The following is a 55510-nucleotide window of genomic DNA, read 5'->3' as shown; positions in this document are numbered from 1 at the left end:
CGTGCGCGGACACGTCGTCGGGCAGTCCGTCCGGGGACACGCTTGCGGTGCTCAACTCACTTCTCCTTGCAGGGTGGGGACGACCATCGGCGTGCCCGTCACGGGGTCGGGGATGATGACGTTCGGCAGGTCGAAGACGTCCTTGATCAGCGCGGCGTCGACGATGTCCGTCGGGTCGCCCTCGGCGGCCACGCGGCCGTCCTTCATGGCGACCAGGTGGTCGGCGAAGCGGCACGCCTGGTTGATGTCGTGCAGGACGGCGATGACCGTGCGGCCCCTGTCTCTCAACGCGGCCAGCAGGCCGAGCAGTTGGTACTGGTGGGTGATGTCCAGGAAGGACGTCGGTTCGTCGAGCAGCAGGCAGGGCGTCTCCTGGGCGAGCACCATGGCCATCCACACCCGTTGCCGCTGTCCGCCGGAGAGTTCCTGTACGGGCCGGTCGGCGAGGTCGGTGACGCCTGCGGAGTCCATCGCCTCGGCGACGGCGTCCTCGTCGTGCTTCGACCACAGGGCCAGGAGCGACTGGTGCGGGAAGCGGCCCCGGCCCACCAGTTGGCGGACCTTGATGTCGTCGGGGGCCTGCGGGTCCTGGGGCAGGAAGCCGAGCTGCTTGGCCAGTGCCTTGGGCGGGTAGGCGGCCACGTCCCGGCCGTCGAGCCGCACCTGCCCGGTGTCGGGGCGCAGCAGCCGGACCAGGGCGCGCAACAGGGTCGACTTTCCGCACCCGTTGGGCCCGACGATGGCGGTGAACGCGCCGTCGGGGACGTCGAGGCTCAGCCGCGTGGACACCACCCGGTCTCCGTAGCGCAGGGTGATCTCCCGCGCGGTCAGGCGTGCGGTCACGCGCGCCCCACCTCCTTGGTCAGCAGCCAGATCAGGTAGCAGCCGCCGATCGCGGTGCTCACCACGCCGACGGGCAGGGCCACGGGGGCGAGGAGCATCTGCGCGACGAGGTCGGCGCCTTGGAGCAGCACCGCACCGGTCAGCGCGGCCGGGAGCAGCGGCACTCCGGCGGCGCCCGCGAGCCGTCGGCCGATCTGCGGGGCGGCGAGGGCGATGAACGCGATCGGCCCGGCCACCGCGGTCACCGTCGCCGTGCAGCCGACGCCGACGAGGACCATGAGGAGCCGCAGCCGGTCGAGGCCGACTCCGCTGGTCACCGCGATCGCGTCGCCGAGGGACGCCTGGTGCATGGCGTGCGCCCGCGTGGCCATCAGGGCGCACAGCACGCCGATCACCGTGAACGGGATCCCGAGGTCGTCCCAGCCGACGCCGTTGAGCGAGCCCGCGCTCCAGCCGACGGCGGCGATCGCCACCTCCAGGTCGGCGCGGAGCACGATCCACGAATTGAGCGCCGTCACCATCGCGTTGACCGCGATGCCGATCACCACGAGGCGCAGCCCGGAGAAGCCCCGGTCGTACGACAGCAGATAGATGACGGCCGCGACGACGAGTCCGCCGAGCACCGAGCCGACGGCCAGCTGCGCGGACGTGCCCGACAGGACGGTGATCGCGACGAGGGCCCCGGTGTAGGCGCCGGCGTCGAGGCCGATGACGTCCGGGCTGCCCATCGGGTTGCGGGTGAGGTTCTGGAAGAGGGCTCCGGCCACGCCGAGCGCGGCGCCGAAGACGAGGGCGGCGAGGACCCGCGGCATCCGCCAGTCCCAGATCACCACGGAGGGTTTCGCCCCGCTCAGCACGGCGAACACCTCGCGCGGAGTGGACCAGGACGTGCCGTAGCAGAGCCCGGTCAGGCCCAGGGCGAGCATCAGGGCGACCAGCACCACCACGAGGGCCACGGTGCGGCGTTCGACCCGCCATCCGATGAGTCCGAGCGCGCTCACAGTGCCCCCGCCCCGTAGCGGCGGACGGCCCAGATCAGCATGGGGCCGCCGAGGAACGCGGTGACGACGGCCACGGGCACCTCGCCGGTGGGGAGCAGCACGCGGGATCCCATGTCGGCGATGAGGAGCAGGATCGGGCCGAGCACCATCGTGTAGAGGATCAGCCACGGCACGGAGCCCGCGGCGGGTCTGCGCACGAGGTGCGGCACGATCAGGCCGACGAACAGGATCGGCCCGGCGACGGCGGTGGCCGCCCCGCTGAGCACGGTGATCAGTACGAGTGTCAGGGCCCGTACCCGGCCCACTCCCGCGCCCAGGGTGTGGGCCACGGTCTCGCCGAGCGCCAGGGCGTTGAGGGCCCGGCTCAGCAGCAGCGCACCGAGCAGGGCCACCCCGATGGCCGCCAACGGCAGGGCCAGCGGCGCCTGTTCGCGGGAGGCGAGGGACCCGACCGACCAGAACCGGTACGTGTCGAAGGTGTCCGGGAGCATCAGTCGCATGCCGAGCGCGACACCGTTGAGTATCGCCGTGAGGGCCACTCCGGTGAGTACGAGGCGCAGCGGCGAGCGGCGTCCGACTGCGGCGACCAGGAGCGCCGCGAGCACCGATCCGGTGACGGCCCAGCCCAGTTGGCCGGCCTGCCCGGCGGCGAGGCCGAGACCCGAGCCGACGGTGATGGCGAATCCGGCGCCCGCGGTGACCCCGAGGATGCCGGGCTCGGCCAGCGGGTTGCGGGCCAGGGTCTGGATCAGCGCGCCCGCCACGGCGAGGGCGGCGCCCACCGCGACGGCGAGGAGCACGCGGGGCGCCCGCACGTCGCGTACGACCACGTGGTCGTCGCTGCCCTGGTAGTCGAGCAGGGCGCGCACGACCTCGGTCGGCGACACCGAGCGGGCGCCGACGCCCATGCTGACCACGGCGACCGCCGCGAGCAGCACGAGCCCGCCGACCAGCAGGCCGATCCGCGGCACGGTCCGCCCCGGTGCGGCCTGCCCCGTTGTCGCCGCCTCGGTTGTCGCCGCCTCGGGCGTGCGGCCTGCGACGGTCACCGCTTCAGGAGCGGCGCGAACGCCTTGTCGATCGCGTCCAGGGTCTGCTGGGCCTGCCCGTAGGTCGCGGCCTCGGTGTAGCGGATCGGGAAGGTCTTCCCGGCCTTGACTGCGGGGAGGTTCTTCCACAGCTTCGAGTCCATGACGTACTTGACCGGCTCGGGGACGCTGCCGTCGGCGTTGACCGAGTACGTGATGGCGTCGGCCTTGCCGAGCGACTCGGGGAGCTCTTCGAGGGACGGGTACTCGCTGACGGCGCGCGAGCCGGGGCCCTTCTTCTTGACCTTGCCGTAGTACTTCGCGCCGACGTCTTCGGCGATGTTGGTGCCCCACGAGCGGCCGAACTCGCGCTGGAAGGTGCCCTTGGCGCTCTCGCCGTACGCGCCGACGTGGCCCATCTTGAGCTGGGGCAGCACGTTCTTGTACTTCTCGGCCAGCTTGCCGGCCTTGGCCTCGTAGGCGCTCTTGACGGAGTCGAACTGCTTGAGCGCGCCCGCGGCGTCGGCCTGGTGGCGGGACTGCTCGCGCCAGGCGGCCGGGACGGTCGGGCCGATCGCCACGACCGGGGCGATGGACTCCAGGCGCTTGACGTCGATGTCGCCGAGCGCCGGGGCGGGCACGCCGATGACGATGAGGTCGGGATCGGCCTCGGCGACGGCCTCGTAGTTGGTCTCGGTCGCCAGCTCGCCCGCCACCTTGGGGGTCTTCTTGTAGGTGGCGAGGTCCTTCTTGCTCATCATCGGCTCGCCGCGCTTCCACGACGAGATCCCGACCAGCGGCGCCTTCGCCTCGATCATGACGGGCACGGCATAGCCGGTGGCCACCACGCGCTGCGGGTCGGCCGGGATCTTGATCTTGCCGTTGTCCGCGGCGAAGACCCGGGTCTTCCCCTTCCCGTTCCCGGACGCGTCCGACCCGCCGTCGGACGAGCCGCATCCGGTCAGGGCGAGAGCCAGCGCGACGGCGCCGACGAGGCCCGAGGATCTGCGGAGGGACATGGGGTGCTCCTTGTTCGTGGTTCTCTTCGTGTACGGCGCGGTGGATATGGCTCCGCGTGTACGGGGGTCAGTGATCGTCATCGCGTACGAGAGTCAGTGGTCGTCGTCGAAGTCGGCGACGCCGCACTTCCAGTAGCCGGTGATGTCGTGGTCGGCCTTGTCCAGCCGCAGGTCGTCTCGGACCCAGCGGCGCAGCGGCTTGAGCTGTCCCGCCTCGCCCGCGGCCCACACGTAGACCCGCTCGTTCTCGGGCACGGTCACCGCGGTCACCGCCCGGGCGAACTCCTCGCCCGTGCCCGCCGGGCGCTCGCCGCGGTGCAGCCAGGTGACCTCGACGCCCTCGGGCGCGGACAGGTCGATCTCCTCGTCCGCGTCGGCGACTTCGATGAACGCCCAGCCCTTCGCGGTCCTGGGCAGTTCCTCCAGCCAGCGGGCGATCGCGGGCAGTGCCGTGAGGTCGCCCGCGAGCACGTACCGGTCGTAGGTGTGCGGGACGATCAGTCCGCCGGGCGGTCCCGCGACGTGCACGACGGCGCCGGGCTCGACCGCGCGCGCCCAGTCCGCGGCGAGGCCGCCGTCGTGCAGGGCGAAGTCGACGTCGATCTCGGCGGCGAGAGGGTCGTAGCGGCGCACCGTGTACTCGCGCGACGTGGGTGCGGGCCGCGGCCAGCGCAGCATCGTCCCGTTCGGCTCGGGCAGCCGCAGCGTGCCGTCCGGCTCCGGGAAGATCAGTTTCACGTGCTCGTCCGGGGCGTGCGCCTCGAACCCCTCGGCGCCGGGCCCGCCCAGCGTCACCCGCAGCAGCCCGGCCCCGACCATGACGGTGCGGACGACCTCGGTCTGCCGGACGTGGATCGGGTAGCCCACCTTCTCGGGCAGCCGTCCCGCGCGGACCTCCCTGATCCGTTCCAGGTGGCGGTGGCGGTGGTCGGCCGGACTCATGCCGCTTCTCCGGCCAACAGGGCGTTCCAGTGAGCCAGTTCGGGCCGCTCGGCCAGGTCGGGAAACTCCACGGCCGCCCCCGCGGAGCGCCACCGCTCGACGAGCGTCATGATCCTCAGGGAGTCCAGGCCCAGGTCGAGGAGGTTGTCCTCGGGCGCGATCTCGGCGGGGTCGCAGCCGAGCAGCTCGGCGATGTCGGCGCGGACGCGGTCGGGCGACAGGGTCGGGTTGGTCGGGGTCATCGGACGGCTCCTGCGGGGGTGGGCGCAGACGGGGCGGACGGGACGGACGGGTCGGACGAGGCCGACGGGACGGCGGACAGAGCGGTCAGCGCATCGGCGGTGGTGGTCACGGCGCCGCAGCGCTGGGCGACGTACGCGCACGCCTGGTCGTGGCGTTCGCGGGTGAAGTCGGCGACGGCGTCGGCCACCAGGAAGGGCTGGACGTCGCGCATGAACGCCTCGACCGCGGTGGTCTGGAGGCCGATGTGTGCGTACACGCCGGTGATGAGGAGCTGGTCGCGGCCGAGCGCGGCCAACTGCTCGGCGAACGTGCTGCGTTGGAAGGCGCTGTAGCGCCACTTGACGAGCACGGTGTCGCCCGGGGCCGGGGCGAGCTCCTCGACGATGTCGGCGGCCGCCGGGTCGGCGTCCATCACCGCTCCGATGCCCTCGCCCCAGAACTCGGTGAGCAGCCCCCGGTCCGCGGGGTCCTGTCTGCCGGGCTGCGCGGTGTAGAACACCGGGCAGCCTCGCTCGCGGGCGGTCTCGGCGAGGCGCGCGATGTTGGCACTCACCTCGGGCACCGGCGCTCCGGCGTACGGCGCCAGGAAGTAGCGCTGCATGTCGTGGACCAGCAGGGCCGTGCGGGCCGGGTCGGGCCGCCAGTCCACCCGCCCCGCGGGCAACTCGTCGGCCGCGGGCAGCGGATAGGGCCGGATCTCGGGCAGGGACACGCTCATCGCTCCTTCCGAGCGAGCGCGGCAAGGGCCGCCCTCAGCTCGCGTTTACTGGTCTTGCCGACACCGGTCGCCGGGAACTGCTCCACGACCTCGACCAGGTCCGGCACCTTGAACGCGGCCACCCCGCGCCCGCGCACGAACGCGCGCAGTTCCGGCCCGGTGGGCGAGGCGCCCGCCGCGGGCACGACGTAGGCGCAGGTCCGCTCGCCCAGGTAGGGGTCGGGTACTGCGACGACGGCGGCGTCGAGCACGCCCTGATGGGCCATCAGGTGGTTCTCGACCTCCTCGGCCGCGATCTTCTCGCCGCCCCGGTTGATCTGTTCCTTGGCGCGTCCCACGACCTCCAACTGGCCGCCGGGCGTGCGCCGTACGAGGTCGCCGGTGCGGTAGAAGCCGTCCGGGGTGAACGCGGTGGCGTTGTGCTCCTCGGCCCGGTAGTAGCCGCGGATCGTGTAGGGGCCGCGGGTCAGCAGGGCGCCGGTCTCCCCCGGCGCGACCTCCGCTCCGGTGTCCGGGTCGACGACGCGGATCTCGTCGTCGGCGGAGATGGGCCTGCCCTGCGTGCCGAGCACGATCTCCTCGGGGTCGTCCAGGCGCGTGTAGCAGACAAGACCTTCGGCCATCCCGAACACCTGCTGCAGCCGACAGCCGAGGGCGGGGCCGATCCGCTCGGCGAGCTCCCGCCCGCACTTGGCGCCGCCGACCAGCAGGACCTCCAGCGAGGAGAGATCGCGGTCGGTACGGGACGCGGCCTGCACCCAGGCGGCGGCCAGCGGCGGCACCACCCCGGTGACGGTGACGCGTTCGGCCTCGATCAGCCGGAACGCGGTGTCGGCGTCCGGCCGCGGCGCCATGACGGTGGCCGCTCCCGCGTGCAGTGCGCCGAGGACGCCCGGCGAGCTGAGCGGGTAGTTGTGCGACACGGGCAGCGTGGCCAGGTAGACGCTGTCCGGGCTGAGCCCGCAGATCCGGGCGCTCTCCCGGACGCTGTAGAGGTAGTCGTCGTGGGTGCGCGGGATCAGCTTGGGCAGCCCGGTGCTCCCGCCGGAGAGCTGCAGGAACGCCACGCCCTCCGGGTCGGGGTCGGGCAGCGGGCGCGGCGCCGTCGCGGCCAGGTCGTCGAACTCCGTCGACCCGACCACCAACACCCGCCGTACGGAGTCCACTTCGGCCGCGACGACGCGGGCGGTCGCGGCGTGGTCGTGCCGCTCGTGCTCCCCCACGGTGATGATCGCGGCGGCCTCGCTGTGCCGGGCGAAGTGCCGCAGCTCGCTGTCCCGGTGGGCGGGCAGCGCGAACACCGGCAGGACGCCCGCACGCCACATCCCGAACACCACCGGCAGGAACTCGGGGATGTTGGGCAGCTGCAGCACGACCCGGTCGCCGGGCGCGAGCCCGGAGTCGACGAGGCCCGCCGCGATACGGTGCGCCCGCTCGTCGAGTTGAGCGAAGGTCCACCGGACGTCCACCCCCCGGATGTCCGTGCCGACGACGGCGGTCCGGTCGGCGTACGCGGCTGCCAGCGAGGTGAGCAGCGCCCCGAAGGTCTGCCCGCGCCAGTGGCCCGCGGCGCGATAGCGCGCGGCGACTTCCGGCGGCCACGGCACGTGGACGTCCCGATCCGCTTGATCGGCCCGGCCCGCTCGGCCTGCTCGGCCCGCTCGGTCTGCTTGCTCTACTTGCTCTACTTGCTCTACTCGGTCTGCTTGATCCGCTTGATCTGCTTGGTACGCGCTCACGCCACGTCCTCCACACCGAGGGCACGCAGCAGCGTGCGGAACTTCGCGCCCGTCTCGGCCAGTTCGGCATCGGGGTCGGAGCCCGCGACGATCCCGGCTCCGGCGAACAGGCGCACCGTCCGGTCGCACACCTCGGCGCTGCGGATCGTCACCGCCCATTCGCCGTCCCCGTCGTGGCCGGTCCAGCCGACCATCCCCGCGTAGTAGCCGCGGCCCTCCGTCTCCAGCTCCGCGATGGCATCGCGGGCCCCGGCTGCGGGCACGCCGCACACGGCCGGTGTCGGGTGCAGCGCTTCGGCGAGACCGAGCGCCGAGCACAGAGGGTCGGCCGGGTCCGCGAGGCGTCCGGTGATCCGGGTGGACAGGTGCCACATCGTCGGCGTCCCGATGACCTCGGGCCGCGCGGGCACGTCCAGATCGACGCAGAACTTGCCCAGCACGTCGGCCACTTGGGCAGCGGTGTGGGCGTGCTCGCCGAGGTCCTTGGCGGAGTCGCGAAGGCGCGCGATCCGCTCGCGGTCGACGGCCTCGTCGCCCGACCGGGGCGCGGAGCCCGCCAGCGGGTTGGCCACGACGGTGGCGCCGCGCCGGGAGACGAGGAGTTCGGGACTGGCACCGACCACGGTGCGCGGGGCGGGGTCACCGGGCGCGGTGACGTCGACGGCGAAGGCATACGCGGCCGGGTCCGCCCTGACGAGGCGGGCGAGCAGCGCGGGCACCCACACCGGCGTGTCCGCGGTCGCCTCCAGACCGCGGGCCAGCACGACCTTGCTGAGCTCGCCGCGGTCGATCAACTCCAGTGCGCGGCGGACGCTTTCGGCATAACGTGCGGGCTCGGGGCGCGGCGTGACCTCCCACGCCGTCCCGGTCTCCGCGTCGGGGGCCCGCACGCCGACGGGGGCGTCGGCACGCCGCACCACGGAGGGCACCACCAGGCCATTCGCAGCCTCCGGGTGGAAGCCGACCGCCCCGGCGACGACGGGATCCGGCACCCCCGCCGTGGCCGCCGCGTCGAGCGCCTGGGCCGCGACCAGGGCCTGCGCCCCGCCCCCGGCCCGGACCCGGGCGTGAATGCCGTCGGCGAGCAACGTCCCTCGGGGTGAGGAGAAGTAGAACGAGCCGGGCAGGTAGGCGGCCAGCAGGTCGGCGGCCCTGTGCACGGGTCTCGGGCGCACCAGCGCGGGTATGGACACGTCGGACTTTCCTTTCTCAGGCGCTCAGTTGCGTCGCGGATGCACGGGCACGCGGGCGCGCGGGATCGCGGAATCGCAGGATCAGCCGCTCGGGGCGAGGAATCAGGAATGAGGAATCAGCGATCACAGGTCACGGATCGGTGATCGGTGATCGGGGCGGGCGGGGGTCGCGGCTCAGACGCGCAGGGTCGCGCCGCCGTCGACGAAGAGGTTCTGCATGGTGATGTGCCGGGCCCGGTCCGAGACCAGGAACATCACGGCGTCCGCGATGTCGGCCGGATCGGCGATGCGACCGAGGGGAATGCCCACCCGGAACTGCTCGGGGGCGCCCGCGATCACCCGTGCGAGGTCAGCCCCTTCCGTCTCGTCCGTCCACAGTTGACGCTGCATCGGGGTGTCGGTCGAGCCGGGCGAGACCACGTTGCACCGGATGCCGTGGCGGGCCACTTCGAGCCCGAGGCAGTGGGTGAGCATGGCGGTGGCGGCCTTGGACGCGGCGTATGCTCCCATGCCCGTGCGCGGCACGCCCGCGGCGTTGGAGGCGACGGTCACCAGGGAGCCGCTCCCCCGCGGCACCATCCGGCGGGCCAGTTCGCGCAGGACGACGAACGTGCCTGTGGTGTTGACGGAGAAGGTGTCCGACCAGTCCTCGTCGCTCGTCTCGCACAGGAGCCCCGGCCGCAGGATGCCCGCCACGGACACGCCGATGCCGATCGGCCCGATGTCGCGCTCGACGCGGTCGACGGCATCGGCGATCGCGGCGGCGTCCGCGACGTCGGCGACGAAGGGAGCGACGCGCCCCTCCGACCGCTCGGCGAGAGCGGCCAGACCGTCCGCGTCGACGTCGACGGCGGCGACGGTGACGCCCTCGCCGACCAGGCCGTCGACCACGGCCGCGCCGATCCCTCGGGCCGCACCGGTGACCAGGGCGACCGAGTCCGCGCCCCCCAGATTCCAAGCCGACATGCCGTCCCTTCCCCCGCTCTTTAAGGTAAGGCTAACCTAACTAGAGATTCCAGACGGGCGCAAGTGATCTCTGCGCGAGATGAGCTCGCGTCACATGACTGCGCGTCAAATGCCTTTGCGAGATGGGCCGTTACGCGCCGAGTTCGCTCGCCTTCCGCGATCGCCCCCGAACGGAGCGCGGCCGCACAACGTCTCGCACCACCGCCGGACGCGCCCTCCTGCCCCCCCAAGACCTCCGGGGTCGCTCTCCCGTTTGACATGCAACCCAATGGTTGCCAATCTGAAGATGAGAGGGGCGGATGGCATGGACGAGGTGTTCAAGGCCCTCGCGGATGCGAGTCGCAGGCAATTGCTGGACCGTCTGAACGAACGGAACGGCCAGAGCCTGCGGGAGCTGAGCGCGGGGCTGGAAATGAGCAGACAAGCAGTGTCCAAGCACCTGGCGGTGCTGGAGGGCGCGGGCTTGGTGACGACGGCCCGGCACGGCCGGGAAAGGATCCACTACCTCAATCCGGTGCCCATCCACGATGTCGCCGACCGCTGGATCGGCCGGTACGAGCGGGGCCGGATGGCCGCGCTCAGCAACCTGAAACACGCCTTGGAAGGAAGAGCGATGAGCAAGCCCGAGTACGTCTACACGATCTACATCGACACCACGCCCGACAAGCTCTGGGAGGGGCTGACCAGCCCGGAGTTCTTGAAGCAGTACCACGGCGGCTGGGCGCCCTCCTCCGACTGGAAGGTCGGCTCGAAGGTCCTGTGGCCGGTTGAGGACGGCGGCGAGCCGCAGGACCTCGGTCAGGTCGTCACAGAAGCGGAGCCCGGCAAGCGACTCGCCTACACCTGGCACACGCTGCAGCCGATGCACCAAGAGATGTTCGGCATGAGCGACGCGGAGTTCGCCGAGGCGGTGAAGGAGCGCTCGAAGGTCTCCTTCGACATCGAGCCGGCCGAGGACCCGGCACTCGGCCTGAAGCTGACCATCACCCATGACGGCTTCACCTCGGCCGACTCCAAGATGCTCGAGGGCGTCAGCGGCGGCTGGACCATGATGATGTCGCAGCTCAAGACGATCCTCGAGAAGGCGTGACTCCAGCGGGGACGACCGGCGACGAGGGTGGGGCTCGACCGCGGCCAGGCGCTCGCGGGCCCGCCCTCAGACCGGTATCTGCCCCAGGGTCAGGATCGCGGCGAGCAGCACGACGAGAAGGCCCGCTCCGATCCACCCCACCCGGAAACCGGCCCGCGGGAGGAACAGCCCCATCACGGTGCTCAAGGTGACGAGCGGGACCACGCGCCAGGCGAGAGTCATCAACGCCTCGTCGTAGCGCGGGTTGCGGACTCCGTCCTGGCATGTGTTGCACGAGATGGCGAGCAGCGGGCCGAGGCCGGCCACGAGCAGACCGAAGGCCGTGACCAGTACGGCGAGGAACGCCCGCCACACCCAGTCGCCCGGGGTCAGTCGAGGCGCCTCCCCCACGCCGGACAGCTCACGGTCCGGATCGCCACCCGCCACGGTGCTCTTCATGCCGAAGACGCTACGAGCCCCCAAGTGGGCCGCACATCCGCGTTCCTACTCACACGGAATTGCTGGACGTCGCGCCACCAGACGTGTGCGGAACGCCGCCTTGAGCGCGGTGGTCGCGGTGTGCGCGGTGTACGTGGTGTACGTGGTCACGGTGGTGCTGCCGGGGGCCGCCTCGGCCCACCCCACGACCGTTGCGGGCGACGGCGCAGCGGGTTCGGCGACGAACCTCACGCCCGACAGCACGGCCGAGGCCGACGACATCGTGCCCGGCGACACCAACGGCACGTCGGACGTCTTCGTCCGCCGCTTCTACTGATCACCCTGGCGACGGCGTGCGAACTTCTCGATGGCCGCCTCGGTGACGGGGGTGAAGAAGTTGACGAGGTTGCCGTCGGGGTCGCGGAACAGCAGCGACCGGTTGCCCCAGGGCATCGTGGTGGGCTCGTTGACGAATTCGGTGACGAAGCCCGTCAGGTCCCGGTGCACGCGGTCCACGTCGTCAACGAGGAACTCGGTGATCACGGTGTGGTTGTCGGCGGGCCGGGCCGAGCCCGGGGCGAACAGCGGGACGGTGCGGGTGCTCGCGATCGCGAGGGTCGCGCCCGCGGTCTTGAGCTCGGCGAAGTCCTCGGTGGCCCACGCCGCCTGCGCCCCGGTGGCTCGCTCGTAGAAGTCGACGAGGCGGGCCACGTCGCTGGTGATGATGCGGATCGAGACGAAGTCCATGGGGGGTCTCCTTGGCTGTCCTGAAAGGGCTCTGCTGAAAGGGCTGTGCTGAAAGGGGTGTGCTGAATGCGTGCACGCCGAGGCTAGGAGAAATAGAGGACAGAACCGGTCCTGTATGCGCGCTAGTCTGCGAACATGCCTCGACCCACCGGCCGCGTGCTGACACTCCTGGAACTCCTGCAGTCGGGCGGTACCCGGACCGTGGCCGAACTCTCCGACCGGCTCGGCGTCGAGGGGCGCACCGTGCGGCGGTACGTGGCCCAGCTGATCGACCTGGACGTGCCCGTGGAATCGGTCCGCGGCCGCTACGGCGGCTACCGGCTCGCTCCCGGGCACCGGCTGCCGCCGCTCATGCTCAGCGACGACGAGGCGCTGGCCGTGCTGCTCGGCCTGATCGCCGGCCGCCGGGCGGGGCTGACGACGACGCAGCGCACGGCGAGCGAGACGGCGTCGGCGAAGATCCGGCGGGTGCTGCCCAGGCATCTCGCCCGCCGCCTCGACACGCTCCTGGACGCTCTCGCCTTCACGGACCAGCCCGGCGACGCTGATCCGGATCAGCCCGGCGCTGTCGAGACCCCGGACGCTGAGGTCCTCCTGACCATCGCCGATGCGGTACGCCACCGCCGGCCGGTCTCGGTCCGCTACACCGACCGCGCGGCACGGCGCAGTGAACGCACGCTGCACGCCTACGGGATCGTCGCCCACGCGGGCCGGTGGTACGTCACCGGCAAGGACGCCCGGCTCGACGAGGACCGGACCTTCCGACTCGATCGCATCGAGGACGCACGGACCTTGCCGGGCTCCTTCGAGGTGCCCGCGGATATCGACCCGGCGGAGCGCCTGTTGTCGGCCTTCGCCACGGCCGAGTACCGGCACGAGGTGACCTTGCGGATCCACGGGACGGCGGAACAGGTCCGGGCTCGCCTACCCGCCAGCGTCGCGAACGTGGATGTGGATGTGGACGTGGATGTGGACGTGGAGGAGCACGCGCCCGAGGCAGACGAGGAGCGGGCCACCGAGCGCTGGCTGCGCGTCGAACTGCGGGCGGAGCGGCTCGACTGGTTGCCTCCGGTACTCGCCTCGCTGGACCGGCCGTTCATCATCGAGCGCCCCGCTGAACTGCGCGACCTCGTCATCGCACTCGCCGACCGCCTCGCGTCCTGCGCCCGCCGAGCCTGACTTCATGGGAGGGCAACCGGTTCCTCGGCTGCCGGTTCCTCAGCCAGGGTGCCGATGCCCCTGTCACCACCGAGGCAGGCACACCACTCAGTGCCAGCGCCACGGCAGCAGACCGTGGAAGAGCAGCAGCCCTGAAGCCGCCAAGGTGGCGACGTACCCCACGGTGCGGATGCGACCTCGCCATGGGCCGCCTGGCCGCGACCTCCCGTTGTCGCTTGGTCCTCTGGAGGGCGGCGCGAATTCCGCGGTACGGACCTCCGGGTGCCCATGGGCGCAGGGGCTGGCTGAAGGTGCGCACGGTGGCGAGTGGGGCGCGGGGTGGGGGCCGGGAACATCATGCACACGTACAGCCTTCAACTCCGGGACCCAGAACGCATGGTCCTTCCGGCCAGTCCGGTCTGCGTCTTTCGGCCGAGGCGAAGGCATGGCCGAGAAAGGAAGCGGCTCCCGCCGGGGGCGGGAGCCGCTCGGGCGTCAGGTGTGTGCCTGGCGCCTGTTGGGGTGTCCGGCTTCGTGAGCGGTGAGACGCATGAGAGCGAGGACGGTGTCGAGGTCGTCGCCCTGGTGCGGGTCCTCCGCCATGCGGTTGCGGCGGCGGGTGCCGCAACCGGTGCACTGGTGGACGATCATGTGGCCCTTGGCGGAGTGGTACTCGACGGCCACCGGGCGCATGAGCGCGCGGCAGTCGCTGGCACGGTCTCCGGGCGCGATGTCCACGTGGAGTGAGTGCAGGCAGTGCGGGCAGTGGTTGCGGTAGCTGCCGTTGACCAACGGCGCGACCGCCTTGCCGCAGTCCTCGCAGGTGAAGCCGGTGTTTTCGGTTGTTCTGCTGATGGTGCTGCTCCTCAGCGAGTCGAAGGGATCTTCAACTCGGAGGCGCAGGGTTCCGTTGGCTCTCCCCCTCGGCCAGAGCTCTGCCGGAGCTCTGCCGGAGCAGGGGTCGCAGGCTCGACTGGTGAGTGACGCGGTTCACCGCCGCTCTCAGGCGGGCGATTACTTCCGGCTCCAGCTTCACCAGAGCGCGTTTGCCGCTCTGGATCCGGACCACGACTGGGTTTGTGTATTTGTCCCAGCCACTGTCACGCGGGTGTTCCACGTGCCGCCGGTAGGTGTCGGTCCAGTCTCACTGCCGTCGGCGTCGTCCCCCGTCAGGCAGCGTCAGCAGCGGCATGCTTCTTCGTGATCACGCCACCTCCTTCATCTGCCGGTTCTCCGTGGCATGTCGATGTGGCCCCGGAGCCTCTTCCCGGTCCAATGTGCGGGCCAGTGGTCGGATGGAGCAAACGAATTGCGGCCCAACGACTTTGTCAGCAGCCCCCTTCGACACTGCAGGCGGCACCGTATAGGCCGTCCCGCTCAGCCTGATCTGCCTGACCTGCCTGGTCGGCCTGGTCGGCCTGCGCAGCGAGGATCGCCTTGCGGAGCTGTTCGACGCGCGGGACGCCTTCGATACGCGTGTCCCCGACGAGGATGGTGGGCACGGACTGGATGCGGTGTGCGGCGGCCTCGCGCAGCGCGTCCTGGTGCGCGGCGCGGTAGGTGCCGTTCTCGAGGGCGGCACGGAACGCGTCGGCGTCCAGGCCGATCTGCCCGGCGAGTGCGCAAAGCACGTCGATCCGGGCGAGGTCCTGGTCCTCCTGAAAGAAGGCACGGAACGTACGACGGGTGTACTCGGCCGCTCTCCCCTGCGCAGCGGCGTACTGGTACCCCTCGAAGGCCAGTCGGGTGTAGGGCTGCGGCGAGACGGTGGGCAGCGTGATGTCGACGCCCAGGCGGCGGGCCATGGGGTACACGGCGCGCTGCCAGATGTCCGGCAGGTAGGCGTCCTCGGGCCGGAGGGTGGGCTGTGGGTGGGGCCGCAGTTCGAAGGGCTTCCACTCGATCTCGACATCGACGCCGAGGTCCTTCGTCGCCTCTTCCAGTGGCCCTTCGGCCAGCATGCAGAAGGGGCAGACGTAGTCGGACCAGACCTGGATCTTGACCGGGGTGTGCGTCACAGTCGTCCTTTCCGGCCGGTCAGGAACTCTTGGAACGGCACTTCGTGCCCCTCGACGGGGGCGTGCGTCACTCTGAGCGGCCAGGTGGTGGGGTCGGTGGAGAAGAGGGAGTACGAGCGGGAGTAGTCGAAGCCGTACGCGCGGGCGGTCCTGCGGTCGGCGGCGTACACGATGTGCTCGACGTTGAAGTGCAGGGCGGCCAGGTAGCAGAGGGCGCAGGGCTCGCCGGAGGCGATCAGGGTGGATCCGGCGACGCCGAACCGGCCGGCCGCCTTCGCCGCGGCGCGCAGCGCGACGACTTCGGCGTGTGCCGTGGGGTCGTCGTCCTCGTGGACCCGGTTGAAGCCGGTGCCCAGGACGCGGCCGTCGCGTACGACGATCCCGGAGAAGGGGACGCCGCCCTCGGCCACGCGTCGGCGGCTGATCCTTACGGCTTCCTCCACGTGGGGCGTCAGGGGGTTGAGAGGGTCAAGTGGCATGGCGGAGTTGCTCCTTGAGCGGGGAGACGTTCCTCCGGGGCGGCCCGTCGTCTTGGATGCGGGCCGCCCCGGTGCGTTGGAGAGCGTCCTCAGGCGCTCACGACCTGGGCCTCCTGCGGTCGGTCGAGGGGCTCCTCGGCGGTGTCCAACTTGTCGGCGAGCTTGAGCCAGACGACGCCGATGATGATGACGCCGAGCCACAGTGACTGGACGAGAGTGAGGCTCTCGTCGAAGAAGACGGGGCCCAGCGCCGCCGCACCGGCCGCCCCGATGCCCGCCCAGACGGCATAGCCGATGCCGACGTCGATGGTGCGCAGCGCGACGCTCAGCGCCCACAGCGTCAGGAGGAAGAAGACGACGGCCACCAGCGACCAGGTGAGGCGGGTGAAGCCGTGGCTTCCGCCGACCGAGAGCGCGTAGCCGATTTCGAAGGCGCCGGCGAGCAGAAGCATGAGCCAGGAGTTGGCGCTGGCGTTGGCGTTGTCCGCAGGGCGGTTGGTCGAGGACATGTGAGGGGGGGCCTTTCGCGAGGAGGGTGCGGGTGGTGGCGGGTGAGGTTCGAGTAGCGGCGGGGTGAGGGTCAGGCGGCGCCGCTGAGCTGGAGTCCGACGACCCCGGCGATGATCGCGACGATGCCCAGCGCCTTGCGCCAGCTCAGGCGCTGGCCGAACAGCAGGGCGCCGAGGAGGGTGATGCCGACGCCGGAGACCGAGGTCCACAGGGCGTATCCGACGCCGACGTTGAAGGTCAGCAGGGCCCTGCTGAGGAAGTAGGTGCCCAGTGCGCCGCTGACGAGGGTCACGGTCGTCCACTTGCGGTTGGTGAAGCCTTCGGCCTTGCCGGCCGCGATCGCGACGACGATCTCGAAGACGACGGCGACGGCGAGGTAGAGCCAGTGCATGACGAAGGTCCTTTCATTCGACGGCCGCGCTTCCGGGCCGCAGGTGCAGGGGCGGGTTGAACGCCCTAGCTAGTTGCTTGCACATACAAGGAAAAGTAGGTCAGGCGCAGCCAGGAGGCGGCGCCGGGAACGCGAGAAGCTTGCATGAGCATGTACTCTGGTGTCAAACACCGCCCCAGGGAGGCCGCCACCCATGGCAACTTCGCACTCTGCTCCCCCGCGCACGTCCGACCAGGCGGCATGGAACCGCGTCCTCACGCTGCACGCCCATGTGGAACGCGAACTGACCCTGGCTCTGCACAGGCGTCACGGGATCGGGCTCTCGGAGTACCGCTCCCTGGAACACCTCGACCACTCCGAGGACAACGAGTTGCGCATGCAGGACCTCGCCGAGAAGGTCGGCCTGGGCCAGTCGTCGGTAACTCGCCTGGTAGGGCGACTGGAGACGGCCGGTTACGCCTACAAGGACCTGTGTCCGTCGGACAAGCGCGGGGTCTACGCGGTCATCACGGACGAGGGACGGCAGCGCTACCAGGCGGCACGCGCCACCTATGCGGAAGTCCTCTCGTCCGCGCTGAACGACTTCACGGCCGACCCGGAACTGGGACCCACCGTCCAGGCGCTGCGCGCCCCCCGGAGCTGACCTTCCCTCCCCCGCCCCGGGGCCGCAGCGAGCGCATCGCCGACGCCTCCCCGGACGCCAACGGCGCCCGACGGTTTTACTTGTTCAGGCAATCACTTGCGCTCCAGGTCCTCCCCTGCGACGCATACGTGCTTGATCAATCACTCACGCGGGTGGCGGCGACCAGGTAGGCGGTCCCCGGCCAGCGGACCAGCCCTCGGCCGACGGTGTCCGCCGGACGTTCGTGCCGACGCGTCCACCGGCACACGAACCGGTCGATGGGCGGGACGGAAGGTGTCAGGTCGTAGTGGATGACGTCGACGGGACAGAGCCCGGCTTCCCGCATCCGCCGTCGTAATAGCCGGGCCGGGAGTGCCCGGATGCCGGACTTCGACGCACCGTGCCGTCGTTCCGGGGGCCTGCCGAGCAAGCCCTCGACCCGGCCGAGCAGCCGCAGCAGCGGCCAGTACACCCCCCATTCGAAGAGGCGGTAGGGGCTCAGCGGGTTCAGCATGCTGACGAGCACGAGCCCGTCCCGGCGTACGACGCGGTCCAGTTCCCGCAGGACCACGGAGGCGTCGCAGTACTCCAGCACACCCATCGCGACCACGACGTCGAAACTCACATCCGGGAATGGGAGCGCCTCCGCCTCGCCGACGGCCACGTCGCACTCGGCATCGGCCGTGCGGCCCGCGGTCTCGGCGACCATGGCGGGCGACTGGTCCACGGCGGCGATCCGGAAGTCGCCGGGCCGGGTGTCGAGCACACGCCGGACGAACATCCCCGGCCCGCAGCCGACATCGAGAAGATCACCACCCGGACATCGGTCCAGGAGCTCGAAGACCGCATGGAGCCTGGAGGAAAAGTACCGCTCGGCGGGGCCCGAGCCCTGGTACGAGGCGGCATAGGAAGCCGCGAAGGACGGATCGTCGAACGGGACGCGGACGTCACGACCGGACGCCTTCGGGAGCGCGACCCTCAAACGCATGGGGGTTCTCCTTACGGGGCAGGCGCCATGCCGCTGGAGGGTCCGGCCAGGGACGGCATCGCGTCACGGACGGCCCGCTTCATCGCGGGCCCGGAGAGGTCCTGCCGGCTCGATCCACTCACCGCAGCGCAGCCTCGCGAGGCTGCGGCGGCGCCCCAGGAACATGGTCTGCCGGAAGAGGACGCAAGAGAACGCGAGTCAGCATTCCGCCCGCCGCGGGGCACGGTCAAGGGGGCCGAACGGGCCTGGGAGGAGAGCCGGTTGGGCCCCGGCCGGGCGGGGGAAAACGGCCGGGAGACGGGACGAGAACGGGTGGTTCGCTGCGGTGGATGACGCGCGGAGCCGGCCAGTCCCGCCCCGCTCCGCCCACCTCACTGCGACCAGAACGGCCCGTCCGTCCCGGCCGTCACTGACCCGTCAGACAGGGCCCGGACCGTGCCGCAGGTGATCTTGTCGGGCCGCGCCCACCTCGACAGAGGTCCCCATGTGCACGACGCCAGCCTCTCCTCCGGTTCGGGAGTGAGGGGACTAGCTCCCCACAGTGTCCAGTTGCGAGAAGAACATCACGGCCAGGCCGATCACCACAGCGTGGGTGGTGAGCGCCCGTACACAGCGGAAGGCCGCCAGGGGAAGCGCGAGGAAGACCCCGAGGAACGCCAGGACCCGGAGCACCTCGCCCGGGTAGGCGGCCGCGTTCGGGTCCTGCATACCGCCGTTGTAGCCCTCGATCTGCCAGATGCCGTCCAGGCCGAGCACGAACGACCAGAAGCAGACGAAGAGATCGATGCAGCCCACAGCCACGGCCCAGCCGATGTCGGTGCCGCGTTGTGCCTTTTGGATCACTGTCACGTCTACGACGACTCACGGGACCCGCCTGAGGTTGCAGGGCGGGTTTCCTAATCGCCGGACGGGCCCGGCCTCCGGGGCTCGCGCCGCATGCACCATGTGCGGGGGCCGCCGTCGGGAAGGTCGACGTCCGCGGTCACGGCGAAGCCGAGGCGTGCGTAGAAGTGGACGTTCCGCTCGCTCGACGTCTCCAGGAAGACCGGATATCCGGCACGGTCCGCCGCCTTGAGGCCGGGTGCGAGGATCTTGCCGCCCAGGCCCTGGCCCTGCACCGCCGGGTCCACACCGACGGTGGCGAGGAACCACACCGGCTCCGTCGGCCGATGCGGCCCCAGAGCGTGCTCAGCCGCAGCGAAGGCCGCCGCCCTGTCCCCCGCCAACTCGTCGATCAGCGGCCCGACTTCGGCGAAGCCGGGGGTGGGGTCCTGCTCCGGTGTCGTCCACACGGCCACGGCACGCGCGTCGTCGGTGACCCACACCCTGCCGTACACCAATCCGATCCGGGTCAGGAACAGCTCCTGGAAGCGCTCCACCCGCTCGCCGTGCCGGTCGGCGGCGACCACGTGCCGGGTGAAGGCGTAGTCGGCGAAGGCGCGGGCGAGCGTGCGCACCGCGCCGACGGCGTCGTGGGCGGTGGCGGGGCGTACGAGCGGGGCGGGGGCCGGAACCATGGCGCTCCTTACGGTGAGGTGCGCGAGGCGCTCGCCCGCGCGTGCGCCGTAATCTTGCAACGGTCACGTAGGTTCCGGGGTTCCGCCTCGCAAACACGCTGAGGCATCTCCTTGGGCGTGGGGAGTGGGCATGTTCACCAGCCCGTGTCGGCCGGGCGCGGGGCGGCTGCCGGGCTGCTCCAGTGCGAACAGCCGCAGCAGCGGGGGGATGCGGTACCGGCCCGGTCCGGAGGACTCCAACAGCTGGGCGTCCACGAGCCGTTCGAGGAGCGGCTCGGCGAACCGCGGGGCGAGCAGCAGGATGCGTGCCGCGTCCTGTGAGCCGAGGACGCCGTCCTCGCTGCCCTCGCTGTCCTCGCTGTCCTCGCTCCTGGCGAGCAGCGGCAGCGCCTCGGCGGCGCACCGGTCGGAGGAGCCGCCGTCGAGGAGTGTCCGGTATCCGGCCTGGAAGCTGGCACGTACCCGCAGGTCGGCGTACTCCAGCTCGTCGAGGCGGTGCCGGGCGTCCGACAGCCTCTCGGCGAGCGCGTGCAGCGGCCAATGCGGGCGGGCGGCCAGGCGCGCGCCCGCGATGCGCAGCGCGAGGGGCAGATGGTCGCACTGGCGGGCGACGAGCTCGGCGGCCTGCGGTTCGGCAATGAGGCGGCCGTGGCCCGCGAGCGCGCCGAGGACGGAGAGGGCCTCGGCGGGCGACAGCCTGCCGAGATGCAGGTGCGCCGCGCCGTTGAGGGTGGCGAGGACGCGGCGGCTGGTGACCAGGACGGCGCAGCCGGGGGCGGCGGGCAGCAGTGGGCGGACCTGCGCGGCGTCGAGGGCGTTGTCGAGGACGACGAGCAGTCGGCGGTCCGCGGTCAGCGCCCGGAACGCCGCGACCGCCGCCGACTCGCTGTCGGGCGGCGGTCCTTGGAGACCCAGTGTCCGTGAGAGGCGCGCGAGAACCGCGGTGGGCTCCAGCGGCCTGCTGCCGAGTGCGGCGCCCTGCAGATCGACGTACAGCTGTCCGTGGGGGAAACGGTCGGCGACCCGGTGGGCCGCGCGGACGGCGAGAGCGGACTTCCCGACACCGGCCGGCCCGTCGAGGGCCACGATCACCGTGGAACCCGGTGCTTCTTGCGGGCACAGCCGGCTCAGTGTCGCCAACTCCCGGATGCGGCCCGCCAGGTGGGGCAGGTCGGGCGGCAGCTCGCGCGGCACGTGCCGAGTGCCTTTGGCGGGCGGGGACGCGGCGCGGGTGCCGGAGGCGCCCCGGGCCCGACGGCACTCCTCGACCCGGTCGCGGGCGGTGGCCAGCACGCCCTGTTCGGCGCTGGTAGCCCCCAACAGCCGTACCAGGACGTCGAACCGGTCCGTCGGCGGCAGCGTCTTGCCTGCGAAGTAGGCGCCGATCACGCCGTGCGCCCAGCCCGTGCGGGCCGCCAGCTCCCGATAGGTCAGCTGTGAGTCCCCGCGCTGCCGGGCCGCACGCCGTCGCAACTGCCGCAGCACGACGCCGAGTTCCTCCACCGTGTCGATGCCGTGTGCACCGCTCGTCACGAGACCCGCAGCACCCACATCAGGTATCCGATTCACTCTGGCCCCAATTCCATGCGGCACGGATGGAAGAAGCACTGCATTCCAGCACAGCATCGGGGCTTCAGATCTCCGTCCGGCCCTATCCGGATCCGTCCGATCGTGACCGGGATCCAGGGCCGACAAAGGGAGTGGTCTGCAAGTATTCCACCGCTTCGACAACCTCATCCACCAGACGATTCTCCACCCGCCGCCGTATACGGATTTCTACACCGGTCCGTTCACGGCTGGATGGTCGAACCGTCGAAGGAGGAATCCAGCAAATGAGTCGTATCTGCAACAAGCAGCCCGAGCGGCAGATGTCGCTGCTCGATAAGGAGACCAACGAACTGTACGGGCGGGTGGACGCCCCGATCGCCACGGGATCCGCGCACTTCATGCGGGCCGGCAGCGAGCTCCACCTCCTCCACGTCGACCTGGAACTCAACAATCCGCGGCAGGCCGCGGTGCGGGTGTCCTGTGCGGCAGCGGCCGTCAGGTCGGCGCTGACGGAGTACGAGTCGTCCCACGCCATCGCCCTGGAGCTGGGGTTCTACGGCGTGCACGACGACCGGCTGCGGGCGGCCGGGCACGGCGCCTTCCGGGTGCGGGAGACCCTGCGCGAGGCTCGGGACAAGGGGCTCGTGGCTCTGGACGACGCAGCCGTGACCAGCATCGACCGACGGTTCGCCGAGGGCGGCGACGAGGCGGCATTCACCCACTTCATCGAGGATCTGCGGGAATTCTCGGCAGACCTCGACAATTTCGACAGGGCCGCGGCACAGGCGCTCCCCGCCCAGTGGCTCGAATTGTCCTGGCGGGTCGTCACCGAATTCGATCGCATTCGGATCTACGGGCAAGCGCTTGCCATCATCAACATTCTCGGTACGGCCGATGTGGCCGCTCCCGCGGGCGCATGAGGAGGGTGGACGAATGAGTGAAATCTGCAACGCAGCCGCCCAGTTGACGCTGGACTCGCTGCGTGACAAGAAGCGGCTCGCGCAGAACGCGGGCCAGGCGCTGCTCGGCGCGTCCAGTGACCTGCACAAGGCACTGGAATTCGCCGAGCACGGCGACAGCAACGCCACGATCACCGTCTACGTCGCCGCTGCCGAGAAGCAGCTGCGGAACGCGGTCTCCCTGCTCGACGAGGTCGCCGGGCTGCTCGCCTCGGGCGGCTTCAGCGCCGAGACGATCGCGTGGCTGCGCAGCCTGGACTACGACCGCCTGTACCGCACGGGCATCGCGTCCGGAGTGCTGCCGCGCAGCGCCGAACTGTGGGCCGAACTGGCCGACATGACGGTGGCCGAGGGCCCGCTGGGCGTGTGCCGGGACTACCGTGACCGCGTCGCGCGCGCCGCGGACCTGATGGCCGACTGGCTGGCGCACCCCGAGGCCGACACGGCCGTGGCCGAGCTCACCACGCTGGAGGCCGCTCTCCTCGACGTGTCGCTGTACGCGCGATTCCTCGGCTACGTCAATGACGTGAAGCCCCTGGACCAGCAGTGGGTGCGGCCCGCGGCCGACCTGAACGCCCGTTGACGGGCTGCCGCTGACCGGGACGACCGGGGAGACAACGAGGCAGGAGAGAGCGCCGACCGAGTCGGCGCTCTCTCTTCTGCGTGTCCGGCACCGGTTGTGTCGCGGTACGTCCGTCACCGATAGCCGCGTTCCTGGAGTCCGTACATCCGGGCATACAGCCCTCCGCGCGCCATCAGCTCGTCGTGGCTGCCCTGTTCGACCACCTCTCCGCGCTCCAGCACGACGATGAGATCGGCGGCCCGTACGGTCGAGAAGCGGTGCGAAACGAGCAGAGTGACGGTTCCCTCCTGGTGCGCGGCGCGAGCCGCGGCGCTGAGCCGCTCGAAGAGCGCGTGCTCGGCGTCGGCGTCGAGCGACGCCGTCGGCTCGTCCAGTACGAGGAGCAGCGGATCATCGCGCAACAGGGCACGGGCGAGGGCGAGTTGCTGCCACTGTCCGCCCGACAGGTCCTCGCCGCCCTCCCACCGCGTGCCCAGCTGGGTCTCAAGCCCGGTGGGCAGCCCGGCGGCGAGATCCCGGCCGCCCGCACGGGCGAGGGCGGCCGAGACGGCCTCCACGTCGGCCATGCGCGGCAGATCGCCCACGCCCACCGCCTCGCGGGCCAGCAGTTCGAAGCGAACGAAGTCCTGGAAGCCCGCGCTGAGCCGGGCACGCCAGGCGGCGACCTCGCACCTGGCCAACTCCCGACCATCGATGCACAGCCGGCCACTCGTCGGCTCGTACATGCGGCACAGCAGCTTCACCAGCGTGGTCTTGCCCGAGCCGTTCTCGCCCACGAGCGCGACCACTGCCCCGGCGGGCAGCCGCAGACGGAGGTCACGCAGGACGAGGGGCAGCGTGCCGGGATAGCGGAAGGACACACCGTCGAGAGTGATGCCTGCCGCCGATGCGGCGGGGACGGTGGTGCCCGGCGGCGCGGGGCGCGCCCGGTGGGCGTACGCGCGCAGCCAGCGCAGCCGTTCGGCCCCCTGCAGCAGATCGACGACGACTCCGGCCGTCTCCACGAGCCCGGCCGCATGCGTGGCGAACCGGCCGGCCAGCACGACCGCGAGCAGCACGGCACCCAGGCTCACCTGGCCGCGCGCCGCGAGCACGGTGACGAGACCGACCGCGGTGACGAGGCCGAGCGTGTTGAGAAGCGAGGCCGCCGCGCCATAGGCGGCGAACCGCCAACCGGCATGGGCCAGTTCCGTGTCGGCGCGAGCGCGGGCCGTACGCCGAAGCTGCCTGAGCCACGGCCCGGCACGGTGGACCCGCAGCTCCTTGCCCTCGCCGGGTGCCGCGGCGAGCCGGGTGAGCTCGGCGGCGAGCCGGTGGTCGGCGGCCGTCGCCTGCTGGGCTCGGGTGAGCACCCGCCGGCCGACGACCTGCAGTCGCAGCGCGAGCAGGCCCGTCAGCGGGAGCACCAGCAGGGCCGGGTGCACGGTCGCCAGGAGCACTGCGGTGGCGAGGAAACCGCCGCACTCCTCAAGGAGGTTGAGCGTCCAGTTCAACAGGCCGCCCATGGCCATGACCCGCTGGCGCAGCAGCGCGAGGCGGTCCTGGAAGGCGGGCGACTCGTGGTGCTGGAGGCCGGGGATGTCCGCGCAGAGGCGCGCCAGCATGCGGTCGAAGGCGAAGCCGACGCGTTCGCTGAGGCCGATCCGGGCGGTGACGCCCAGCAGTTCCACGATCTGCCAGATGCCGAACCCGGCGATCAGCAGCAGCGCGGAGGTCATGGCGGGCGCGAAGGCGTGCCGATGGGCGCCGTCCACGATGCCGCGCAGCCAGAGCGCTTGCAGTGCGGCGAAGGCGGCCGCGGCCGGCACCAGGAGCAGCCCGACCGTCGCCAGCCCCTTCGCCTCACGGAAGGCACCTCCCAGGAGGGTGCCGAGCGCCGCGAGGGAAGAGCCCGGCCCCCGGCGCCCGGAGTCCGCCACCGCCCGTTCCGCCTCGGACTCTTGAGGCTGTGCGGTGCGCTCCCCGCCCTTCTCCTGCTGCTCTTCTTCCGCCTGTTGTTCTTCCCGGTTCTGTGTCGCGCGCCGGGGGGTGGCGGCGCGCTCGCCGGTGGCGTGGCTGTCGCCGAAGCGGGCGGCCTGCAGCCGGTACATCCGGGCATAGCGCCCGCCCGCCGCCATCAGCTGCTCGTGCGTGCCCGCCTCGCTGACCCGCCCACCGTCGAGCACATAGATCAGATCGGCCCTGCGGACCCCGGAGAAGCGGTGCGACACCAGCACGGTGGTCATGCCGTGCGTCACCCCGAGGAAGCGCTCGAAGAATTCCGCCTCCGCCCGCGCGTCGAGGTTCGCCGTCGGCTCGTCCAGGATCAGCACGGTGCCCTCGCGCGCCGCGAGCAGGGCCCTCGCCAGCGCCACCTTCTGCCACTGCCCGCCCGACAGCTCCGCCCCACCGTCGTACTGCCGCGACAGTACGGTGTCCCAGCCCTGCCCCAGCGCGTCCGCGAGGCCCGCCCCGCCCGCGCGTGCCAGTGCCCGCTCCAGAGCGGCCTGGTCAGCCCCGGCTTCCGGGTCGCCGGGCGCGAGGTTGTCGCTTAGTGGCAGCGGGTAGCGCGCGAAGTCCTGGAAGACGACGGCGAGATGGCGCCGCCACGCGTCGGGGTGCACGGTGCGCAGGTCCCTCCCGTCCACCGTGATCCGGCCCGCGTCGGGCTCGTACAGCCGGGTCAGAAGCTTGATGAGTGTGGTCTTGCCCGCCCCGTTGGCACCCACCACGGCCACCGAACTCCCCGCCGGGATCCGCAGATCGAGCCCCTTCAGCACCGCTCCCCCGGCCCCCGGATACGCGAACTCGACCGATTCGACGACAACGTCCATGCGCGGAGGGCCCATGTCGCCCCCCTCCACCGGAGGCGCGGCCGCACGCTCCTCCAGCGCGGTGAGGGAGCGCAGCCCCAGCAGACTGTTGTGCAACAGGAAGTCGGCGTCCCCGACCCAGCCCAGGACCGGCAGCCCGAGCGCCGCCTGGACGACGACCACGAGCTCCGCGAGGCTCAACCGGCCCTGGACGGCGGCCCGTGCGGCCATCCCGATGACCAGCGTCTCGGCCACCACCGTGACGGCCACCACGCCCAGGACGCGCAGCGTCGCCGCGCGGCGGATGCCCCATACGCCGGTCATGCCCGTGCGCCAGGTCTCGGTCATGCGCGCCACGACCCAGTCGGCCAGCCCGAAGACCCGTAACTCCTTCGCCGGGCCCGGGTCCACGGCGAGGCCGCGGAAGTAGCCCGCGCGCCGGATGACGCCGCTCGCGCGCTTCATGCTGCCGTGCACGCTGTGCGCGACGCGCTGGTATCCGTGATACGTGAGCACGGCGGCGACGCACATCACCAAGGGGGCCCACCAGGCGAACGGCGCCAGCAGGGCGAGCAGTCCGAGGGCTTGGAGGCGTGGCCGCAGCACGCCCGGCAGCTGCTCCGCCACGGCGTCCGGTCTGGTGGCCGGGTCCGTGACAAGGCGCAACGTATCGGCGTGTGCGGGGTCTTCGAGGTGCCCGATTCCGTGCGGTGCGAGGCCCGCGGCCATCACCCGGTCCTCGACCGCGTCCCCGGCCTTGAGCCGCAGCACGCGCGCGACCGGGGTTTCGAGCGCACCACATGCCGTACGGGCCAGGGCGAGAGCGGCGAACAGGGCGAGCATCCTCAGCATGTGCCGGGCTCCGCCCGAGCCGAGGCCGGAGTGCACGGCCGTCGGCAGTGCGGCGACCAGCAGTCCGGTGGCGACCACCAGGAGCGAGGTGGCGGCGGCGCCGCCGATGACGGCCACCGCGAGGGCGAGGGTCAGACGCGGCGACGCACGCCACAGCAGCCCGGCCGCAGCCGTCGCCGCGGACAGCCTTCCGGCCGTGGAGCCGAACCCGCTCGGCCGGTCCATGCCGCCCCCTCACGCTCCCGGATGCCCGTCTCCGCCGGGCCGGGCCAGATGCTCGCAGAAGCCGCCCCGCACCAGGGCGAGTTACCGGTCTGGGCCGGACAGCGACGGACAAGCAGAGCGGCGGACGTGAAGAGCGGCGGGCGTGGAGAGCGGCGTTCGCGGCGCCGGGCCACAGGTGCCGGGCAGGCGTGCGCAGGATGCCTGCCCGCGGCTCGGCTTCCCCTCTCGCCGCCTGGATCAAGAGGAAGGTGAACCGGTCAACTCGAATCGAGGCGCGCGCGTCCTTACCGCTGCGGCCCACCGCCGCGGCACAGCTTGGACTGCCGGACCGAGGAGGTCACTCGTGGTGTCAGACGGCGTTTCGCACGGTGTTCGCCATGGCTTGAGCCGCCGCAGACTGATCGGCGCCGCGACCGCGGGCGCCGCGCTCGGTCCTGCCGCGCTCGGCACGGCTCAAGCGGCGCCGTCGCGTCCGACGGCGCCCGCCGCGCGCTCGCGCGAGAAGGCGCCCGCACGACCGGTCCCCGCCTGGTTCGACGAGGTCAAGCTGGGCATCTTCGTCCACTGGAACGCCGCCGCCATCCCCGCGTTCGCCCCCGTGCACCTCCTCAACGACGCGCGCCCGGCCGGTGGCGGCGCCGAGCCGCCCAAGTGGCAGCAGGAACAGACCTGGCGCACCCTGCCCTACGCCGAGATGTACCAGAACACGATGGCCGTGCCGGGCAGCGAGACCGCCCGCTTCCACAAGGAGCACTACGGAGAGCGGTCCTACGACGACTTCGTCGAGGAGTTCCGTACGGCCTCCGTGCGCGGCTGGGATCCGCAGCCGTGGGCCGACCTGTTCGAGCGGGCCGGAGCCGGATACGTCGTCCTCACCACCAAGACCGAGGACGGGTTCCTGCTGTGGCCGAGCGCGCACCCCAATCCGCGCAAGAAGCGCTGGCAGGCACCGCGCGACGTGGTCGGCGAGCTGGCCGGCGCGGTCCGGGAGCGCGGCATCCGCTTCGGCACGTACTACTGCGAAGGCATGGACTGGACGTTCGGCGGGATTCCCATCACGGACGGCGAGAGCCTCGTCGCCGCCATGCCGCGGGGCAAGGAGTACGCCTCCTACACCGACGCCCACTGGCACGAACTGATCAAGCGGTACCGGCCGAGTGTGCTGTGGAACGACTACGGGTTCCTGCCGAACCCCGATGCGGACGCGCTGCTCGCCGCGTACGAAGAACTGGTTCCGGACGGTGTCGTCAACGACCGCTTCGACGCGGACCGCCAGCAGTCCGGCGCCCTGCGCTGCGACTTCGTCACCCTCGAATACGCCCAGAGCAGCGGGCCCGCCGATCACAAATGGGAGGCGTGCCGGGGCATCGGCACCTCCTTCGGCTACAACCGCCTTGAGGACGAGACCAGTTACCTCAGTGCTGCCGAACTGATTCATCTCTTCATCGACATCGTCGCCTCAGGCGGCAATCTGCTGATCAACGTCGGTCCGACCGGCACAGGCCGGATCCCGGCCGCACAGGAGCAGCGTCTCCTCGCGCTCGGTCGGTGGCTGCGCGCCAACGACTCGGCGATCCGCTCCACCCGCCCCTGGCACCGTTCCACCGGGATGACATCGGAGGGCCGGCCGCTCCGCTACACCCGGGCCGATGACGCCGTCAACGCGATCGTGCTCGGCAAGCCAGGCAACGACGCCGTCGAGATCGACGTGCGTCTCGGCAAAGGGGCGCGCGTCACCCTGCTCGGCCCGGACGACACGGGCAGTCTGCGCTGGACGTCCACTCCACACGGCACCCGGGTCGCCCTGCCCGCGCGACGCACCGCCCAAGCGGCGCTGAGTCTGCGGATCACGCCCGCCGGAGCGGTCCACGATCCGGAGTGAGGTTTCCGCCGGTCTCTCATCACAGGGCCTCAGGCTCGGACAGCGCCTGCCTGGGGCGCAGTCGGGAAGCGCCTAGGGCGCAGTCGTGAAGGAGGACGTCGCGTACGCCGTGTGGCCGTTGGCATCCTCAGCGGTCGCACTGATCGTGTAGGACGTCGAGCGTTCCAACTGCCCGTCGGGGTGCCAGCTGCCGCCGGCAGCGGCCATCGTGCCCTTGACCCGCTCCCCCGCCGCGTCGGTCAGCGTGACGTGGGTCAGCCTGCCGCCGCGGACGGCAATCTTCGTGGCCTTGTCGATGTCCACATTGATCGCGCCGTTCTTCGGCAGGCCGGATATGCGGACCTCTGACACGTCGTCGGCCGACACCGCGGCGGGCGCCTCGCCTTTCGCCTGAAGTGTGTCCTCTCCGCCGATCGTGCATGCCGAAAGCACCAGTGCGGCGCCGACCGCCGCGAACGCGGCCAACAGCTTTCCACGGCGTACGCCTTCCGCCATCACATGCCCTTCTCTCGTCACGGATCGCCGCAGGCGAGGGCCCCGGCCCGTGCGTCGCCCGCAGGCTCTCAGCGTCCCTGCCCACCGTGAGGGGCCCAAGGCCCCAAAGGGCAGGAATGCGGGACGATTCCCTACTCCTGAGAGGCAGAAGGGTTCGCATGGGGGCAGCGACCTTCACGGTCCCGGTCGCACCTCTGACTTCGCCGGTCAGCACCCCGGCATGCAAAGCCGAAGGTTGGCACTTCTCATGAATGGGCGACGGCACCCCCGCACAGGTGATTCGAATCACGGTGACGCGCATCACTGATTGACCATCAGGTTCTCTGAATACCTATGTGACACCCGCGGATTACTTTTCAGCCGAATCGGCCATAACCCGCGAACTTGTAGTCAGGCTCAAATTGCGGACAGGACCGCCCGCTCCCCAGGTGAACCCGTGCCCACACATTGGCCGGATTTCTTCCACGGCGCGACGTGCGAACACCAGCCGGAAATCCGGGCATTCGGCATGCGGTAACGTCGTGATCGCACTCCGTAGTTCCGGCGGGCCGCCCAGGACCGAAGCCCCAGGCAGGCCCCGGCAGCCGAGTGCCACCGGTGCCACCTCAACCATCGAGGCGATCTCCCCTGCCGGGGATTTCGTCTCCTTCGTATGCCGCAGAGCAGGAATCGATGCCCGTTCAACCATTGACGGAACTCATACGTTTCGTAAGACGCCAGTCCCCTTTCTACGCCGAGCTCTATGCGGGAGTTCCCGACCGCGTCACCGAGCTCACACAGCTTCCGGTCGTGCCGCAGGCCGGGTTCTGGCAGGCCAACACACCGCGCGCCAATCGGCTTCTCACCGGGCCGCTCGACGAGGCCGTGGTGTTCAAGAGCGGCGGCACGACCGGTGCGCCGAAGTTCTCCTTCTACACCCGTGAGGAATGGCGGGAGTTCACGAGTGCCTTCGGCGCCGGGCTCCTGGAATCGGGGCTCCGCCCCGGGCATCGGGTCGCCGATCTCTTCTACGCCGGGGACCTGTACGCCAGCTTCACCTTCATCCTCGACTCCCTGCACCGCTCCCCCGTCGCCAACGTGCGGCTGCCGATCGGCGGCGCCGCGCCCCTGGAGTCGACGGTGCACACCCTGGAGCAGTTCGACGTGGAGGTGGTCGCGGGCACCCCGACCACTCTGTGCGCCCTCGCCGATCACCTCGTCGCCGCCGGACGGCAACTCCCCCAGGTGGAGCTGCTCCTCTTCGGCGGGGAGAGCCTCTACCCGGATCAGGAGCCGCTGCTCGCCCGCGCGTTCCCCAACGCCCGTCCGCGCTCGGTGGGTTACGCCAGCGTCGACGCGGGCCTTCTGGGGTGCGCCGTGCCGGGGCACGATCCGCGCGTGCACCGCGCCTTCACCCCGTACACCGTCGTGGAGATCCTCGACGAGGAGAGCGGTGAACCGATCACCGAGGCCGGGGTGCCCGGCAAGGTCGTGGTCAGTGACCTGCGGCGGCGGCTGATGCCTGTGCTGCGCTATCCGGCGGGCGACCGCGCCGAGTGGACCGGCACCGGTCCCGGGCACTTCCGCATCCTGGGCCGCTCGCAGGAGGGCGTCCGCGTCGGGCCCGTCTCGCTCTACACACAGGACGTGCAGGACCTCGTCCGCGCGGCCGACGCCGCGGGCCGGGTGACCGGCGTGCAGCTGGTGGTCCGCCACTGGGACGGGCGGGACGGCTTGCTGCTGCGCCTCGCGAGCGACGGGGACCCGGCCGGGATCCGCGACCGCGGCGACCTCAGTGACCTCAGTGACCTCGGCGACATGATCCGCAAGCAACTCCTGGCCGACCGGCCGTCCTTCGGCGAGTCCGTCGACGCCCGGCACATCCATCCCCTGGCACTGGAGTGGGTGCGCCACGGCGACCTGGCCGTCAACGCGCGCTCCGGCAAGCTCATCCGCGTCGTGGACGAACGGGCCGGGTCATGACCGCGCCCGACGACACATCCGCTGCTGCACCCGCGACCGCCGTCGCCGCCCAGCGCCTCCCTCTCGTGGTGCGCAACCCCGCCTTCGGCGCGGTCTGGGCCGCTCAGGTCCTCACCCAGGGAGCGGCCCGGATGTTCCAGGTCGGCGTGGTGTGGTGGCTGGTCAGCCAGGCCGCGGGCGGCGACCGGGGCTTCGCCTCCGGCGCCTTCCTCGCCGTGTCCACGCTGCCCGCGGTGGTCCTGGTCCCGCTGGTCGCCCGCATCATCGCCCGCTGCCCGCACCGCAGTGTGCTGGCGGGTGCGGCGGCGGTGGCCGGGCTCGTCGCCACCGCCGTCGCCGGATGGACCGCCGCGGCCCAGCCGCCCACCGGGGTCATCTACGGCGCGGCCCTGCTGCTCGCCGGGTGCCAGGCGCTCTTCGACCCGTGCCTGACCACCTCGGTCCCCGAACTGGTCGAGGACGGTGACATCGAGGCCGCGACCGGCTTCGAGCTGTCCACGCAGTCCCTGGCCGGGCTGGCCGGCGGGCTTCTCGGACCGCTTCTCGTCGATGCCTGGGAACTGGCGGGCATCGTCGCCGGGTGCGCGGGCGCGTACCTCGTCGCGGCCCTGCTCGTCGCCCTGACGCGCTTCCCACGGCCCGGCGGTGAGGCCGTCGAGGCGGAGGTTCCCGGTGAGCCGACGCCGCGCCGCACCCTGCGGAACGTCCTCGCCGAACTGCCCTTCATCCGGCAGGTGTTGCTGTGCTTCGCCGCGGCCAACGTCTTCACCACGGCCGTGTACGTCGTGATGCCGCTGTACACCCGCTCGGTGCTGCACGGGCAGGGCTCGACCGTCGCCGCGCTGGAGGCGGCCCTGGGGGTGGGCACCTTGCTGGGCGCCTTCACCGGGGGACGCGTTCCGGGCTCCCCGACCACGGTCGGCGGGACCTGTCTGGCGCTGATGGCGCTCGCCCTCGGGATGCCGGGGCTGGTGCCCGGACTGGCCGTGGCCCTGGTGTCGCTGGTCGCCGCGGGCTGGTGCGTCGGCGTCATCGGCGTACGGTTCGTCGCCCTGTTCCAGCGGTCGGTCCCCGCGGCCGACAAGCCCGCGTTCTTCACCGTGATGCAGGCCCTGTTGGGCGCGACCTTCCCGCTCTCCTCGCTGGTCTTCGGCGTGCTCGGCGACCATCTGGACCCGCGCTGGCTGTGCCTGGTCCAGGGTGCGGGGCTGGCGCCGGTCGCCGTTGCCTTGTTCCTGCTGGGGCGGGGCGGACGCGCGGCTGCGGAGGACACAGCAGCCGTCGTGGCGGACGGGAGCTCCATACCTGTTCCGGCCGCACCTGAGGGCGACCTCGCCCCCGCCGCGGGAGCCTCCCGATGACCGCCGTCCTCGCCCCCGCCGCGCTTCAGGACATCGCGGAACTGCGGCAGTTGTACTTCGACGTGTACGGCCACGGGTATCCGGTGCCGCTCGGCAGCGACCCCGCGGTGATGCGCCGCCTCATCACCGACCCGCACACCCACTGGCTCACCGCCCGGCTGGCCGGGACCGGCGAGCTGGCGGGTTCGGCGGTCGTGCAGACCGACCCGGGCAGCCGCATCGGCAAGCTCGTGGGCCTCGCGGTCCACCCGGAGCGCCGTCGCGGCGGCCTCGCCGGTCGCCTCACCGGCGCGGTGTGCGGCGCGGCCTTCGCCACCGGTCGCCTCGACTCCGTGTACGCCACCGTGCGGATGGTCACCGAGGGGCCCCAACACGTCGTGGTCCGCCACGGGTTCAGGCCGCTCGGACTGCTGCCCAACGCCGCCGAGGTGGCGGGCTGCGAGAGCCTCGGACTGTTCGCCCGTTTCGCCGAGGGGGTGCTGCCCCGGCGCGAGACGGTGTCCCGGGCACCCGCCGCGCTCGGGCCGCTCCTTGCCGCCGCCGAGCACACCACCGGCGTCCCGTACGCCCACGTCCTGCCCTCGGACACGCTGGGCTCGGCCCGCCCCGAAGGTCCGGCCGCCGGTCCCACCGCCGAGCTGGAAGTGGTCGGCGCGCCCGGATTCGTACGCCGTCGCTTCCTGGAGCTCTTCCCGGACCCGGCGGGCCGCTACTACCCGCTGCACGCGCCCAACGCCGTACTGGTGCCGCCGGACGGCGCGTTCGAGGCGTACGTGGACCTCGACCCGGTCGCCGGGAGCTGTGCGCTGGTCGCCGTGCACCCCTACCCGGCGGCGGTCACGCACGCCCTGGAGCCCCTGATGGCGACGGTGTCGCGGGCCGGCGCCGACTACGTGGAGACGCTGCTCCCGCTGTCCGACACCGCGAGCCTGACCGCCTTCCTGGCGGCGGGCTTCGTCCCCAGCGCCGTCTACCCGGCCATGCGCCGCATCGGCGAGCGCTTCCACGACTACGTCGTGCTCTCCCGCACGAGCCGCCAGATCGACTTCCGGACCCTCGCCGTCAGCGGACCGCTCCAGCCTTACGTGAGCGCCTACTTGACCGCCTGGGCCGCAACCTACCTGCCCCGTCACGAGGTCACCCTGTGAACACCGACACCACCCCCTATCTCGCCCCGGTCCAGGTCCCGGACCCGCAGGCCCTGGCACACGTCCAGCGGCTGTGCGACCTGACCCAGCCGTATGCCCAAGGCCCGGGCGCCGACGCGCTGTTCGCGGCCGCCATGGACGAGTCGAACGACTGGCACGCGGCCCGCTCACCCTTCTTCCGCTCACTGCTCGCCGACCGGCCGGAGACCCCTGCGCCGACGGTGGGCGCGGGCGTCCGCACCCCCCTGATCCATGCCAACTTCTTCAAGCGGCACGAAGTGCTCTCCGTCCCCCGAGACGACGTCTTCCTGCATCTGACCTCCTCCGGCACCACCGGCCAGAAGTCCCAGATGTTCTTCGACGAGTGGACCATCCGCTCGGCGCAGCGCATGGTGGCCCGGATCTTCGACCACTACGGCTGGATCACCCCCGACCAGCCCGTCAACTACCTGCTCTACAGCTACGAACCGGCCCCGAGCATGAAGCTCGGCACGTCCTTCACCGACAACTACCTGTGCGACTTCGCCCCCGCCAAGAGCGTCACGCACGCGCTGCGGCACACCGGCGAGGGCCACGAGTTCGATGTGCACGGCTGCATCAGGGCGCTGCGGAGTTACGCGGAGGAGGGCCTGCCGGTGCGCATCCTCGGCTTCCCCGCGTTCCTGCACTTCACGCTGGAGCGGATGCGCGCACAGGGTCTGCCGCCGATCGAGCTGCCCGCCGGGTCCCTGGTGGTCCTCGGCGGCGGCTGGAAGTCGCACGCCGACCGGCAGATCGGCAAGGCGGAGTTCTACGCGCGGGTCACCGAGCTCCTCGGCGTCGCACCGGAGCGGATCCGGGACACGTTCGGCTCGGTGGAGCACTGCGTGCCCTACATCGAGTGCGCCGAGCACCGGTTGCACGTGCCCGTGTGGTCGCGGGCCGCAGTGCGCGACGCCCGCACCCTGCGGCCCCTTGGCTACGGGGAACGCGGGTTCCTGCACCTGGTCTCCCCGTACATCACCTCCGTACCGGCGCAGAGCGTCGTGATGGGCGACCTGGCCTCGCTGCACCCGGCCGAGGAGTGCGGCTGCCCGCTGCCCACCCCGTGGTTCGCCGTTCACGGACGCGCCGGGGTGAGCCGCAACCGCAGCTGCGCGGTGGCCGCCGCCGAACTGTTGAAGGGACACGCATGAACACGGTGACGACGACCACTGAGACGACCACCGGCACGACGGCAAGCAAGGAAGCGACCCCCGCAGTGACCAGCGAACTCCACTACTGGCAGGGCGAGTTCATCGGCGACGACGAAGCCGCCGCCCTACTGGCGGACCTTCCGGCCCTGGTCGAGCGGGCCCTCGCCGAACCCCTGCCCACCGAAACCGTCCTGAGCGCCTGCGCCGCGCTCAGCGACGCGCTGCGTGACGCCGAGAATCCCGTACGGAAGCGGCTCAGCGCTGAACTTGCCGCAACCACCGATGACTGGGCCGAGGCCGAGGCGACTCTCACGGAGCTGTCCGCCGCGCTCGCCCGTCCCGCCCTGGAGCGGAAGCTGCGGCGCGAGCTGGGCGGCACCGGCCCGGGCAGGCTGACCCGTCCCGACGCCCGCGAGACCGTCTTCGAGGCGTGGGCCCCGGTCGGCCTGCTGGCGCACATCGCGCCCGGCAACGCGGCGGCGGTCGCCCCGCTGAGCGTCGTCGAGGGCCTCCTGGCAGGCAATGTCAACGTCCTGAAGACCAGCGGCGGTGACAGCCCGCTCGCCCTGCACCTGCTCGCCGAGCTCGCGGCCGCCGACCCCACGGGCGCGCTCGCCCGCCGTATCGTCGCGCTGCGCTTCCCCTCCGCACGCCGGGAGTGGCTGCGCCTGATGTGTGAACCTGCGGACGCGATCGCGGTGTGGGGCGGTGAGGACGCGGTGGCCTCCGTGGCCGAACTCGCCTCGCCCGGCTGCCGGTTGGTTGAGTGGGGCCACAAGATCTCCCTGGCCTATCTGACCCGCGAAGCCTGGCACGACCCGGCGACCCTGACGGCCCTGGCCGCGGACGTGTGCCGCCTGGGCCAACAGGCGTGCTCCAGTCCGCAGGTGGTGTATCTGGACACCGAGGACGCCGAGGAAGTCTTCGCGTTCGCCGAGGACTTCGCCCCTGTCCTGGCCAAGGCGTCCGCCGCGGCACTGGCTGCCGCAGCGCACGCGGACCAAGTGTCGGTCCAGGTTCCGGAGCTGGGCGCCGCCGAGCAGGCGGAGATCACCACCACCGAACTCCTCGTCCGCCTTGAGGAGCACCTGGGCCTGACCAAGGTCATCGCCGCCGAGGACGGCACGTGGCGGGTCCTGGCCGACACCCGGCCCGCGCTCACGGCCTCCCCGCTGCACCGCAGCATCTGGGTCAAGCCGCTGCCCGCACGGGACATCACCGCCACGCTGCGGCCGATGCGCCGCTACCTCCAGACCGCTGCCGTCGGCGCCGGGCGTGCCGACACGGCCCGCCTCTCCCGCACCCTCCTGACGGCGGGCGCACTGCGCATCACCCCCGTCGGCGCGATGCTGGACAGCTACGACGGCGAGCCGCACGACGGCGTCTACGCCCTGCAGCGCTACAGCCGCCGGGTGAGCGTCCGGACCGGCGACGCGTTCACGGCCACCGCCTGCCTGGACGACCTGGTCGCCCCCACTCCCTCCCCCGCACCGCCGACCGGCGCCCTGCTCGACAAGGCGGGCGTACAGGGGCAGTTGGCGTCGCTGGCGCCCGAGCACGCCCACCTGTACTTCCGCAGCGGCGGCACCACCGGCGCCCCGGCGCTGTCCGTGTTCACCAACGCCGACTACGACACCCAGATGCGGGCCGCCGCCCACGGTCTGCTCGCCGCCGGGTTCGACCCGGGCCGCGACCGCGCCGCCAACCTCTTCTACTGCGGCGGCATGTACGGCGGGTTCATCAGCTTCTTCTCCATCCTGGAGCGGCTGAACGCCACCCAGATACCGATCGCCGCGGGCACCGACCACGCGGCGGTCGCCGAGGCCCTGGTCGCCCACCGCGCCGACACGGTCTTCGGCATGCCCTCCTACCTGTGGCAACTCTTCCACTCACAGGGCGAGTTGCTGCGCTCGTACGGCGGCATCCGCAAGGTCTTCTACGGCGGCGAGCACTTCACCGCCGAGCAACGCCGGATCCTCACCGCCCGCTTCGGCGTCGAGGTCATCCGCTCCGCCTCCTACGGCAGCACGGACCTGGGGCCGCTCGGCCACCAGTGCGCCCACGCCGAGGGTTCGGTGCACCACGTCCTGACCGAGCTGCACACCCTGGAGATCCTGGATCAGCAGGAGGACCGGCCGGTGCCCGCGGGCGAGCCGGGCCGGCTGGTCTTCACCAGCCGCACCCGCTCCGGCCAGCGCCTGGAGCGCTACGAGATCGGCGACCTGGGCCGCGCCGTCGAGGGCGTCTGCCCCTGCGGCAGCCACACCCCGCGCATCGAACTCCTGGGCCGCTACGGCGATGTAGTGCGCATCGGCACGTACTTCTACAACTACCGCCGCTTCGTGGAGACCGCGCAGGAACAGCTCGGCTACCGCGGCGAGCTGCAGCTGGTGCTGAGCTCCACGGCCGCCGCCGAGCACCTGACGGTCCGCCTGGACCGGGAGTACGCCCAGGACCCCGAGCGGGCGCGGGCCGTGTTCCTGGCGGCCATTGCGGAACTCGGCGCGGCGGTGTCCGAGGAAGGGCTGCTGACCTGCACTGTCGAGCTCGTCGACGGGCGGGATCTCGAACGCACGGCGGGCACCGGGAAGTTGCGCACCGTCGTCGACCTCAGGGGGGTTGCGGGGTGAGGGGTGCGGGCCGGGGCCGATCGTGGCCCCGGCCCGCAGCGGATCGGTCGCGTCTCATCCGACCGCGTTCGTGTACCAGCCCGGCGCGCTGAGGACCGTCGCCCCTGACCTGTAGGCGAAGGGTTCGAGGGGCTTCGTCGCGCGGAAGGCGTCGTTGGCCTCGCTGATGGTCGCGAAGTCCTGGTACTTGATCAGCTTGCGGGAGGTGCTGTCCTGGAACGCCTTGGCCCAGTTCGCCTCGGTGGTGATGAGGGGGCCGTCGAGCCCGCGCATCCCCTTGTCCGCGAACTGCCCGGCCGACAGGTCGAACACGTAGGTCCGCCCGCCGCGGTCGGCCCCCGGGCCCCGGACGACCATCCGGCACCAGAAACCGGCACCCCGCCACCCGCTACGACGTCGGCAAGACCCTCAAACGCCCCGCAACCCTCACCGAACGTGACCGCCGAAGGTAACGAACAAGCTCAGATCACGTGGCATGGCAGTCGAAGTCGTGGAGCGCGAAGCGCAATGGCGGACTTCCGGAGCCGGTCTCTACCTCCCCGCCAACGCGGTGCGCGCGCTGCGCGAGCTCGGTGTCGCCGGCGAGGTGGCCAAGCGTGCCGGACGCGTCGCACGCCAGCGGATCCACGATCATCTCGGGCGCCCCCTCGTGGAGTTCGACGTCCGCAGGATCTGGGGCACGGTCGGCGACTGCCTGGCGATCAGCCGCGCCGACCTCGGCGGCGTGCTGCGCAGGTCGATCGGTGACACGCTCGTGCGGTTCGGCACCGAGGTGACCGACGTGCGCGCCGACGGGACAGTGACCCTGGCCGACGGCTCGGAGGAGTCGTACGACCTGGTGGTGGGCGCGGACGGCATCCACTCCGCCGTACGCCGCAGCGCCTTCGGAAGGCCGGGGCCACGCTTCCTGGCCAGCTGTGCTGGCGGTTCATCGCCGAGGACGCGGAGATCCCCGGCATCCACGACTGGACCGCCCGGCTGGGCAGCAACGGCCGCGGGTTCCTGACCGTGCAGCTCGGCGGCGGTCGCGTGTACTGCTACGCCGACGTCAACAGCCCCGTGGCGAAGGCCCCGGACGGCGACTGGCGGGATCTCTTCAGCGACTTCGCGGCTCCGGTTCCGCAGCTCCTCGAGCAGGGTGCGGACGCCCATGTCGCGGCTCTCCACGAGAGCGTCGGCACGGACTGGACGCGAGCGCGCGTCGTCCTCATCGGCGATGCCGCGCACGCCTGCTCGCCGAGCATGGCCCAGGGAGGAGCGATGGCGCTGGAGGACTCCCTCGTCCTCGCCGGCCTGCTCGCAGGCTCGGGCCGGCGCGTCGGCACGGACCGCATCGAAACGACCCTGCGCACGTTCCAGGCCCGCCGTGCGCACCGCATCCAAGGGGTCCTGGAACAGAACCGGCGCCGTGACAGGGCCCGCGGCCTCCCCACGCCGCTGCGCAATCTCGTCATGCGTCTCGCGGGCGAACGCCTCTTCAAGGCCAACCACGCCCCGCTGCACAGCGCGCCATGAGGCGAGCTCGGCGGCCCGGCCGTGCTCGCCGAAGGTTGCCTGCCGCCTTCAGCCGTCCGTCATGGGCGAGCCCGGCGGGTTCGCGTCTGCGGCACTCCGGTCCATCGACAGATGGCCGAGGTGTGCGCTGCGCACCTCGTTCGTCTGCCCCTGCACCAGCAGGAACATCCCCTCGCGGGCCAGGCGTTGCGCCCGGCTGTCCAGGGACATGGCCCTGCCGCCGCCGGCCACCACGGCAGCCGTCGTCGCGGTCCGCATCAGGTCGTACGCCTGCGTCTTGACCGCCAGCCTCTCCTCGATGCGCTCGTACGGGACCGGGTGGTCGGCCAGGGCGTACGCCTGCCGTCTGACCTCGCCCAGGCGGGAGCGCAGGGCGTGGGCCGTCTTCTGCTCGGCCGGGCCGCCGTCGAGCAGGGCGAGGGCCGACTCGGTGATGCCGAAGACGGCCGGTGAGGCATTGGTGTTCTTCGGGCGGTCGGACGCGGCCCACGTCTCGTACGGCGTGCGCAGGGCGACGGCTTCGTCGGGCAGCCAGAGTCCGTCCAGCTCCAGCGAGACCGTCCGCGAGGCGCCGAGCGCCGCCAGTCGCATGGGCGCGGACGGGCGCAGCCCCGGCTGGGCCCGCGCCTCGGTGAAGGCGAAGAGCGCCTCGTCCGCCTCCGTCACCCCGGCCAGCAGCATGACGTCGTTGAGCCCCCAGCCGGTGTACCAGGGGACCTCCCCGTCGAAGCGCCAGCCGCCTCGGTCCCGGGTGACCCGCACGGGAATACGGGGGTACGCGCGCAGCTGGGCGTAGGCGACACCGGACAGCAGCTCACCGCTCGCCAGTGGGCCCAACAGGCTCTCGCGCACGGGCAGTTCACTCCTGGCCAGCGTACTGACCGGTGTGTGGTGCTGGGTCTGCACGAACCACGTCGAGCAGCACGCCCCCGCCAGGATCTCGGCGATCTCTCGCGCCACGGCGGCGGGCGCCGCCGAACCCCCGTACTTCACCGGTCCGCTCACACCGAGCAGCCCCGACTCCTTGACGGCCTCGATGCTGCTGCGGGGCACGCCCTCCTGGTCGACGCGTTCGGCGCTGGGCGCGAGCACGTCGGACGCGAGCCGGCGCGCTCGGGCGACCAGCGGGTGGGGGTTCGGAGCGATGGCCATGAAAACGATCTTCCAACGCCGTTCGCACGCTGTCGAATCCCGCCACGACGCACGAGAGGTCTCGGATCACGTCGGGAATCGGATCAGTCCGGGAATCGGATCAGGTCGGCAAGCAGCACCGATACCAGCGATTGATCGGTCTATGTCCACTTTTGGTAATGGACAGGAGGAAGGGGGTTTTGCTCTCCTAAGAGAACGGTTTACCCCGATTTTGCATTCTCGTTTCTGCAGATGACCGGGGGGCTCGGCGGCCCGATCGCCCGGGCGGTCCGGAGGCCGTACTGAACCAGTGGCAGCAGCGACGAGAGCGAGACGCCAGAACAGATGAAGGCGATACGAGGAGCAGGCGAAACCCCTGACGCCCCGAAGCGGGAACAGGTCGCGGAAGGTCCCCAAGAGGACGTGGCCGACAGCGAAGGGAAGGCAGCGGCCGTCCCCGACGAGGCAGACAGGGAAGTCGAGACGGACTCCGAGCGGACGAGCAAGTTCGTCGCGCTCAAGCCCCTGGAAGCGCTGCCGGAGAAGGCGCCCCGTACCGATACCGAGACGCCATCCGGGACCAAGACGTCATCCGATGCCGAGACGCCGTCCGATGCCGAGGCGGAATGCGGAACCGAGACCGCGCAGGCGTCGGCCGAAGCCCTCACCACCCACCCCGCGCCTCCGCTCGACCTGCTCGCGCAACTCACCAACACCCCGCCGCCGCCCGAGACCATGAGACGCACTCTGGTGCGTCGCCTGCGGATCTGGACGCCCCTCTTCCTGCTCCTGTGCGGTGTCATCGTCGTGGCGCAGCTTCTGCGGCCGCTGCCGGCACCGGCCCTGACGTCGGGAGACGCCGCGTCGTCCGTCACCCTCGACGGGCAGGTGAAGCTGCCATGGCCGAAGCAGGGGCAAGGCGCCGTCCGTATCCAGGGGTCGGGGAAGGTGGGCACGTTCGGGGAGCAGAAGCCCGTGCCGATCGCCAGTGTGGCCAAGGTGATGACGGCGTACGTACTCCTCAAGGAGCACCCGCTCAAGAAGGGTGAGTCCGGGCCCACGATCGAGGTCGACGCCAAGGCCGTGGCGGACGGCGAGGCGAAGGACGAGTCGCGCATCGAAGGGCTGACCGCAGGGAGCAAGTTCAGTCAGCAGGACATGCTGAAGATGCTGATGATCCCGTCCGGCAACAACATCGCCCGCCTGTTGGCCCGTTGGGACACCAAGAGCGGCTCGGGGGCGGAGTTCGTCGCCAAGATGAACGCCGCCGCGAAGGACCTCGGGATGGCCGGCACCACGTACACCGATCCCAGCGGTCTGGACTCCAAGACGGTGAGCACCGCGGCCGACCAGCTCAAGCTGGCCGAGGCGGTCATGAAGTTCGACGCGTTCCGGGCCGTCGTCCAGCTGCCGAACGCCACCATCAAGGGCCTCCCGAAGCCGATCAACAACAACAACGACAACCTGCTGCTCGCCGGTCTGAGCGTGAAGGGCATCAAGACCGGATCGAACACCGCCGCGGGCGGGACGCTGATGTGGGCCGCGTACAAGACGGTGGGCGGCAAGACCCCGCTGATCCTCGGCACGATGCTCGGCCAGCGCGCCGAAGGACCCGACCCCAACGGCGCGAACAGCCTGGTCCTCGTCAAGGACAACAGCAGGAAGGTCATCGAGGCCGTGCGCAACGCCATGACGTCCACGGTCGTGGCGAGGAAGGGGCAGGTCGTCGGGTACGTCGAGGACGGGCTCGGCAAGCGGGTCCCGCTGGTGGCCGCCAAGGACGCCACGGCCGTCGGCGTACCGGGCCAGAAGCTGACGCTGAGCCTGCGCGACGGAGGTGAGTCACCGGCGCGCGAGGCCAAGGCCGGTACGCGCGTGGGGGTGTTGGCGATCGGCAGCGGGCCCGGCGCGTCCACGGTTCCGGTGGCGCTTCAGAAGGATCGAACCGCGCCGTCCTTCTGGGCGCGGGTCATGCACCTCGGCTAGACCGAACAGAGCGACCGGACACCGTCACGACCGGCTGCCGGGCCTCTCGCTCTGACCTGGGGTCAGCGGCCCTTTTGAGGCAAAGGACTTTTGGCCTGCCTGTCCCGCGCAACGCGCGTGTGAATCTTGTGGAGTCGGGCCGAATCACCCGGCGAAATCACCGCGCACAGAGCGCACTCATCAGCGCTCGACCATGCTCACAAGCTGGAGTTCCACCGTGGCGACCACTGCCCCTTGCACCATCTCTTTCTCAGGCCCAGTGAACTGAACCGCTGCTTCCTCCTGCGTACCGGCCTCACGGAGTGGCTGGGCGTGAAGACGCCCGTACGGAACACCGCGGGCCGACGTCGACCGTCCGGTGTGCTGCGGCGCGAGATGATGCTCGGCAGGTTCGAGGGTTTCCAGTTCACGGAGAACGGGGTCTCCCTCGGATACCTGCCCTCGCCGGAGGCCGGGACCGGGTTGGGGGCCGGGACCGGGTTGGGGGCCGGGGCCGGGTTGGGGGCCGGGGGCCGGGGCCGGAAGTGGAGGGCATGCGGGGCTCCGTGATCTACGATCCGGCCTGCTCCACCGGCGCGTTCCTGGCCGACCTGCGCCGCGCCCTGCCTCAGGTGTCCGTCGCGGACGCCCGGCAGCCACCGGGGCCCGACGCATCGGTGGATGTGCTCGTCCTGCGGTTCCTGAACAGCGAGGTCGTGACGGTCGCTCAGTCCGTGGACCTGTTCGACGCGCTCATCGCCACCCTCGCGCCGGACGGCCATGTCCTGGCCTTCGGGCACACTCCCCTGGTACTCCCCGTACACGAAGTGGCCAGGCGCCATGGGCTGACCGTCGTGTCCCGCGTGGCGGAGGACGCGGCGGCGGACACCCTCTTCCAGTACCACGTGCTCACGCGCCGACAGCAGGCAACAGGCAACAGGCAACAGGCCACCGTCAGCAGGCAACCGGCCGGTAAGAGACCTAAGGCCCTGACCCCCGGGGCCAGGGCGCAGCACTATCTCGGGTGACGAGAGCGGAAGCCGTCGGCGGCTCCGCCGGTCTTTCACCGAGAGGTCTCACGCATGCCTATGTTCCGACGTGCCCTGGCGACCACCGCTGCCTCGGCGGCCTTCGTCACGACGGCAGGGGTCGCCCTGCCGTCGGCGTCCGCCGAGGGGAGGTCGACCGCTCCGGTCGTGAGGGAGGTCGCCGAGGGCAGGCAGGAGGGGCCCGTGCGCGTCGACGTCGACGGTCCCGTCCAGGTCAACTACCGGAAGATCACGATCCCGCCGGGCGGCAGCACGGGGCAGCACTGCCACTACGGCGAGCTCGTCGGTGTGGTGAAGAAGGGCAAGCTCACGCACTACGCCCCGGTCCACCCCGGTGGCGTACGCACGTTCAAGGCGGGCGAATCGATCGTCGAGGGCAGCGGCTACGTCCACGAGGGCCGCAACGAGGGGAAGAAGGACGTGGTCCTCTGGGTGACGTACATGACGCCGGAGGGCAAGCCGCTCGCCGAGCCCGACCTGAGCAAGTGTGACGCCAAGCGTTGAGCGGCGGCCGCGCGGCCCGCATCCGTAGTGGCGTGCGGGTGCGGGTGCGGTGCGGGCTCGGCCTCGGGTACGGGTACGAGTGCTCAGATCGCCGAGCCCGCCTTCCACTCCGCCCAGCTCATGTTCCAGCCGTTGAGGCCGTTGTCGGGCTTGATCGTGGTGTCCGGGGAGTTCTTGACGATGACCAGGTCGCCGATCATCGAGTTGCTGTAGTACCAGGAGCCCGGCTGGCCGGGGTCGTTGCCGCCCTTGACGTCGCCTGCTCCATCCGCACCGGCATCGGCTCCCACCCGCGCTGACCGGCCATCACCCAGTTCAGCGCCGTCATCCCCCGCGCGAATGCCTGCGTGAGTCCCTGGGGGCGCAGGGTGATCCCGGGCGGGCCCGCCTTCGTCGGCACCAGGGTCACCCACAGGCCGGGGCGGCCACCGGTGAGCGGCCCCGTCGCGAGCAGGTGCGCACGCACCTCGAGCCACCGCCGGACCGCGACGCGTGAACCTTCCCGCAGCGCGTACCACTCGACGTCCGGGAGCGGTTCAAGGTCCGCCTGCGCGGCGAGGATCCGCTGGCGGGTGGCCTCGGACACCTGGTGGCGGTGGCCCCACAGCACCGCGCGGACCGAGGAGGGGCGGACCTCGGCCAGCGCGGCGATCTCGTCGGCGCGGTTGGGCGGCGCCTTCTGCTGGCGGCGGCGTACGGCCACGGCCTCTGCCCCGGGCGCGAGATCCGTCACCTGCAGCGCGGCCAACTCCCCCGAGCGCGGCCCGGCTTCGAGCACGATCGCGACCATCGCGAGCAGCCGTGTGCGGTCCTGGTGGGACAGGGACAGTCCGTTTCGCTCCAGGGGCCCCGTGGCGGCCAGGTCCGCGAGCCGCCGGTAGGCCGTCGCCAGTGAGTCGGGCCGCACCGTCGACTTGGGCTCGGGCTGTGGCACGGACGGCAACCGGATCGGAGTGCCCTGCGGCAGCACCAGCGCGGCCATGATCCGCAGGCAGTCGCGCACGATCCGCAGCGTGGCGGGCGGCAACGCCGCTTCCCTGCCCCGCTCCTGGCGCAGCGCCCGCAGCTCCCCCGCCTGGGCCAGATCCCAGAAGGTCCGCAGTCCCGCAGGCGTGAACAACTGCGCCGCCGTACGCCGCCGACGGCCCGGCCGGTCCTCGCGCGCCAGGGCGCGCTCCCACATACCGACGACCATCCACAGCTGGCGGGCCCGCGCCTGAGAGACCTTCACCGTCAACCCGCCCGCACCGGCGACCGCTTCCCGCTCCGGCCAGGCCGCTGCGGAACGCGGCGCCACACGGGCGACCGCGGCGGCGAGCTCCTCCGCCGCCGGGGCCCTGCACGCGCGTCCAGCCACGAACCTTCCACCGTCCTGCCCCGCCCCGGGGTTCCACGCGGAACCGAGAGGGAGGCATCGCCCCGAACGTGGTCTTGCACAGAGCATAGGAAATCCGAGCGGTCGCCCGACTCCCCGCCCCGAGCCCCCGAGTGGTTCGCCGCGGAGCGGCGGAGCAGTCTGTCTGCGGAGCAGACCTTGTGCCCGAGAGTGCCGGAGCGCGGAGCGTTCCCCGACATCCGCCGCGTAGCGGCGGCGCGACGTGTCTGCGGAGCGGACCGCGCGCACAGAACACTCCCCACATTCCGCGTCCGGGGGCCGTCGCCTTGCAGGGGCGCCCAGCAGGATCACGTTATTTACCGCGCGAATCCAGTCGGCGATTCCCCCGGCGATGCCGACCGATCGGGCGCTGACCGGCGCCGTATCGCCCGGCCGCGCGGCAGAGCTCCGACGGTGATCTCCTGGAGGGGTCGATCCGACGCACACCTGGGCCCGCCCCGCCCTCCCCTCCTCGGGCACTCCACTGGAAAGGCGCACCATGACCGCCAAGCCCCTGATCGTCATCACCGGCGCCAGCTCCGGCATCGGCGCGACCACCGCCCGCCTGTTCTCCGCCCAGGGCCACCCACTGCTGCTCCTGGCCCGACGGCTGGAGAAGCTGGAGGAGCTGGGGCTGCCCGACACCCTGTGCCGCAAGGCGGACGTCACCGACCGCGCGGCCTTCGAGAGCGCCGTGCGGGAGGCCGAGGACCGGTTCGGCCCGGCCGACGCACTCGTCAACAACGCCGGGGCCATGCTGCTTGGCCGCATCGTCGACCAGCCCGTCGAGGAATGGGACCGGATGATCGACCTGAACATCAAGGGGGTGCTGTACGGCATCCGCGCGGTGCTTCCGGGCATGGTCGAGCGCGGCGCAGGCACGATCATCAACGTCAGCTCCATCGCGGGCCGCAAGACCTTCCCCAACCACACCGCGTACGTCGGTACGAAGTTCGCGGTGCACGCCATGTCGGAGAACCTGCGCGAGGAGGTGGCGTCCTCGGGTGTCCGCGTGGTGACGATCGCCCCGGGCGCGGTGGAGACCGAGCTGCTGTCGCACACCAGCGACGAGCAGATCAAGGCGGACTACGAGGAGTGGAAGAAGTCCGCGGGCGGCGCCCTCGCGCCGCAGGTGGTGGCCGACGCGATCGCCTACGCGTACCAGCAGCCCCGCGACGTCACGATCCGCGAGATCGTGCTGGCGGCGACCGGCCAGGAGGGATGACACGCAGGGGTCCTCCCTCGGAGGAGGGTGCCCTCCCCCGCAGAGCGGAGACGCTCCGCCGCAGCGGACGACGCACGGGTTCCGGGTTCGGGGCCAGCATGGACGGCATGACGACAGCTCACGCTCCCCACGTCTCCACCGCCCCCGCTCCCGTCCCCGCGCCGGAGCCGGCACCGGCACCGGCACCGGCACCTGTGTGGGCCCGCCGCGCCGCCCACGCCATCGCTCTGTGCGCGCTCCCGTCCGGTCTGTGGCGCATCGCCATGGCTTCCGGTGTTTACGTGGGCTACAGCGATCAAGTGCTGCGCGACGTCTTCGACATCCCGGGCTGGGGCATCGCCTACGTCGCGGGCCTCGCCGTCCTCGCGGAGCTGGCCGCCCTGTTTCCGCTGCTGCTCGTCAGCGACACATGGCGACCCCTGCGCCCCCGAACCCTCACCGCGCTGTCGTGGACCGCCTCAGTCGTCCTGGTCCTGGTCGCGCTGTGGCAACTCGTGGTCGCCTTCACCGTCGAGAGCCAGACGTACATGACGAGCGATACGGCACAGACCGTGTGGGCCTTCGCCTTCGCCCCCTTGTCCGCCATCCCTGCGCTGTTGACTGCGGTGACCTGGTCGTACGCCAAGCGCCATCGGGCACGACAGGGAATGCTGCACGCATGATCGAGCGTGAGGCCGCAGTTCGTATCGTTGAGGAAGAGCTCGCCCGCGAGTACCAGAAGTGGGCGGCTCTCGGCGTGGACTCGATGCGCACAGCTGTGTTGTGCGTGGAGGAACACGAGCTGGTCTGGAAGGTCTACTGGCAATCCGAGGAATACGCCCGCACCCGGAACACCGAGGCCATGTTCGTCGGCCACGGTCCCTACCTCGTCGACCGCCTCGACGGCGGACTGCACAGCATCGGGGCTGCCGCTGAGATGGACGGGGCCTGGGAAGTCGACTACCGCGTCCGCATCCGCGGGCTGACCGTCCGCACTGCCGTGGACGAACTCCACGAAGAGATACGCGAAATCGCCGCCGTGCACGGACGCATGCGAGCGCTCCGCATCCTGCGCCAGAGGCTGCCGAAGCTGTCTCCACCACAAGCCCTTGAGTACGTCCGTGCGTTGCCGCACGCCGAAGTCCCGGCCCACCTCGCTGCTGTCGCCGTCGAGGCACTCGTCGAACCCGTTGACCCGGTGCTTGCCGTGAAGACCATCCGCCAGGGACGGTCCGGCTAGCACATCCCTCCGCACGGTGCAGGCGGGGCAGCGCGGCTCCGATGCGGGGTCGCGCGGGGCGGTCAGCCAGGACCGCTGCCCGGTGTCGTCGGCTGGCCCGTGGTGGGCGGTTACAACGCCTCGAAGTGGGTGCTGGAGGGCCTCAGCGAGTCCCTGGCGCAGGAGGTCGCGCGCCTCGGCATCAAGGTCACCCTCGTGGAGCCGGGCGCCTACGACGTGGTGCGCGAGGGCCTCGCCGCCTTCATGTCCACGCTGGACCTCGGTGACCCGGCCGCGGCCGGTGCGGCGCTGTTGAAGGTCGTCGACTCCGACAACCCGCCGCTGCGGGTCTTCTTCGGCACCCAGGGCAACGAGCTGCTCCCGCAGATCTACGCGGACCGGCTCAAGACCTGGGCCGACTGGGAGGACGTCTCGGCGCAGGCCCAGGGCTGACCTGCCGTCAGCCGAAGGTCTGCACGACGGGACTCCGCGCATCGTACGGAGGCCAGCCCGGGTCCCCGGTGCACGCGAACGCGGCCCAGACGCCGTGCACTTGGGCCGCGAGTCCCACGGGGGCGGGGTCGGGGCCGAGCAGGCGGGTGTCCCCGTGCAGCCAGGGCTGGTCGGCGACGTCGAACACGAAGGGCAGCTCGACGGTGTGGGCGGCACCGAGCCGTCCGCCCAGGGCCGTCGAGCGGTACCCGAACGCGTAACGGTATGTGCGGCCGCCGCCCGGGATCCGCGCGTGGGCCTGCGCCATGCGCGTCGTACCGGTCTCGAACAGCGTCTGCGCGAGCACGGCGGAGCGCAGCTCGCCCGGTGTGCCGTCCGGCCGCGCGGCGCGGTGCCCGGCGAGGGCGGCCTCCGGGTGCGCCTGCGTCCGCGCGGCGAGGGCGAGGAGGTCGGCTTCGGTGGTGGACTCCAAGTCGCCCTGCGGTGCGAGGTAGAGGTGGCCCTCTTCGGTGTTGGTCCCGATGAGCAGGTCGACGTCGGCGGCCGGTCCGTCGGCGAGGGCGTCGGCGGGCTGGACCGTCAGGACCAGGCTGAACGGGCTGAGACCGGCCAGCGGGTCGGTGGCCGTAGCGGTGCGCAGGTCGAGGCCGGCCAGGGCCGGCAGGACGGCCAGGAGGCGCTCGTCCGGGATCGGGGCGAACGCCTCGGCGGTCGGTGCGACACCCAGCGCACCGGCCGCCGCTGCGGTGACGCGTCGCGCCTGTTCCGGGGTGAACGCGCCGGTGCCGTTGCCGCTTTGGACGATCGCTCGCCGGAACAGGCCCTTGGCCTCCGGCGTCGCGAGCAGCCCGCCGACGAGCGTGGCGCCCGCGGACTGGCCGAAGACGGTGACGTTGTCGGGGTCGCCGCCGAAGGCCGCTGCCGTGTCGCGCACCCAGGCCAGTGCGGCGAGCACGTCGAGCAGTCCGCGGTTGGCCGGAGCACCCGCCAGGTCGAGGAACCCGGGGATGCCGAGCCGGTAGCTGACCGTCACGAGGACGACGTCGTCGCGGGCGAAGGCGCTGCCGTCGTAGAGCGCGGCCCGGTGGGAGCCGGTGACGAACCCGCCGCCGTGCACGAAGACCATGACGGGCCGTCGGCCGCTATCGGCGGCGGGCGTGTGGACGTCGACGGTCAGGTACTCCTCGCCGGGCACCCAGCCCGGCCCGAAGTAGGGGGTCATGTCGAGCCGGCCGAAGTCGCGGACCGGCTGGGGGGCCGTGGGCGAGAGCCGCGTGCCGTCGCGGACACCGGCCCAGCCCGGGTGCGGCACCGGTCGGGCGAAGCGGCCCGCGCCGGTCGGTGCGACCGCGTACGGGAGGGCGCGGTAGCGCTCACCGGAGGCGTCGCGGATGCCGCGGACGGCGCCCGTCGGGGTCTCGACGAGCGGAACTTCCTGCCGGGACATGGGACATGCTTCCTCTCTGGGTGTCAGGGAAACTCTGGGCAAGGGAAACTCGGGCAAGGGAAACGCCGGGCGTCAGGAAATGCGGGAGAAGCCCGCCCACTCCTTGATCGCGAACCTCGACCCGCTGCGCGCGATCTCCGCGGCGCCGTGGCCGCCGAAGTGCGCCGGGAACACAAGCGCGTTGTTCTCGGCGGCACGGCCGAGCAGCCGGTGCCGGGTGGCGCGGGACTGCGCCGGGTCCTCGCAGAAGCAGGAGTTGGTGTCCGGCTCAGCGATCTGCAGCGCGGTGTGCACCAGGTCCCCGACGAACAACGCCTGTTCGCCGCCCGATTCGAGGGTGAGCACGGACGAGCCGGGGGTGTGTCCGGGAGCGAGATCGAGGCGCAGGTTCTTGTCGATCCGGTAGGTCCCCTCCCACAGGCGCGCCAGTCCCGCCTCGTGGACCGGCGCGACGCTGTCCTCGAAGACGTTCTGGTTCCCGCGCCCGAGCACGCTCTTGTGCTCGTTGGCCGGGTCCCAGAACGCGAAGTCGCGCCCGGTCATGAGGTACGTGGCGTTGGGGAAGGTCGGCACCCACGTGCGGCCGTCGAGGCGGGTGTTCCAGCCGACGTGGTCGATGTGCAGGTGGGTGTTGACCACGATGTCGACGTCCTCGGGCCGCACCCCGGCGGCGGCGAGGTTGTCGAGGTAGTCGGTGTCCAGCCGGTTCCACACCGGGGCGTAGGGCCGGTCCTTGTGGTTGCCCACGCCGGTGTCGACGAGGATCGTGCGCCCCTCGCTGCGCAGCAGCCAGGACTGGATCGCCGTACGGCACTCGTCCGTCTCGGGGTTCCAGAAGTCGGGCACCAGCCAGTCGCGGTGCTCGTCCCACGAGCCGTGGGGGCTGTCCGGGAAGAACTGGCGCGGCGCCAACTCCACCGAGCCGTAGAACTCTTTGATCCGGGTGACGGTGACGTCGCCGAGTTCGATCTGCTCCGGATTCTGGGGCACGCGGCCTGCCGGGTGTACGGGATTCACGGGGTCCATGGGGTCCATGGGGGCCGTCCTGAGGTCGTCTGGGATACGCAAGCGAACGACACCGAGACTGGCCGCCCGACCGGGCAGGAGCCACTCCCGCGTTGTCCTGCTCCTCGCAGGGTGTGGCTGAGGCCGGGCCGCTCGTCGAATATGAGAGCCATGAACGGACACGGACCCGGCCCCCTGGGCGCCTTCCTCCAGGCCCGACGCACACAGCTGAAGCCGGAAGACGTCGGCCTGCGCGATATCGGGCCGCGCAGGCGGGTGGCCGGGCTCCGGCGTGAGGAACTGGCTCAGTCGGCGGGTGTCAGCGTCTCGTACTACGCGCGGCTCGAACAGGGCCTGTCGCGCGGGGCCTCGACCGAGGTGCTCGAGGCGATCGCCCGCGCGCTTCTGCTCGACGACCACGAGCGTGCGCACCTCGACCGTCTCGCCGGAGCCTCCCGCCATGCACCACGGCTGCGCCGCCCGCGCCCCGAGAAGCTCGCCGACGAGACCCGCGACCTGCTGCGTGCCGTCGACGGCGTCCCGGCGCTCGTGCTCGGCCGCCGTACGGACGTGTTGGCCTGGAACACGCTCGGGCACGCCCTGCTCGCCGGTCACCTGGACTTCGACGCCCCGCAGGATCCGGCGCGGCGCCCGAACATGAGCCGGATGCTGTTCCTTGATCTGCACTGCCGGGAGCTGTACGCGGACTGGAAGCGCAAGGCGCGCGCGGTGGTCGGCAATCTGCGCGTCGTCGTCGGCAGGCACCCGGGGGACGCGCTGCTCGCGGAGCTGATCGGCGAACTGACCATGAACAGCACGGAGTTCGTCGCCCTGTGGGGAGACCATCGGGTGGCGCCGTGCGATGCCGCGTCCTACGAGCTGCGCCATCCCGTGGTCGGCTCGGTGGCGGTGACCCAGCAGACGCTGTCGATCGCCCGCTCACCGGACCAGGCACTGATCGTGTGCACCACGCCTGCCGGGTCCTCTTCCGAGGAGGCTCTCGCGCTTCTGGGACACAGGTTTCCCTGTGTCCCAGAAGCGTCGGCGGGCCACGCTCTCGTCAGGTGAGGTGGCGGCGCCTATAGCGTCGCGCGGCCCAGATCCCCACGACGAGGCCAGGAACAAGGCAATTCAGGAGATTGATGGTCCCTCCGCCCCCTTCCAGGGCCCAAATGCCCAAGGCCAGGAGCAGCGCGGTGCAGGCCGTCGTGACCAGCACTCCGATCGCTATTTCGGTCCACCAATTTCGAGAGCTGTAATCCATACCCGCGATCACCGCCTACTTGGTGATGAAGTGGCACTGCACTGCTTTGCGCTTTCCATTCACGAAGAATTGGGCGCATGCCTTGCCGTGCTTGGGAATCGTGTGGGCACCGAGCTTGTAGGTGGGGAAGGAGCCCGTGTGACACGTCTTCCGCAGCGGCCCCCGCTTGATCTGGTAGGTCTTTCCGGACGTGTCGGCGTAGTGGAACTCCAGGCGGGAGTTGCAGAAACGCGAGCCCAGAGCGGCGACGCCCACGCAGTCGATGCCGGCTATCTGGCTGTTCACCTTCTTCCCCGATCCCTTGATCGCGTGCGTCAGGAAGCAGCCGGAGGGCACCTTGATGGTCACGCCGCCGTGCGAGTACGAGAAGACGCCGAGGGCCGCGGACCCCGTCGCCGACGCAGGCATGCCCGATGTGTGGTCCGGGGCCTTGACCTCCTCCTCTTCCTCGGGCGTGACGTCCTCACCGGGCACATCTTCGATGACCACGTCTTCGGCGAGGACTTCGCCGGAATAGTCGGACGGGACGTCCTCGGACGCCTGAGCCGTCGAGGCACCGACAGCCAGCAGAGCGGCCGTGGACACACCAGCCATCACGACAGCAGAAAATTTACGCACTGCAAACCCCCCAAGGTTTGTGCTGAACGAATCGGAAAAGACCGTAGCCAGGTACTACACGCTTGTCGAACCGCAGAGTTCGGCTCCGTGCGATATTCAACAGCATTGAATATGTGGCCCGGTCAGGCCGATGGACAGCTCAACGCACCCACCATCAGAGGAACTTGCAACCCCGCACGCTTTGACCATTGCTTTACCTGGCGAGTCCGCGCGTGGGCGGCCCGTCACGGCTCTGTGATCGATGACACGCGGATCGATCACACACGCCGGGGCGCACCGTCACCCGTCGGGTCCGCCCGGAGCCAGTGTCCGTCCGTGCTCCAGCCCAACAGCCGCCGCGCGGCGCCCTGTTCGGCCGTGCCGTCCGCGTCGAAGCCGCGGCCCGAGGCGATCAGGCGCAAGCCGGTCAGTGCGGGGGCCAGGCGCGCGGCGACGTGGACCGGGTGGCGGGCCGCTTCCTCGTCCAGCCGGGCCAGTACGCGGGCCTGTGCCTCGGTGTCGCACAGCGAGAGGTGGAACAGCATCTGCCGCCAGGCGTAGGCCGCGTCCTTGATCGTGGCCAGCGGCCGGGGGTTGTGGTGGACCCGGGCGGTGAGCCGGCACACCGTAGCGAAGCAGCGCCGGGCCAGGTCCTCCCAGCCGGGCTGCGGGGAGATACCGACGCGGGCGACGAGCGTGGCGAGGTTGTGCGTGGTGAGGATCTGGGCCTGCTCGATGACCTTGCCGTTGGCCGCCACCGACCACAGGTCGCCGCCACCGGCCCGCCCGGCGCACAGCTTCGCGAAGCCCGGCGTGGTACGGGCCCCGTAGGAGCGGTTGAGGGCCGCGGCCGACTCGGAGATCGCGAGGTTGCGGACCGCCTTGTAGTCGATGCCGTAGTACCGCTCGTACAGCGAGCCCGCGAGCAGCTCGGCCGCGACGCGCGCCGCCGCCAGGAACTTGGGGCTGAAGGTGCCCATGAAGATGTCCGCCGCCAGCTCCTCGACCAATGGCGCGCCCAGGTCGGCCTGGCGGGCCAGGACGCCGAGTTCGCGGATCAGCGGGTTGGGCAGGATCGTCCCGGGGAAGCCCTGCACGGCCAGCTCGCCGAGTTGGCGCAGGGCCGCGAGGGCGGGTTCCTGTCCGGCGCCGGTGTCGGCCTGGGCTGCCACCGCGCGGACCCAGGGCAGTTCGTCGACGCGTACCTGCCGTTCCAGGTTGAGCAGCAGCAGGGAGCGCCGGTTGCGGAAGGCGCGGTAGTTCGCGGCCATCAGGCGGCGCAGCGGCTCGTCCCGGTACGTCTGCGCGGTGGTGACGGCCACCAACTGCGGAATCATCTCGGCCAGCACCTCGGCCGACGGCACCACACCGCGTTCGACGAGGGTCCCGAGGGGAGCGCTCAGCGCCGCCTCGACGACCTTGCGGATCGCGGGCGGAATCTGCGCTCCGACCGGGAGCCCGGTCTCTTCGTGCTCGCGGGCCCCGACGGGCGCGACGAGCGGCGCCACGTCGGCCGCGCCCACCTCCTGCGGCAGGCCGGCCAGGCGGCGCAGGACCAGTTGGGCCAGGGCGTGGTGCGAGGGGAGCGCCGCCTGCCGCGCCTGTGCCTGGCGCAGGGCGGCGTGCCGGGCGGAGTCCGGCACGCCGCGCTTGCGCACCATGGATGTGATGGCGTGCTGCAGCATGCCTGCCCGTCGGGCGTCCAACGGGCGCCCTGCGACCACTTCTTCGAGCGCGCCGCGCAGGATGCCCAGGTTCTCCTTGGGGCTGCGGTGCTTGGTGCAGCGGGTGTGCTGGGCGGCCAGCTCGCGATAGCGCGTGAGCAGATCCGCGGCGCGGCGCAGCCAGGCGGGGTCCGGCGCGTCGGCGTGCGACACAGCGGGGCCCGGCGCGTCGGCGTGCGACACAGCGGGGCCCGGCGCGTCGGCGAGGGCGCGGCCCTCAGCCGTGAACTCCAGCCACAGAACGAGCAGTTCGTCCGCGAAGGGCTGCCATACGGCGAGCGCCTCACGCTGGGTCTCGACGGCCGTGTTGGGCCCGCGCCGGGCCAGGGTCTCGCCGGTCTCGGCCACGGTGCGGCGGTGGACGGCGGCCACGTCCGGGGCGGCGTGCCGCACGGGCCGGGGCAGGAACCGCAGCCGGTCGGCGAACGGCTCCAGGACGTCCACCAGGTGCACCGCCTGCTCCAGCTCGCCCTGGCGCACCAGCCAGGCCAGCGTGAGGAGGGACGCCTCCTCGGGCAGCTCGACCTGGTAGCGGCCGCTGTCCAGCAGGGCGCACAGCCAGGCGAGGCCGGGCTCGGTGAGGCAGTGCGTGAACAGTGCGTGCCGCGTCGCGGGTACCCCGAACTCCTGTGCGGCGCGCACCTCGTAGGGCTCGAGAGGGCCCTCGGCGCCCGCCGTGCCCGTGACGAATCCGCCGCGTACGACCTCAGGGGTCACCCAGGACGGGAGGTCCGCCACCGGGGCCCGCGAACCGATCGTGAGCTTCCCCTCGGCCATGCCGGCGAGCACCGCGCGCCAGCGCTTCTTGCGCTCCTCGGCGCGGTGGCGCGTGCCCGCGTCCTCATGGGTCAGGGCAGTCACCAAGGCCCTGTTCAGTTGGTCCAGGGCGTAGCCGGAGGACGCGGCGGGTACGGCGGAGGGCTGCTGCTCAGCGTTGTCATCCATTGCCGACGCGGCAGGTTCTGCCCCTGCGCCCTCCGGGTCTCGAGCCCGGCGCTCTGCTGCTGAGCTACGCGTCGTTCGGATGCGAGGTTAAGCGGCGGCCTTGGTGTCGCACCAGCGGATTTATGGCGCGTGACGGCTGGCAGGCTCCTGCTTCTCAGCGGCGGTGCATGGTGGCCAGCGCCTCGACGAGGACCTTCGGGTCGTGGCCGCCCTTGTAGACCGGCGGGGGCTGCTTGTCGAGGTGCAGGAGCCGGGCGACGGCGGTCCAGGCGGTGCGCACCGAGTACTCGACGGTGAAGACGACGTCGTCGGGGACTTCGGCGTACTGGCCGATGAAGGCGAGGTTGGCGGAGCCCTCGGGGACGACCTGGGGCCGGTCGCCGTGGCTGCGCACGAGGAACTGGCTGGTGATGTACGGCATCAGGGCCGGGATCACGGTCGAGGAGTTGAGGATCTCGCGGCTTTCCTCGAACCGCAGGTGGTGCAGGACCTCGTCGAGGATCTCCCGGCCGGTGCACTCGCGCATCGGCTTCTTCACGAAGTCGCCGGGCTTGTCGGGGAAGAGGGCGTAGCCCCACCACACGTAGGTGTCCTCGGGCTGGTCGCGGAAGTGGGGCTGGTGGTTGAGGACGATGGTCAGCAGCCAGCCGGAGTCCTTGAAGGTGATCAGGCCGCCCTTGCCCGCCTCGCTGCCGGAGAACTTCTCCATCAGCTCGAAGAAGGTGGGGTCCTTCGTGGTGACGGTGAACGACTCCCAGGTGGAGTCGTCGGTCGAGGAGTCGAAGACGCGGGGGTTGCCGAAGCCGTCCCGCTTGGCGGCCAGGGTCTCCCACAGCTTCCAGGCGCCGCTGGACGTGGAGGTGGCCGGCGGG

The 55510-nt window shown here is 71.3% G+C and carries 53 protein-coding genes, 1 tRNA gene and 2 pseudogenes (2 of these 56 only partly in view); 22 read left to right on the top strand and 34 right to left on the bottom strand.

The annotated features are described in order from the left end of the window. The 11 genes from ACQB60_RS31995 to ACQB60_RS31945 form a co-directional block, all read right to left on the bottom strand. Positions 1 to 55, bottom strand: partial view of an amino acid adenylation domain-containing protein gene (locus ACQB60_RS31995; protein WP_496929595.1) — the beginning only. It extends 10193 nt beyond the left edge of the window; 55 of the gene's 10248 nt are visible here — the first part of the coding sequence; it begins with the start codon at positions 53 to 55; its stop codon lies beyond the left edge, outside the window. Further along, entirely contained in the window at positions 52 to 843 is a 792-nt protein-coding gene (locus tag ACQB60_RS31990) for an ABC transporter ATP-binding protein (RefSeq protein WP_496929594.1), read from the bottom strand. Before ACQB60_RS31990 ends, ACQB60_RS31995 begins: the two co-directional genes overlap by 4 nt. Beyond that, positions 840 to 1769 (bottom strand): FecCD family ABC transporter permease, encoded by a 930-nt coding sequence (locus tag ACQB60_RS31985; RefSeq protein ID WP_496929681.1) that lies wholly within the window; start codon positions 1767 to 1769, stop codon positions 840 to 842. The genes ACQB60_RS31990 and ACQB60_RS31985 overlap by 4 nt, the downstream gene beginning before the upstream one ends. A 71-nt stretch (positions 1770 to 1840) precedes the next feature. Further along, the gene (locus tag ACQB60_RS31980; RefSeq protein WP_496929593.1) at positions 1841 to 2893 is read right to left on the bottom strand and encodes a FecCD family ABC transporter permease; all 1053 of its coding nucleotides are present in this window, start codon (positions 2891 to 2893) and stop codon (positions 1841 to 1843) included. Then, positions 2890 to 3891, bottom strand: a complete 1002-nt coding sequence (locus ACQB60_RS31975; RefSeq protein WP_496929592.1) for an ABC transporter substrate-binding protein — start codon at positions 3889 to 3891, stop codon at positions 2890 to 2892. Before ACQB60_RS31975 ends, ACQB60_RS31980 begins: the two co-directional genes overlap by 4 nt. A 93-nt stretch (positions 3892 to 3984) precedes the next feature. Then, complete coding sequence (locus ACQB60_RS31970) at positions 3985 to 4833, bottom strand: siderophore-interacting protein (RefSeq protein WP_496929591.1); 849 nt, start codon at positions 4831 to 4833, stop codon at positions 3985 to 3987. Beyond that, positions 4830 to 5075, bottom strand: coding sequence for a phosphopantetheine-binding protein (locus tag ACQB60_RS31965; RefSeq protein ID WP_496929590.1), 246 nt, complete (start codon positions 5073 to 5075; stop codon positions 4830 to 4832). The genes ACQB60_RS31970 and ACQB60_RS31965 overlap by 4 nt, the downstream gene beginning before the upstream one ends. Beyond that, positions 5072 to 5794, bottom strand: a complete 723-nt coding sequence (locus ACQB60_RS31960) for an isochorismatase family protein (protein ID WP_496929589.1) — start codon at positions 5792 to 5794, stop codon at positions 5072 to 5074. The genes ACQB60_RS31965 and ACQB60_RS31960 overlap by 4 nt, the downstream gene beginning before the upstream one ends. Next, the gene (locus tag ACQB60_RS31955; RefSeq protein ID WP_496929588.1) at positions 5791 to 7401 is read right to left on the bottom strand and encodes a (2,3-dihydroxybenzoyl)adenylate synthase; all 1611 of its coding nucleotides are present in this window, start codon (positions 7399 to 7401) and stop codon (positions 5791 to 5793) included. The genes ACQB60_RS31960 and ACQB60_RS31955 overlap by 4 nt, the downstream gene beginning before the upstream one ends. A gap of 128 nt (positions 7402 to 7529) precedes the next feature. After that, a complete protein-coding gene (locus ACQB60_RS31950) occupies positions 7530 to 8726 on the bottom strand; it encodes an isochorismate synthase (RefSeq protein ID WP_496929587.1) in 1197 nt (398 codons plus the stop codon). Between the two features lie 174 nt (positions 8727 to 8900). Beyond that, the gene (locus tag ACQB60_RS31945) at positions 8901 to 9692 is read right to left on the bottom strand and encodes a 2,3-dihydro-2,3-dihydroxybenzoate dehydrogenase (RefSeq protein WP_496929586.1); all 792 of its coding nucleotides are present in this window, start codon (positions 9690 to 9692) and stop codon (positions 8901 to 8903) included. Between the two features lie 304 nt (positions 9693 to 9996). Here ACQB60_RS31945 and ACQB60_RS31940 point away from each other — a divergent pair, with 304 nt between their 5' ends. Continuing rightward, a complete protein-coding gene (locus tag ACQB60_RS31940) occupies positions 9997 to 10782 on the top strand; it encodes an ArsR/SmtB family transcription factor (RefSeq protein WP_496929585.1) in 786 nt (261 codons plus the stop codon). A gap of 66 nt (positions 10783 to 10848) precedes the next feature. Here the strand turns inward: ACQB60_RS31940 and ACQB60_RS31935 are convergent, their stop codons facing one another. After that, positions 10849 to 11220, bottom strand: coding sequence for a hypothetical protein (locus ACQB60_RS31935; RefSeq protein WP_496929584.1), 372 nt, complete (start codon positions 11218 to 11220; stop codon positions 10849 to 10851). A 100-nt stretch (positions 11221 to 11320) separates the two neighbouring features. On the opposite strand from ACQB60_RS31935, the gene ACQB60_RS31930 reads away from it, so the two are divergent. After that, on the top strand, positions 11321 to 11536 hold the full coding sequence (locus ACQB60_RS31930; protein ID WP_496929583.1) for a hypothetical protein: 216 nt from the start codon (positions 11321 to 11323) through the stop codon (positions 11534 to 11536). Here ACQB60_RS31930 and ACQB60_RS31925 read toward each other — a convergent pair. After that, a complete protein-coding gene (locus ACQB60_RS31925) occupies positions 11530 to 11946 on the bottom strand; it encodes a VOC family protein (RefSeq protein ID WP_496929582.1) in 417 nt (138 codons plus the stop codon). The two genes, ACQB60_RS31930 and ACQB60_RS31925, sit on opposite strands and share 7 nt — an antisense overlap. Positions 11947 to 12081: 135 nt before the next feature. On the opposite strand from ACQB60_RS31925, the gene ACQB60_RS31920 reads away from it, so the two are divergent. Beyond that, on the top strand, positions 12082 to 13125 hold the full coding sequence (locus ACQB60_RS31920; protein ID WP_496929581.1) for a helix-turn-helix transcriptional regulator: 1044 nt from the start codon (positions 12082 to 12084) through the stop codon (positions 13123 to 13125). A gap of 474 nt (positions 13126 to 13599) precedes the next feature. Here ACQB60_RS31920 and ACQB60_RS31915 read toward each other — a convergent pair whose 3' ends face one another. The 5 genes from ACQB60_RS31915 to ACQB60_RS31895 form a co-directional block, all read right to left on the bottom strand. Then, a complete protein-coding gene (locus ACQB60_RS31915) occupies positions 13600 to 13959 on the bottom strand; it encodes an RNHCP domain-containing protein (RefSeq protein ID WP_496929680.1) in 360 nt (119 codons plus the stop codon). A gap of 473 nt (positions 13960 to 14432) precedes the next feature. After that, positions 14433 to 15122, bottom strand: coding sequence for a DsbA family oxidoreductase (locus ACQB60_RS31910; protein ID WP_496929580.1), 690 nt, complete (start codon positions 15120 to 15122; stop codon positions 14433 to 14435). Continuing rightward, a complete protein-coding gene (locus ACQB60_RS31905) occupies positions 15119 to 15601 on the bottom strand; it encodes a nucleoside deaminase (RefSeq protein WP_496929579.1) in 483 nt (160 codons plus the stop codon). Before ACQB60_RS31905 ends, ACQB60_RS31910 begins: the two co-directional genes overlap by 4 nt. Positions 15602 to 15690: 89 nt before the next feature. Then, entirely contained in the window at positions 15691 to 16110 is a 420-nt protein-coding gene (locus ACQB60_RS31900) for a DMT family transporter (RefSeq protein WP_496929578.1), read from the bottom strand. 71 nt (positions 16111 to 16181) lie between these two features. Next, complete coding sequence (locus tag ACQB60_RS31895; RefSeq protein ID WP_496929577.1) at positions 16182 to 16502, bottom strand: DMT family transporter; 321 nt, start codon at positions 16500 to 16502, stop codon at positions 16182 to 16184. A gap of 193 nt (positions 16503 to 16695) precedes the next feature. Between ACQB60_RS31895 and ACQB60_RS31890 the strand changes: the two genes are divergently transcribed. Further along, entirely contained in the window at positions 16696 to 17145 is a 450-nt protein-coding gene (locus ACQB60_RS31890; protein ID WP_496929576.1) for a MarR family winged helix-turn-helix transcriptional regulator, read from the top strand. Positions 17146 to 17281: 136 nt separating this feature from the next. On the opposite strand, the gene ACQB60_RS31885 is transcribed toward ACQB60_RS31890, so the two are convergent. The 4 genes from ACQB60_RS31885 to ACQB60_RS31870 all read right to left on the bottom strand — a co-directional run bounded on the left by ACQB60_RS31885 (position 17282) and on the right by ACQB60_RS31870 (position 21162). Next, positions 17282 to 18112 carry a class I SAM-dependent methyltransferase gene (locus ACQB60_RS31885; RefSeq protein ID WP_496929575.1) on the bottom strand — a complete coding sequence of 277 codons (831 nt, stop codon included), beginning with the start codon at positions 18110 to 18112 and terminating at the stop codon, positions 17282 to 17284. A 528-nt stretch (positions 18113 to 18640) separates the two neighbouring features. Further along, a complete protein-coding gene (locus ACQB60_RS31880) occupies positions 18641 to 18961 on the bottom strand; it encodes a hypothetical protein (protein ID WP_496929574.1) in 321 nt (106 codons plus the stop codon). 47 nt (positions 18962 to 19008) lie between these two features. Next, positions 19009 to 19629: a GNAT family N-acetyltransferase gene (locus ACQB60_RS31875; protein WP_496929573.1), complete on the bottom strand. Its 621-nt coding sequence runs from the start codon at positions 19627 to 19629 to the stop codon at positions 19009 to 19011. A gap of 63 nt (positions 19630 to 19692) precedes the next feature. Then, the gene (locus tag ACQB60_RS31870) at positions 19693 to 21162 is read right to left on the bottom strand and encodes a helix-turn-helix domain-containing protein (RefSeq protein WP_496929572.1); all 1470 of its coding nucleotides are present in this window, start codon (positions 21160 to 21162) and stop codon (positions 19693 to 19695) included. A 299-nt stretch (positions 21163 to 21461) separates the two neighbouring features. Between ACQB60_RS31870 and ACQB60_RS31865 the strand changes: the two genes are divergently transcribed. Both ACQB60_RS31865 and ACQB60_RS31860 read left to right on the top strand, forming a co-directional pair. Beyond that, positions 21462 to 22097 (top strand): hypothetical protein, encoded by a 636-nt coding sequence (locus ACQB60_RS31865; protein ID WP_496929571.1) that lies wholly within the window; start codon positions 21462 to 21464, stop codon positions 22095 to 22097. Between the two features lie 13 nt (positions 22098 to 22110). Then, positions 22111 to 22719, top strand: coding sequence for a hypothetical protein (locus ACQB60_RS31860; protein ID WP_496929570.1), 609 nt, complete (start codon positions 22111 to 22113; stop codon positions 22717 to 22719). Positions 22720 to 22832: 113 nt separating this feature from the next. On the opposite strand, the gene ACQB60_RS31855 is transcribed toward ACQB60_RS31860, so the two are convergent. Beyond that, positions 22833 to 26588: an ATP-binding cassette domain-containing protein gene (locus tag ACQB60_RS31855; RefSeq protein WP_496929569.1), complete on the bottom strand. Its 3756-nt coding sequence runs from the start codon at positions 26586 to 26588 to the stop codon at positions 22833 to 22835. Positions 26589 to 26970: 382 nt separating this feature from the next. On the opposite strand from ACQB60_RS31855, the gene ACQB60_RS31850 reads away from it, so the two are divergent. Continuing rightward, positions 26971 to 28470: an alpha-L-fucosidase gene (locus ACQB60_RS31850; RefSeq protein ID WP_496929568.1), complete on the top strand. Its 1500-nt coding sequence runs from the start codon at positions 26971 to 26973 to the stop codon at positions 28468 to 28470. A gap of 72 nt (positions 28471 to 28542) precedes the next feature. Here ACQB60_RS31850 and ACQB60_RS31845 read toward each other — a convergent pair whose 3' ends face one another. Next, entirely contained in the window at positions 28543 to 28965 is a 423-nt protein-coding gene (locus tag ACQB60_RS31845) for an Ig-like domain-containing protein (protein ID WP_496929567.1), read from the bottom strand. 672 nt (positions 28966 to 29637) lie between these two features. Here ACQB60_RS31845 and ACQB60_RS31840 point away from each other — a divergent pair. Genes ACQB60_RS31840 through ACQB60_RS31820 form a run of 5 tightly spaced genes read left to right on the top strand, consistent with a single transcriptional unit; the run spans position 29638 to position 37241 of the window. After that, positions 29638 to 30927, top strand: a complete 1290-nt coding sequence (locus ACQB60_RS31840; RefSeq protein WP_496929566.1) for a phenylacetate--CoA ligase family protein — start codon at positions 29638 to 29640, stop codon at positions 30925 to 30927. Then, positions 30924 to 32288, top strand: coding sequence for an MFS transporter (locus tag ACQB60_RS31835; RefSeq protein ID WP_496929565.1), 1365 nt, complete (start codon positions 30924 to 30926; stop codon positions 32286 to 32288). Before ACQB60_RS31840 ends, ACQB60_RS31835 begins: the two co-directional genes overlap by 4 nt. Continuing rightward, positions 32285 to 33436: a GNAT family N-acetyltransferase gene (locus ACQB60_RS31830; protein ID WP_496929564.1), complete on the top strand. Its 1152-nt coding sequence runs from the start codon at positions 32285 to 32287 to the stop codon at positions 33434 to 33436. Before ACQB60_RS31835 ends, ACQB60_RS31830 begins: the two co-directional genes overlap by 4 nt. After that, positions 33433 to 34611, top strand: coding sequence for a LuxE/PaaK family acyltransferase (locus tag ACQB60_RS31825; RefSeq protein WP_496929563.1), 1179 nt, complete (start codon positions 33433 to 33435; stop codon positions 34609 to 34611). The genes ACQB60_RS31830 and ACQB60_RS31825 overlap by 4 nt, the downstream gene beginning before the upstream one ends. Then, positions 34608 to 37241, top strand: coding sequence for an acyl-CoA reductase (locus ACQB60_RS31820; RefSeq protein ID WP_496929562.1), 2634 nt, complete (start codon positions 34608 to 34610; stop codon positions 37239 to 37241). The genes ACQB60_RS31825 and ACQB60_RS31820 overlap by 4 nt, the downstream gene beginning before the upstream one ends. A 54-nt stretch (positions 37242 to 37295) precedes the next feature. Here ACQB60_RS31820 and ACQB60_RS31815 read toward each other — a convergent pair whose 3' ends face one another. Beyond that, a complete protein-coding gene (locus ACQB60_RS31815; RefSeq protein WP_496929561.1) occupies positions 37296 to 37598 on the bottom strand; it encodes a hypothetical protein in 303 nt (100 codons plus the stop codon). Between the two features lie 109 nt (positions 37599 to 37707). Here ACQB60_RS31815 and ACQB60_RS31810 point away from each other — a divergent pair. Both ACQB60_RS31810 and ACQB60_RS31805 read left to right on the top strand, forming a co-directional pair. Next, positions 37708 to 38247 (top strand): annotated as a pseudogene (locus ACQB60_RS31810) (FAD-dependent monooxygenase); the annotation flags it as partial. Between the two features lie 2 nt (positions 38248 to 38249). Next, the gene (locus tag ACQB60_RS31805; protein WP_496929560.1) at positions 38250 to 38756 is read left to right on the top strand and encodes an FAD-dependent monooxygenase; all 507 of its coding nucleotides are present in this window, start codon (positions 38250 to 38252) and stop codon (positions 38754 to 38756) included. 48 nt (positions 38757 to 38804) lie between these two features. Here ACQB60_RS31805 and ACQB60_RS31800 read toward each other — a convergent pair whose 3' ends face one another. After that, positions 38805 to 39908, bottom strand: a complete 1104-nt coding sequence (locus ACQB60_RS31800; protein ID WP_496929559.1) for an acyl-CoA dehydrogenase family protein — start codon at positions 39906 to 39908, stop codon at positions 38805 to 38807. Between the two features lie 402 nt (positions 39909 to 40310). On the opposite strand from ACQB60_RS31800, the gene ACQB60_RS31795 reads away from it, so the two are divergent. From ACQB60_RS31795 to ACQB60_RS31785, 3 genes are all read left to right on the top strand, one after another. Then, the gene (locus ACQB60_RS31795; RefSeq protein ID WP_496929558.1) at positions 40311 to 41873 is read left to right on the top strand and encodes a D-alanyl-D-alanine carboxypeptidase family protein; all 1563 of its coding nucleotides are present in this window, start codon (positions 40311 to 40313) and stop codon (positions 41871 to 41873) included. Between the two features lie 533 nt (positions 41874 to 42406). Then, positions 42407 to 42880, top strand: coding sequence for a hypothetical protein (locus ACQB60_RS31790; RefSeq protein ID WP_496929557.1), 474 nt, complete (start codon positions 42407 to 42409; stop codon positions 42878 to 42880). A gap of 54 nt (positions 42881 to 42934) precedes the next feature. Next, positions 42935 to 43405 (top strand): cupin domain-containing protein, encoded by a 471-nt coding sequence (locus ACQB60_RS31785; protein WP_496929556.1) that lies wholly within the window; start codon positions 42935 to 42937, stop codon positions 43403 to 43405. A gap of 83 nt (positions 43406 to 43488) precedes the next feature. Here ACQB60_RS31785 and ACQB60_RS31780 read toward each other — a convergent pair. Together ACQB60_RS31780 and ACQB60_RS31775 are read right to left on the bottom strand one after the other, a co-directional pair. Beyond that, positions 43489 to 43671, bottom strand: a pseudogene (locus tag ACQB60_RS31780) (hypothetical protein); the annotation flags it as partial. After that, a complete protein-coding gene (locus tag ACQB60_RS31775; protein ID WP_496929555.1) occupies positions 43602 to 44762 on the bottom strand; it encodes a helix-turn-helix domain-containing protein in 1161 nt (386 codons plus the stop codon). The pseudogene ACQB60_RS31780 and the gene ACQB60_RS31775, both read right to left, overlap by 70 nt. A gap of 517 nt (positions 44763 to 45279) precedes the next feature. Here ACQB60_RS31775 and ACQB60_RS31770 point away from each other — a divergent pair. The 4 genes from ACQB60_RS31770 (at position 45280) to ACQB60_RS31755 (ending at position 47656) form a co-directional block, all read left to right on the top strand. Beyond that, positions 45280 to 46005: an SDR family oxidoreductase gene (locus ACQB60_RS31770; protein ID WP_496929554.1), complete on the top strand. Its 726-nt coding sequence runs from the start codon at positions 45280 to 45282 to the stop codon at positions 46003 to 46005. Between the two features lie 98 nt (positions 46006 to 46103). Continuing rightward, entirely contained in the window at positions 46104 to 46667 is a 564-nt protein-coding gene (locus tag ACQB60_RS31765) for a hypothetical protein (RefSeq protein WP_496929553.1), read from the top strand. Beyond that, positions 46664 to 47224: a YrhB domain-containing protein gene (locus ACQB60_RS31760; RefSeq protein ID WP_496929552.1), complete on the top strand. Its 561-nt coding sequence runs from the start codon at positions 46664 to 46666 to the stop codon at positions 47222 to 47224. Before ACQB60_RS31765 ends, ACQB60_RS31760 begins: the two co-directional genes overlap by 4 nt. Before the next feature lie 3 nt (positions 47225 to 47227). Further along, positions 47228 to 47656 carry an SDR family NAD(P)-dependent oxidoreductase gene (locus tag ACQB60_RS31755; protein ID WP_496929679.1) on the top strand — a complete coding sequence of 143 codons (429 nt, stop codon included), beginning with the start codon at positions 47228 to 47230 and terminating at the stop codon, positions 47654 to 47656. A 7-nt stretch (positions 47657 to 47663) separates the two neighbouring features. Here ACQB60_RS31755 and ACQB60_RS31750 read toward each other — a convergent pair whose 3' ends face one another. Continuing rightward, positions 47664 to 49103 carry a carboxylesterase/lipase family protein gene (locus tag ACQB60_RS31750; RefSeq protein WP_496929551.1) on the bottom strand — a complete coding sequence of 480 codons (1440 nt, stop codon included), beginning with the start codon at positions 49101 to 49103 and terminating at the stop codon, positions 47664 to 47666. 72 nt (positions 49104 to 49175) lie between these two features. Then, positions 49176 to 50093 (bottom strand): MBL fold metallo-hydrolase, encoded by a 918-nt coding sequence (locus tag ACQB60_RS31745; protein ID WP_496929678.1) that lies wholly within the window; start codon positions 50091 to 50093, stop codon positions 49176 to 49178. A 186-nt stretch (positions 50094 to 50279) separates the two neighbouring features. Between ACQB60_RS31745 and ACQB60_RS31740 the strand changes: the two genes are divergently transcribed. Next, positions 50280 to 51176, top strand: coding sequence for a helix-turn-helix domain-containing protein (locus ACQB60_RS31740; protein ID WP_496929550.1), 897 nt, complete (start codon positions 50280 to 50282; stop codon positions 51174 to 51176). A gap of 211 nt (positions 51177 to 51387) precedes the next feature. On the opposite strand, the gene ACQB60_RS31735 is transcribed toward ACQB60_RS31740, so the two are convergent. From ACQB60_RS31735 to ACQB60_RS31720, 4 genes are all read right to left on the bottom strand, one after another. Further along, on the bottom strand, positions 51388 to 51966 hold the full coding sequence (locus ACQB60_RS31735; protein ID WP_496929549.1) for a hypothetical protein: 579 nt from the start codon (positions 51964 to 51966) through the stop codon (positions 51388 to 51390). Positions 51967 to 52247: 281 nt separating this feature from the next. Beyond that, complete coding sequence (locus ACQB60_RS31730) at positions 52248 to 54638, bottom strand: hypothetical protein (protein ID WP_496929548.1); 2391 nt, start codon at positions 54636 to 54638, stop codon at positions 52248 to 52250. 2 nt (positions 54639 to 54640) lie between these two features. After that, positions 54641 to 54712 (bottom strand) — tRNA-Ser (locus ACQB60_RS31725). Positions 54713 to 54792: 80 nt separating this feature from the next. Then, positions 54793 to 55510 carry the 3' end of an oleate hydratase gene (locus ACQB60_RS31720; protein WP_496929547.1) on the bottom strand. Its footprint extends 851 nt past the window's final position, so 718 of the gene's 1569 nt are visible here — the last part of the coding sequence; its start codon lies beyond the right edge, outside the window; the stop codon is at positions 54793 to 54795.

Source organism: Streptomyces odontotermitis, from assembly GCF_050510915.1.
In the GTDB taxonomy this organism is placed as follows: domain Bacteria; phylum Actinomycetota; class Actinomycetes; order Streptomycetales; family Streptomycetaceae; genus Streptomyces.
The sequence above is the reverse complement of the archived record's forward strand: the minus strand, read 5'-3'. Positions and strand labels throughout refer to the sequence as shown.

Excerpts from the sequence above, each read along its gene's own strand:
- ACQB60_RS31770 (WP_496929554.1), top strand. The coding sequence starts at position 45,280 with ATGACCGCCAAGCCCCTGATCGTCATCACCGGCGCCAGCTCCGGCATC.
- ACQB60_RS31815 (WP_496929561.1), bottom strand. The coding sequence starts at position 37,598 with ATGGTCGTCCGGGGCCCGGGGGCCGACCGCGGCGGGCGGACCTACGTG.
- ACQB60_RS31890 (WP_496929576.1), top strand. The coding sequence starts at position 16,696 with ATGGCAACTTCGCACTCTGCTCCCCCGCGCACGTCCGACCAGGCGGCA.
- ACQB60_RS31970 (WP_496929591.1), bottom strand. The coding sequence starts at position 4,833 with ATGAGTCCGGCCGACCACCGCCACCGCCACCTGGAACGGATCAGGGAG.
- ACQB60_RS31760 (WP_496929552.1), top strand. The coding sequence starts at position 46,664 with ATGATCGAGCGTGAGGCCGCAGTTCGTATCGTTGAGGAAGAGCTCGCC.
- ACQB60_RS31965 (WP_496929590.1), bottom strand. The coding sequence starts at position 5,075 with ATGACCCCGACCAACCCGACCCTGTCGCCCGACCGCGTCCGCGCCGAC.
- ACQB60_RS31935 (WP_496929584.1), bottom strand. The coding sequence starts at position 11,220 with ATGAAGAGCACCGTGGCGGGTGGCGATCCGGACCGTGAGCTGTCCGGC.
- ACQB60_RS31840 (WP_496929566.1), top strand. The coding sequence starts at position 29,638 with ATGCCCGTTCAACCATTGACGGAACTCATACGTTTCGTAAGACGCCAG.
- ACQB60_RS31845 (WP_496929567.1), bottom strand. The coding sequence starts at position 28,965 with ATGGCGGAAGGCGTACGCCGTGGAAAGCTGTTGGCCGCGTTCGCGGCG.
- ACQB60_RS31905 (WP_496929579.1), bottom strand. The coding sequence starts at position 15,601 with ATGCCACTTGACCCTCTCAACCCCCTGACGCCCCACGTGGAGGAAGCC.
- ACQB60_RS31975 (WP_496929592.1), bottom strand. The coding sequence starts at position 3,891 with ATGTCCCTCCGCAGATCCTCGGGCCTCGTCGGCGCCGTCGCGCTGGCT.
- ACQB60_RS31800 (WP_496929559.1), bottom strand. The coding sequence starts at position 39,908 with ATGGCCATCGCTCCGAACCCCCACCCGCTGGTCGCCCGAGCGCGCCGG.
- ACQB60_RS31790 (WP_496929557.1), top strand. The coding sequence starts at position 42,407 with ATGCGGGGCTCCGTGATCTACGATCCGGCCTGCTCCACCGGCGCGTTC.
- ACQB60_RS31820 (WP_496929562.1), top strand. The coding sequence starts at position 34,608 with ATGAACACGGTGACGACGACCACTGAGACGACCACCGGCACGACGGCA.
- ACQB60_RS31885 (WP_496929575.1), bottom strand. The coding sequence starts at position 18,112 with ATGCGTTTGAGGGTCGCGCTCCCGAAGGCGTCCGGTCGTGACGTCCGC.
- ACQB60_RS31960 (WP_496929589.1), bottom strand. The coding sequence starts at position 5,794 with ATGAGCGTGTCCCTGCCCGAGATCCGGCCCTATCCGCTGCCCGCGGCC.
- ACQB60_RS31765 (WP_496929553.1), top strand. The coding sequence starts at position 46,104 with ATGGACGGCATGACGACAGCTCACGCTCCCCACGTCTCCACCGCCCCC.
- ACQB60_RS31875 (WP_496929573.1), bottom strand. The coding sequence starts at position 19,629 with ATGGTTCCGGCCCCCGCCCCGCTCGTACGCCCCGCCACCGCCCACGAC.
- ACQB60_RS31740 (WP_496929550.1), top strand. The coding sequence starts at position 50,280 with ATGAACGGACACGGACCCGGCCCCCTGGGCGCCTTCCTCCAGGCCCGA.
- ACQB60_RS31925 (WP_496929582.1), bottom strand. The coding sequence starts at position 11,946 with ATGGACTTCGTCTCGATCCGCATCATCACCAGCGACGTGGCCCGCCTC.
- ACQB60_RS31945 (WP_496929586.1), bottom strand. The coding sequence starts at position 9,692 with ATGTCGGCTTGGAATCTGGGGGGCGCGGACTCGGTCGCCCTGGTCACC.
- ACQB60_RS31785 (WP_496929556.1), top strand. The coding sequence starts at position 42,935 with ATGCCTATGTTCCGACGTGCCCTGGCGACCACCGCTGCCTCGGCGGCC.
- ACQB60_RS31900 (WP_496929578.1), bottom strand. The coding sequence starts at position 16,110 with ATGTCCTCGACCAACCGCCCTGCGGACAACGCCAACGCCAGCGCCAAC.
- ACQB60_RS31895 (WP_496929577.1), bottom strand. The coding sequence starts at position 16,502 with ATGCACTGGCTCTACCTCGCCGTCGCCGTCGTCTTCGAGATCGTCGTC.
- ACQB60_RS31860 (WP_496929570.1), top strand. The coding sequence starts at position 22,111 with ATGAGTGAAATCTGCAACGCAGCCGCCCAGTTGACGCTGGACTCGCTG.
- ACQB60_RS31835 (WP_496929565.1), top strand. The coding sequence starts at position 30,924 with ATGACCGCGCCCGACGACACATCCGCTGCTGCACCCGCGACCGCCGTC.
- ACQB60_RS31920 (WP_496929581.1), top strand. The coding sequence starts at position 12,082 with ATGCCTCGACCCACCGGCCGCGTGCTGACACTCCTGGAACTCCTGCAG.
- ACQB60_RS31865 (WP_496929571.1), top strand. The coding sequence starts at position 21,462 with ATGAGTCGTATCTGCAACAAGCAGCCCGAGCGGCAGATGTCGCTGCTC.
- ACQB60_RS31750 (WP_496929551.1), bottom strand. The coding sequence starts at position 49,103 with ATGTCCCGGCAGGAAGTTCCGCTCGTCGAGACCCCGACGGGCGCCGTC.
- ACQB60_RS31730 (WP_496929548.1), bottom strand. The coding sequence starts at position 54,638 with ATGGATGACAACGCTGAGCAGCAGCCCTCCGCCGTACCCGCCGCGTCC.
- ACQB60_RS31855 (WP_496929569.1), bottom strand. The coding sequence starts at position 26,588 with ATGGACCGGCCGAGCGGGTTCGGCTCCACGGCCGGAAGGCTGTCCGCG.
- ACQB60_RS31830 (WP_496929564.1), top strand. The coding sequence starts at position 32,285 with ATGACCGCCGTCCTCGCCCCCGCCGCGCTTCAGGACATCGCGGAACTG.
- ACQB60_RS31735 (WP_496929549.1), bottom strand. The coding sequence starts at position 51,966 with ATGGCTGGTGTGTCCACGGCCGCTCTGCTGGCTGTCGGTGCCTCGACG.
- ACQB60_RS31940 (WP_496929585.1), top strand. The coding sequence starts at position 9,997 with ATGGACGAGGTGTTCAAGGCCCTCGCGGATGCGAGTCGCAGGCAATTG.
- ACQB60_RS31985 (WP_496929681.1), bottom strand. The coding sequence starts at position 1,769 with ATGCTCGCCCTGGGCCTGACCGGGCTCTGCTACGGCACGTCCTGGTCC.